This window comes from Streptomyces sp. NPDC093984 (assembly GCF_044764595.1).
In the GTDB taxonomy this organism is placed as follows: domain Bacteria; phylum Actinomycetota; class Actinomycetes; order Streptomycetales; family Streptomycetaceae; genus Streptomyces; species Streptomyces cynarae.
This window is the reverse complement of record NZ_JBIWIM010000008.1, coordinates 133,792-181,193: the sequence shown is the minus strand read 5'-3', so window position 1 is coordinate 181,193 and position 47,402 is coordinate 133,792. Positions and strand designations below refer to the sequence as shown.

At 72.5% G+C, this 47,402-nt stretch carries 43 protein-coding genes, 1 pseudogene and 1 riboswitch (1 of these 45 running past the window's edge); of the genes and pseudogenes, 20 read left to right on the top strand and 24 right to left on the bottom strand.

Annotated elements, in window-relative coordinates; translation table 11 throughout:
- The first annotated feature begins 145 nt into the window (after positions 1 to 145).
- Together ACIRC0_RS27600 and ACIRC0_RS27595 are read left to right on the top strand one after the other, a co-directional pair.
- Complete coding sequence (locus ACIRC0_RS27600) at positions 146 to 2,755, top strand: helicase-associated domain-containing protein (RefSeq protein WP_403620824.1); 2,610 nt, start codon at positions 146 to 148, stop codon at positions 2,753 to 2,755.
- Between the two features lie 105 nt (positions 2,756 to 2,860).
- Positions 2,861 to 4,507, top strand: a complete 1,647-nt coding sequence (locus tag ACIRC0_RS27595; protein WP_403620821.1) for a DNA repair helicase XPB — start codon at positions 2,861 to 2,863, stop codon at positions 4,505 to 4,507.
- Positions 4,508 to 4,520: 13 nt separating this feature from the next.
- Here the strand turns inward: ACIRC0_RS27595 and ACIRC0_RS27590 are convergent, their stop codons facing one another.
- Positions 4,521 to 4,709, bottom strand: a complete 189-nt coding sequence (locus ACIRC0_RS27590) for a hypothetical protein (protein ID WP_403620818.1) — start codon at positions 4,707 to 4,709, stop codon at positions 4,521 to 4,523.
- A 451-nt stretch (positions 4,710 to 5,160) separates the two neighbouring features.
- On the opposite strand from ACIRC0_RS27590, the gene ACIRC0_RS27585 reads away from it, so the two are divergent.
- Positions 5,161 to 7,125 (top strand): HelD family protein, encoded by a 1,965-nt coding sequence (locus ACIRC0_RS27585; RefSeq protein ID WP_403621138.1) that lies wholly within the window; start codon positions 5,161 to 5,163, stop codon positions 7,123 to 7,125.
- 68 nt (positions 7,126 to 7,193) lie between these two features.
- Here the strand turns inward: ACIRC0_RS27585 and ACIRC0_RS27580 are convergent, their stop codons facing one another.
- The 3 genes from ACIRC0_RS27580 to ACIRC0_RS27570 all read right to left on the bottom strand — a co-directional run bounded on the left by ACIRC0_RS27580 (position 7,194) and on the right by ACIRC0_RS27570 (position 12,320).
- Positions 7,194 to 10,544, bottom strand: coding sequence for a choice-of-anchor D domain-containing protein (locus ACIRC0_RS27580; RefSeq protein ID WP_403621135.1), 3,351 nt, complete (start codon positions 10,542 to 10,544; stop codon positions 7,194 to 7,196).
- 287 nt (positions 10,545 to 10,831) lie between these two features.
- Positions 10,832 to 11,521 (bottom strand): copper homeostasis protein CutC, encoded by a 690-nt coding sequence (locus ACIRC0_RS27575; protein WP_403620815.1) that lies wholly within the window; start codon positions 11,519 to 11,521, stop codon positions 10,832 to 10,834.
- A gap of 121 nt (positions 11,522 to 11,642) precedes the next feature.
- Positions 11,643 to 12,320: a maleylpyruvate isomerase family mycothiol-dependent enzyme gene (locus ACIRC0_RS27570; RefSeq protein ID WP_403620812.1), complete on the bottom strand. Its 678-nt coding sequence runs from the start codon at positions 12,318 to 12,320 to the stop codon at positions 11,643 to 11,645.
- A 46-nt stretch (positions 12,321 to 12,366) separates the two neighbouring features.
- Between ACIRC0_RS27570 and ACIRC0_RS27565 the strand changes: the two genes are divergently transcribed.
- Both ACIRC0_RS27565 and ACIRC0_RS27560 read left to right on the top strand, forming a co-directional pair.
- Complete coding sequence (locus tag ACIRC0_RS27565; RefSeq protein WP_403620809.1) at positions 12,367 to 13,014, top strand: hypothetical protein; 648 nt, start codon at positions 12,367 to 12,369, stop codon at positions 13,012 to 13,014.
- 25 nt (positions 13,015 to 13,039) lie between these two features.
- Positions 13,040 to 14,101, top strand: a complete 1,062-nt coding sequence (locus tag ACIRC0_RS27560) for a GNAT family N-acetyltransferase (protein WP_403620806.1) — start codon at positions 13,040 to 13,042, stop codon at positions 14,099 to 14,101.
- Here ACIRC0_RS27560 and ACIRC0_RS27555 read toward each other — a convergent pair.
- Positions 14,049 to 14,369 carry a DUF4031 domain-containing protein gene (locus ACIRC0_RS27555; protein ID WP_403620803.1) on the bottom strand — a complete coding sequence of 107 codons (321 nt, stop codon included), beginning with the start codon at positions 14,367 to 14,369 and terminating at the stop codon, positions 14,049 to 14,051. The two genes, ACIRC0_RS27560 and ACIRC0_RS27555, sit on opposite strands and share 53 nt — an antisense overlap.
- Positions 14,366 to 14,749, bottom strand: coding sequence for a hypothetical protein (locus ACIRC0_RS27550; RefSeq protein ID WP_403620800.1), 384 nt, complete (start codon positions 14,747 to 14,749; stop codon positions 14,366 to 14,368). The genes ACIRC0_RS27555 and ACIRC0_RS27550 overlap by 4 nt, the downstream gene beginning before the upstream one ends.
- Positions 14,750 to 14,804: 55 nt before the next feature.
- Between ACIRC0_RS27550 and ACIRC0_RS27545 the strand changes: the two genes are divergently transcribed.
- The 3 genes from ACIRC0_RS27545 to ACIRC0_RS27535 all read left to right on the top strand — a co-directional run bounded on the left by ACIRC0_RS27545 (position 14,805) and on the right by ACIRC0_RS27535 (position 18,178).
- Entirely contained in the window at positions 14,805 to 15,743 is a 939-nt protein-coding gene (locus ACIRC0_RS27545) for a MurR/RpiR family transcriptional regulator (RefSeq protein ID WP_403620797.1), read from the top strand.
- 50 nt (positions 15,744 to 15,793) lie between these two features.
- Positions 15,794 to 16,729 (top strand): N-acetylmuramic acid 6-phosphate etherase, encoded by a 936-nt coding sequence (gene murQ, locus ACIRC0_RS27540; RefSeq protein WP_403620794.1) that lies wholly within the window; start codon positions 15,794 to 15,796, stop codon positions 16,727 to 16,729.
- A gap of 78 nt (positions 16,730 to 16,807) precedes the next feature.
- Positions 16,808 to 18,178, top strand: a complete 1,371-nt coding sequence (locus tag ACIRC0_RS27535; protein WP_403620791.1) for a PTS transporter subunit EIIC — start codon at positions 16,808 to 16,810, stop codon at positions 18,176 to 18,178.
- 179 nt (positions 18,179 to 18,357) lie between these two features.
- On the opposite strand, the gene ACIRC0_RS27530 is transcribed toward ACIRC0_RS27535, so the two are convergent.
- From ACIRC0_RS27530 to thrC, 10 genes and pseudogenes are all read right to left on the bottom strand, one after another.
- Positions 18,358 to 18,999, bottom strand: coding sequence for a DedA family protein (locus ACIRC0_RS27530; RefSeq protein WP_403620788.1), 642 nt, complete (start codon positions 18,997 to 18,999; stop codon positions 18,358 to 18,360).
- Between the two features lie 83 nt (positions 19,000 to 19,082).
- Positions 19,083 to 20,228, bottom strand: coding sequence for an aromatic acid exporter family protein (locus ACIRC0_RS27525; protein ID WP_403620785.1), 1,146 nt, complete (start codon positions 20,226 to 20,228; stop codon positions 19,083 to 19,085).
- Positions 20,229 to 20,309: 81 nt separating this feature from the next.
- Positions 20,310 to 21,116, bottom strand: a complete 807-nt coding sequence (locus ACIRC0_RS27520; protein ID WP_403620782.1) for an alpha/beta fold hydrolase — start codon at positions 21,114 to 21,116, stop codon at positions 20,310 to 20,312.
- 63 nt (positions 21,117 to 21,179) lie between these two features.
- Positions 21,180 to 22,733 carry a carboxylesterase/lipase family protein gene (locus ACIRC0_RS27515; protein WP_403620779.1) on the bottom strand — a complete coding sequence of 518 codons (1,554 nt, stop codon included), beginning with the start codon at positions 22,731 to 22,733 and terminating at the stop codon, positions 21,180 to 21,182.
- Between the two features lie 137 nt (positions 22,734 to 22,870).
- A pseudogene (locus tag ACIRC0_RS27510) lies at positions 22,871 to 23,400 on the bottom strand (MFS transporter); the annotation flags it as partial.
- 146 nt (positions 23,401 to 23,546) lie between these two features.
- Complete coding sequence (locus ACIRC0_RS27505) at positions 23,547 to 24,671, bottom strand: NADH:flavin oxidoreductase (RefSeq protein WP_403620776.1); 1,125 nt, start codon at positions 24,669 to 24,671, stop codon at positions 23,547 to 23,549.
- Between the two features lie 210 nt (positions 24,672 to 24,881).
- Complete coding sequence (groL, locus tag ACIRC0_RS27500; RefSeq protein ID WP_403620773.1) at positions 24,882 to 26,507, bottom strand: chaperonin GroEL; 1,626 nt, start codon at positions 26,505 to 26,507, stop codon at positions 24,882 to 24,884.
- Between the two features lie 404 nt (positions 26,508 to 26,911).
- Complete coding sequence (locus ACIRC0_RS27495) at positions 26,912 to 27,115, bottom strand: cold-shock protein (protein WP_009339379.1); 204 nt, start codon at positions 27,113 to 27,115, stop codon at positions 26,912 to 26,914.
- Between the two features lie 449 nt (positions 27,116 to 27,564).
- Entirely contained in the window at positions 27,565 to 27,840 is a 276-nt protein-coding gene (locus ACIRC0_RS27490; RefSeq protein ID WP_358779748.1) for a MoaD/ThiS family protein, read from the bottom strand.
- A 53-nt stretch (positions 27,841 to 27,893) separates the two neighbouring features.
- Positions 27,894 to 29,174: a threonine synthase gene (gene thrC, locus ACIRC0_RS27485; RefSeq protein WP_403620769.1), complete on the bottom strand. Its 1,281-nt coding sequence runs from the start codon at positions 29,172 to 29,174 to the stop codon at positions 27,894 to 27,896.
- Between the two features lie 18 nt (positions 29,175 to 29,192).
- Positions 29,193 to 29,336: riboswitch (SAM riboswitch) on the bottom strand.
- 194 nt (positions 29,337 to 29,530) lie between these two features.
- Between thrC and ACIRC0_RS27480 the strand changes: the two genes are divergently transcribed.
- The gene (locus ACIRC0_RS27480) at positions 29,531 to 30,556 is read left to right on the top strand and encodes a glucosyl-3-phosphoglycerate synthase (RefSeq protein WP_403621132.1); all 1,026 of its coding nucleotides are present in this window, start codon (positions 29,531 to 29,533) and stop codon (positions 30,554 to 30,556) included.
- Positions 30,557 to 30,653: 97 nt separating this feature from the next.
- The gene (locus tag ACIRC0_RS27475; RefSeq protein WP_403620766.1) at positions 30,654 to 32,087 is read left to right on the top strand and encodes a trehalose-6-phosphate synthase; all 1,434 of its coding nucleotides are present in this window, start codon (positions 30,654 to 30,656) and stop codon (positions 32,085 to 32,087) included.
- A gap of 69 nt (positions 32,088 to 32,156) precedes the next feature.
- On the opposite strand, the gene otsB is transcribed toward ACIRC0_RS27475, so the two are convergent.
- The 3 genes from otsB to ACIRC0_RS27460 form a co-directional block, all read right to left on the bottom strand.
- Positions 32,157 to 33,002 carry a trehalose-phosphatase gene (gene otsB, locus ACIRC0_RS27470; RefSeq protein WP_403620763.1) on the bottom strand — a complete coding sequence of 282 codons (846 nt, stop codon included), beginning with the start codon at positions 33,000 to 33,002 and terminating at the stop codon, positions 32,157 to 32,159.
- A 145-nt stretch (positions 33,003 to 33,147) separates the two neighbouring features.
- On the bottom strand, positions 33,148 to 33,375 hold the full coding sequence (locus tag ACIRC0_RS27465; protein WP_366027155.1) for a DUF3263 domain-containing protein: 228 nt from the start codon (positions 33,373 to 33,375) through the stop codon (positions 33,148 to 33,150).
- A gap of 154 nt (positions 33,376 to 33,529) precedes the next feature.
- On the bottom strand, positions 33,530 to 34,753 hold the full coding sequence (locus ACIRC0_RS27460) for an extracellular solute-binding protein (RefSeq protein WP_403620758.1): 1,224 nt from the start codon (positions 34,751 to 34,753) through the stop codon (positions 33,530 to 33,532).
- A gap of 173 nt (positions 34,754 to 34,926) precedes the next feature.
- Here ACIRC0_RS27460 and ACIRC0_RS27455 point away from each other — a divergent pair, with 173 nt between their 5' ends.
- From ACIRC0_RS27455 to ACIRC0_RS27445, 3 genes are all read left to right on the top strand, one after another.
- Positions 34,927 to 35,871 (top strand): ROK family protein, encoded by a 945-nt coding sequence (locus ACIRC0_RS27455; RefSeq protein ID WP_403620755.1) that lies wholly within the window; start codon positions 34,927 to 34,929, stop codon positions 35,869 to 35,871.
- Positions 35,871 to 37,013 (top strand): N-acetylglucosamine-6-phosphate deacetylase, encoded by a 1,143-nt coding sequence (gene nagA / locus ACIRC0_RS27450; protein WP_403620752.1) that lies wholly within the window; start codon positions 35,871 to 35,873, stop codon positions 37,011 to 37,013. The genes ACIRC0_RS27455 and nagA overlap by 1 nt, the downstream gene beginning before the upstream one ends.
- 156 nt (positions 37,014 to 37,169) lie before the next feature.
- A complete protein-coding gene (locus tag ACIRC0_RS27445) occupies positions 37,170 to 38,099 on the top strand; it encodes a 1-phosphofructokinase family hexose kinase (RefSeq protein WP_403620749.1) in 930 nt (309 codons plus the stop codon).
- 46 nt (positions 38,100 to 38,145) lie between these two features.
- Here ACIRC0_RS27445 and ACIRC0_RS27440 read toward each other — a convergent pair whose 3' ends face one another.
- Both ACIRC0_RS27440 and cdgB read right to left on the bottom strand, forming a co-directional pair.
- Positions 38,146 to 39,060, bottom strand: a complete 915-nt coding sequence (locus ACIRC0_RS27440) for a CBM35 domain-containing protein (protein WP_403620746.1) — start codon at positions 39,058 to 39,060, stop codon at positions 38,146 to 38,148.
- 117 nt (positions 39,061 to 39,177) lie between these two features.
- Positions 39,178 to 40,857: a diguanylate cyclase CdgB gene (gene cdgB, locus ACIRC0_RS27435; RefSeq protein WP_403620743.1), complete on the bottom strand. Its 1,680-nt coding sequence runs from the start codon at positions 40,855 to 40,857 to the stop codon at positions 39,178 to 39,180.
- Between the two features lie 386 nt (positions 40,858 to 41,243).
- Between cdgB and ACIRC0_RS27430 the strand changes: the two genes are divergently transcribed.
- Positions 41,244 to 41,819, top strand: a complete 576-nt coding sequence (locus tag ACIRC0_RS27430; RefSeq protein ID WP_403620740.1) for a flavin reductase family protein — start codon at positions 41,244 to 41,246, stop codon at positions 41,817 to 41,819.
- A gap of 95 nt (positions 41,820 to 41,914) precedes the next feature.
- On the opposite strand, the gene arfB is transcribed toward ACIRC0_RS27430, so the two are convergent.
- The gene (arfB, locus tag ACIRC0_RS27425) at positions 41,915 to 42,385 is read right to left on the bottom strand and encodes an alternative ribosome rescue aminoacyl-tRNA hydrolase ArfB (RefSeq protein WP_403620737.1); all 471 of its coding nucleotides are present in this window, start codon (positions 42,383 to 42,385) and stop codon (positions 41,915 to 41,917) included.
- A 150-nt stretch (positions 42,386 to 42,535) separates the two neighbouring features.
- On the opposite strand from arfB, the gene ACIRC0_RS27420 reads away from it, so the two are divergent.
- The 3 genes from ACIRC0_RS27420 (at position 42,536) to ACIRC0_RS27410 (ending at position 44,246) form a co-directional block, all read left to right on the top strand.
- Positions 42,536 to 43,111: a TerD family protein gene (locus tag ACIRC0_RS27420; protein ID WP_103839798.1), complete on the top strand. Its 576-nt coding sequence runs from the start codon at positions 42,536 to 42,538 to the stop codon at positions 43,109 to 43,111.
- Positions 43,112 to 43,219: 108 nt separating this feature from the next.
- On the top strand, positions 43,220 to 43,732 hold the full coding sequence (locus tag ACIRC0_RS27415; RefSeq protein ID WP_200420964.1) for a GNAT family N-acetyltransferase: 513 nt from the start codon (positions 43,220 to 43,222) through the stop codon (positions 43,730 to 43,732).
- Positions 43,733 to 43,745: 13 nt separating this feature from the next.
- Positions 43,746 to 44,246 (top strand): hypothetical protein, encoded by a 501-nt coding sequence (locus ACIRC0_RS27410; RefSeq protein WP_403620733.1) that lies wholly within the window; start codon positions 43,746 to 43,748, stop codon positions 44,244 to 44,246.
- A gap of 33 nt (positions 44,247 to 44,279) precedes the next feature.
- On the opposite strand, the gene ACIRC0_RS27405 is transcribed toward ACIRC0_RS27410, so the two are convergent.
- Complete coding sequence (locus tag ACIRC0_RS27405) at positions 44,280 to 45,254, bottom strand: zinc-binding dehydrogenase (RefSeq protein WP_403620730.1); 975 nt, start codon at positions 45,252 to 45,254, stop codon at positions 44,280 to 44,282.
- Positions 45,255 to 45,398: 144 nt separating this feature from the next.
- On the opposite strand from ACIRC0_RS27405, the gene ACIRC0_RS27400 reads away from it, so the two are divergent.
- The 3 genes from ACIRC0_RS27400 to ACIRC0_RS27390 all read left to right on the top strand — a co-directional run bounded on the left by ACIRC0_RS27400 (position 45,399) and on the right by ACIRC0_RS27390 (position 47,365).
- On the top strand, positions 45,399 to 46,073 hold the full coding sequence (locus ACIRC0_RS27400; RefSeq protein WP_403620727.1) for a pentapeptide repeat-containing protein: 675 nt from the start codon (positions 45,399 to 45,401) through the stop codon (positions 46,071 to 46,073).
- 307 nt (positions 46,074 to 46,380) lie between these two features.
- Positions 46,381 to 46,572, top strand: coding sequence for a hypothetical protein (locus ACIRC0_RS27395; protein ID WP_403620724.1), 192 nt, complete (start codon positions 46,381 to 46,383; stop codon positions 46,570 to 46,572).
- 34 nt (positions 46,573 to 46,606) lie between these two features.
- Positions 46,607 to 47,365: a PP2C family protein-serine/threonine phosphatase gene (locus tag ACIRC0_RS27390; RefSeq protein ID WP_403620721.1), complete on the top strand. Its 759-nt coding sequence runs from the start codon at positions 46,607 to 46,609 to the stop codon at positions 47,363 to 47,365.
- Positions 47,366 to 47,379: 14 nt separating this feature from the next.
- Here the strand turns inward: ACIRC0_RS27390 and ACIRC0_RS27385 are convergent, their stop codons facing one another.
- Positions 47,380 to 47,402: the end of a GNAT family N-acetyltransferase gene (locus ACIRC0_RS27385; RefSeq protein ID WP_403620718.1), read on the bottom strand. The gene runs 484 nt beyond the window's last position; the window shows 23 of its 507 coding nt (coding positions 485-507); the start codon falls outside the window, past its right edge; its stop codon occupies positions 47,380 to 47,382.

Here is a 47,402-nt window from a genome sequence, read left to right as displayed (position 1 = left end):
CTTCCGCCCGAAGGGTGGAGTGGCTGGGCAAGTACCCCGCTGCGGGCCGCACGTGGCTGATCGCGCAGTTCCCCGCGCCCCTTCAGGGGGCTCCGCCCCCGTCGGGGCAGGCGTGGGGAGCGTTACACCCGCTACCGTTGACCGGATGACGACCGAGGAGCGCTCACGCAAGGAAGCCGCCGGGACCGGTGCGCCCCGTTCGCTGGCCGAATTCCTGCGCGCCCAGGACGACGCCTCGCTGGCCGCCCTCCTCCGCGCCCGTCCGGACCTCATCACCCCGGTCCCCACCGACCTCACCCAGCTCGCCACCCGCGCCGCCACCCGCGCCAGTGTCGTCCGCGCGCTGGAGCGCCTCGACCGGTTCGCCCAGCAGACGGCGGAGGCACTCGCCGTGGCCGCGGACCCGGCGTCGTACGGCGAACTCCTCCAGCTGATGACCGGTGACGGCGGCGCCGAAGCCGACCCCGTGGTCGCCGAGGCCGTCCCCCACGCCCTCGCCACCCTGCGCGAGCAGGCTCTCGTGTGGGGCACCGACGACCGGCTCCACCTCGTCCGCACCGCGCGCGAGCTGCTCGCCCCCACCCCGCAGCACCCCTCCCCCACCGGCCTCGGCCCCACCGTCGCCGAGGCCACCGCCGGCATGTCCCCGGGGCGGATCCAGGAGATCCTCACCGCCGTCGGGCTGCCGACGACCCACGACGCCGTGTCCGCCGTCTCCTCGCTCACCGGCCTCTTCAGCGACCGCGCCCGCATGGCCGCGCTCCTCGCCACGGCTCCCGCCGAGTCCCTCGAGGTGCTCCACCGGCTGGTGTGGGGACCGCCGTACGGGCAGGTCACCCCGGACCCCGCCCCACGTCTGCGCTGGCTCCTCGACCGCGGTCTGCTGCTGCCCACGGCACCCGGCACCGTCGTACTCCCCCGCGAAGTCGCCCTGCATCTGCGGTCCGGGCGGGCGCACCGCCGTCCCGAGCCGCTGCCGCCCGCCGTGGAGCCCGCCGCCACGCACCGTCCACAGGTTGTGGACGCGACCGCGGCCGGTCAGGCGTACACGGCGCTCGCCACCGTCGAGGAGCTGCTGAAGGACTGGGACGAGGGCGGGCCGGCCGTGCTGCGGGCCGGCGGGCTCAGCGTGCGGGACCTGAAGCGGACGGCCGTCGCCCTCGACGTGCCGGAGCCCGTCGCCGCCTTCTGGGTGGAACTCGCCTACGCGGCGGGCCTGCTGGCCTCCGACGGCGAGGCCGACGAGCGGTACGCGGCCACCCCGGCCTACGACGAGTGGCTGGAACGCCCCGCCGCCGAGCGGTGGACCCGGCTCGCCACCGCCTGGCTGGCCGCCACCCGCACCCCCGGTCTGGTCGGCGGGCGCGACGCCAAGGACCGCGCCCTGTCCGCGCTCGGCCCCGGTCTCGACCGCTCGTCCGCGCCCGAGGTCCGCCATCGGGTCCTGACTCTGCTCGCCGGTCTGCCGGAAGGCGCCTCGGCCACCCCCGAGTCGATCCTGGCCCGGCTGCGCTGGGAGCGGCCCCCGCGCGGCACCCGGCCCGCGGCCGTCCAGCCCGCCGCCCCCCAGCCCCCGGCCGACGACCTGCGCACCCGCCTCGCCCAGTGGACCCTCTCCGAGGCGGAACTCCTCGGCGTCACCGGCCGCGGCGCCCTGTCCGCCCACGGCCGCGCCCTGATCGGGGAGCCCTCCGGTCACACTCCGGCCGTCGAGGCCACCGCGACCGGCCCCGGCGACAAGCTCCCCGTCCACCACCAGCAACACCGGCCCGCCGCGCCCCGCGCCCCGCTCACCCCCGCCGAGCAGGCCGCGGCCGCCTCGCGCGCGGCCCGCCTGCTCGCCCCGCTGCTGCCCGAACCGCTGGACCACGTCCTGCTGCAGGCGGACCTCACGGCGGTGGCCCCAGGCCCGTTGCAGCGCCCGCTGGCCGACGTGCTCGGCGTGCTCGCCGAGGTGGAGTCGAAGGGTGGCGCGACCGTCTACCGCTTCACGCCCGCCTCCGTCCGCCGCGCCCTGGACGCCGGCCGCACCGCGTCCGACCTGCACGCGTTCCTCGCCGCCCACTCCCGCACGCCGGTCCCGCAGCCGCTGGCCTATCTGATCGACGACGTCGCGCGGAAGCACGGTCACCTGCGCGTCGGCGCGGCCTCGGCGTATGTGCGCTGCGACGACGACGCCCTGCTCAACGAGATCCTCGCCGACAAGCGCTCGGCCGCCCTGCGCCTGCGCCGCCTCGCCCCGACCGTCCTGGCCGCGCAGACCGACCCGGCGACCCTCCTGGAGGGGCTGCGCGCCATGGGGCTCGCCCCGGCCGCCGAGTCCGCCGAGGGCGACGTCCTGATCGCCCGCGCCCACGCCCGTCGCACCCCGCCGCGCACCCCGCCCGAGCCGGTCCCGGACGGCCCGCCGACCCCGGACGCCACCCTCCTCACGGCCGCCCTGCGCGCCATCCGCGCCGGCGACCTGGCCTCCACGGCCCCCCGCAAACCCACCGGCTCCCCTGCCACAGAAGGCGACCTCCCGCGCACCACCTCCGCCGAGACCCTCGCCACCATGCAGGCCGCCGTGCTCACCGGCGAGTCCCTGTGGATCGGCTACGTCAACGCCGAGGGCACCGCCAGCCAGCGCGTCATCGCCCCCATCCGCGTGGAGGGCGGCTTCGTGACGGCGTACGACCACACGGCGGACGAGGTCCGCACCTATCCGCTGCACCGGGTCACGGGGGTCGCGGAACTCGCGGACGACCAGGAGTGACCGTCCGCGAGCCGGCCTTGATCGTCCTGCTATGAGGCACACTGGACGTTTGGCCGAGCAGAGTCGTGCAGAGCCGTGCAGAGCCGTGCAGAAAGGCAGCCGCGCGTGAATGGTCCGCTGATCGTCCAGTCCGACAAAACCCTGCTCCTCGAAGTCGAGCACGAGCAGGCCGACGACTGCCGTCGGGCCATCGCGCCGTTCGCCGAGCTGGAGCGGGCGCCCGAGCACATCCACACCTACCGCGTGACCCCGCTCGGGCTGTGGAACGCGCGCGCGGCGGGTCACGACGCCGAGCAGGTCGTGGACGCGCTCGTGCAGTACAGCCGGTATCCCGTGCCGCACGCGCTGCTCGTCGACATCGCCGACACCATGGACCGGTACGGGCGGCTGACCCTCACCAGGCACCCGGCCCACGGCCTGGTCCTGAGCACCACCGACCGGCCCGTCCTGGAGGAGGTGCTGCGCTCCAAGCGGATCGCTCCGCTGGTCGGGGCCCGGATCGACGAGGACACCGTCGCCGTGCACCCCTCCGAGCGCGGGCAGATCAAACAGGTGCTGCTGAAGCTGGGCTGGCCGGCCGAGGACCTCGCCGGGTACGTGGACGGCGAGGCGCACCCCATCGAGCTGCGCGAGGACGGCTGGGCGCTGCGGCCCTACCAGAAGCAGGCCGTGGAGAACTTCTGGCACGGCGGCAGCGGTGTCGTCGTCCTGCCCTGCGGCGCCGGGAAGACCCTGGTCGGCGCCGGGTCCATGGCGCAGGCCAAGGCGACCACGCTGATCCTCGTCACCAACACCGTCTCCGCACGCCAGTGGAAGCACGAACTGGTGAAGCGGACCTCGCTCACCGAGCAGGAGATCGGCGAGTACTCGGGGACCAGGAAGGAGATCCGGCCGGTCACCATCGCCACCTACCAGGTCCTCACCACCAAGCGGAAGGGCATCTACCCGCACCTGGAGCTGTTCGACTCCCGTGACTGGGGGCTCATCGTCTACGACGAGGTGCACCTGCTTCCGGCGCCCGTCTTCAAGTTCACGGCGGACCTGCAGGCGCGGCGGCGGCTCGGGCTGACGGCGACGCTGGTGCGGGAGGACGGCCGCGAGTCGGACGTGTTCTCCCTGATCGGGCCCAAGCGGTTCGACGCGCCGTGGAAGGAGATCGAGGCCCAGGGGTACATCGCGCCCGCCGACTGCGTGGAGGTGCGGGTGAACCTCACCGACTCCGAGCGGCTCGCCTACGCCACCGCCGAGACGGAGGAGAAGTACCGGTACTGCGCGACCACCGACACCAAGCGGAAGGTGACCGAGGCGCTGGTCAGACGCTTCGCCGGGCAGCAGATCCTCGTCATCGGGCAGTACATCGACCAGCTGGACGAGCTCGGTGAGCATCTGGGAGCGCCCGTCATCAAGGGCGAGACGTCCAACGCACAGCGCGAGAAGCTCTTCGAGGCCTTCCGCCAGGGCGAGATCAGCGTGCTCGTCGTCTCCAAGGTCGCGAACTTCTCCATCGACCTGCCGGAGGCGACGGTCGCCATCCAGGTGTCGGGGACGTTCGGGTCGCGGCAGGAGGAGGCTCAGCGGCTGGGGCGGGTGCTGCGCCCCAAGGCCGACGGCCACCAGGCCCACTTCTACTCGGTCGTCGCCCGGGACACGATCGACCAGGACTTCGCGGCCCACCGCCAGCGCTTCCTGGCGGAACAGGGGTACGCGTACCGGATCGTGGACGCGGACGAGATGCTGGCCGGGGAGAGCTGAGAGGGCCGGGTGACTAGGGGCGGCGGCGGATGCCCGCCTCCTCGCCGTACTCGCCGAAGAGGACCACGTCCACCGCGGCGCCCAGGAACACCTTGACGGCGCGCAGGGCGTCGGCGAGGCGGTGACGGTGGTGGTCGCCGTCGATGGCCGTCGCGCCGGGCGGCGGGCCGTGCCGGGAGGGGGTGAAGGTTGCAGCGCTCATGTCTCCATGGTGGCGCCGCACAACCCGAATGGCGTCGGACCAGGGACGTAACCTGCACGGCCCGCACCTCCCCCTTCAGTCGCCCCCGCGTAGTACCCGGGACGGACACCGGCCCCTAGGGCACCCGGGCCCCACCCCTGAGGCGGCGGCCGGCGCGGCGGAAAAACCGTTGGCCGCCGTATCCGCCCGTCACCTACAATCCCCTCTCTTGCCCGCCTCCCTTCACGGAGAGCCGTCGTCCGGACGGAAACCGGACGGCAGAACCGCCACCCGTCACCGCAGCAGCCGGCCGCCGGTACGCGCGCGCACGTGCCCGAGTACCGCCCGGCTCCTTGCCACGCCCCGGAGGCACCTTTCCGTGTCCACCCCGACCACTCCGCCCGGCACCGACACCGACCCCCTCTCCCGCGAGCGCGCCCACCTCGCCGCCTCCCGGGCCGCCCTGCGGGCCATGCGCGAGGACGTGGAGAACCTCGACATCCGCGACGTCACCGCGAACTGGGTCAACGCGGAGGTCCTCGCCCACCAGATCGCGGAACGCATCAAGGCCCTCGCCGACCTCAGCCACACCCCCCTCTTCTTCGGCCGCCTCGACTACCTCCACGCCCCCGGCGCCGACCAGGCGGAGGGGGCGGAGGGCGAGAGGTTCTACATCGGGCGCCGGCACGTGCACGACGCCGACGGCGACCCCATGGTCATCGACTGGCGCGCCCCCGTCTCCCAGCCGTTCTACCGGGCCTCCAAGAAGGACCCGATGGACATCGGGCTGCGCCGCCGCTTCGGCTACACCGGCGGGGACCTGACCGCGTACGAGGACGAACACCTCTCCGACCCCGCCGAGGCCGCCACCACCAGCAAGCTGCTCCAGCGGGAGATCGAGCGCCCGCGTGTCGGCCCGATGCGCGACATCGTGGCCACCATCCAGCCCGAGCAGGACGAGATCGTACGAGCCGGACTGTCCGGGACCGTGTGCGTCCAGGGTGGCCCCGGCACCGGCAAGACCGCCGTCGGCCTGCACCGCGTCGCCTACCTCCTCTACGCCCACCGCGAGCGCCTGGCCCGCACCGGGACCCTCGTCATCGGCCCCAACAAGTCCTTCCTGCACTACATCGAGCAGGTCCTGCCCGCCCTCGGCGAGCTGGAGGTCAAACAGGCGACGGTCGACGACCTGGTCGCGCACGTCGAGGTGCGCGGCACGGATACCGCGGCCGCCGCCGTGATCAAGGGCGACGCGCGCATGGCGGAGGTCCTGCGCCGAGCCGTCCGTTCGCACGTGACGATGCCCACCGAGCCGGTCGTGGTGGTGCGGGGCTCACGGCGGTGGCGGGTGCCGGCGTACGAACTGGAGGAGATCGTCCGCGAGTTGCTGGACCGGGACATCCGGTACGGCGCCGCCCGCGACGCCCTGCCGCAGCGGATCGCGCACGCCGTGCTCGTCCAGATGGAGCGCTCGGGGGAGGCGCCGGACGACCGGGTCCAGGACGCCGTGGCCCGCAACGCGGCAGTCAAGGCGGCGGTGAAGGCGATCTGGCCACCCGTCGACCCCGCCAAGCTGGTTCTGCGGCTGCTCACCGACGCCGACTTCCTCGCCGCACACGCGGACGGGGTCCTCGACGCGGACGAGCAGAAGGAGATCCTCTGGTCGAAGCCGGTCAGGTCGGTGAAGTCCGCCAAGTGGTCTCCCGCGGACGCCGTGCTGATCGACGAGGCCACCGACCTGGTGCAGCGCACGCACTCGCTCGGGCACGTGGTGCTGGACGAGGCGCAGGACCTCTCCCCGATGCAGTACCGGGCGGTCGGCCGGCGCTGCACGACCGGTTCGGCGACCGTGCTCGGCGACCTGGCGCAGGGCACCACGCCGTGGGCGACGCGGAGTTGGCAGGAGGCGCTGGCCCACCTCGGGAAGCCGGAGGCGGTGATCGAGGAGCTGACGGCGGGTTTCCGCGTGCCGACGGACGTGATCACGTACGCCTCCCGGCTGCTGCCGCACATCGCGCCGGGCCTGACGCCGGTCGCGTCGGTCCGCGAGAACCCCGGCTTCTTCGAGGTCCGTTCGGTCACGGACGCCACCGAAGTCGTCGCCGCCTGCGCGCAGTTGCTGCGCAACGAGGGCTCGACGGGTCTGATCGCCGCCGACGCCCGCGTCCCCGCTCTGGCCGAGGCACTGGCGGCGGCGGGCGTCCCGTATCTGGCCCCCGGTGAGGAGACCACCCAGGAGACCCGGCTGACCCTGGTCCCGGCCTCACTCGCCAAGGGTCTCGAGTACGACTACGTCGTACTCGACGAGCCCCAGGCCGTCGTCGACGGCGAGCCGGACGAACGCACCGGCCTGCGCCGCCTGTACGTGGCCCTCACCCGAGCGGTCTCGGGCCTGATCGTCACGCACGCGGCGCCGCTGCCGCCGCAACTCGGCTAGGTGGCGCCACCACCAGATCCCCGAGGGCAGGCGCGGCCCCTCACGCGGTGCCGCGCCTCCGGCCTCGGTCAGATGAGCGAGTTGTAGATGTTCCAGCCGTAACCGATCGAGGTACGGGCCAGGAACGGTGCCGACGCGTTGCCGGTGCCCCGGTACAGCCACAGGCCGCCCCCGCTGTCACGGGCGACGAGATCGGCCTTGCCGTCCCCGGTCAGGTCGGCGGTGCCGACGATGGAGCTGTAGATGTTCCAGCCGTAACCGATGGGGATGCGGGCCAGGAAGGGCGCCGACGCGTTGCCGGTGCCCCGGTACAGCCACAGGCCGCCCCCGCTGTCACGGGCGACGAGGTCCGCCTTGCCGTCCCCGGTCAGGTCACCGGTGCCGACGATCGAACCGTAGATGTTCCAGCCGTAACCGATCGAGGTACGGGCCAGGAAGAAGGGCGCCGACGCGTTGCCGGTGCCCCGGTACAGCCACAGGCCGCCCCCGCTGTCACGGGCGACGAGGTCCGCCTTGCCGTCCCCGGTCACGTCACGGGCGCCGACGATGGAGTTGTACATGTTCCAGCCGGTGCCGACCTGCTTCCGGGGCGCGAAGGGCGCCTTCGGGTTGCCGGTGCCCTGGTAGAACCACAGCGCGCCGTTGCTGTCACGGCCGACGGCGGTTCCGGTGCCGTCCGCCGTCTCACCGCTGACACTGGTGATGAGGTTGTAGGTGTTCCACCCGGTTCCGATGGCGGCCCGGGCAGCCAGTGCCCCCGAGGGCACACCGGTGCCGCGGTACTGCCACAGGGTGCCGGAGTAGTCCCGTGCCAGCACGGTGCCGAGCTGCGACGCCGGGGGCACACCGATGCCGGTGAGCGGCTCCAGCTGTGCCCCCTGCCCGGCGTCGCCGGTGACCTCGTACGTGGCCGACTGGCTGCCGCTCACGGTCGGGGCGAAGGTGACCGTCTGCCGGACACTCTGCTCGGGACCGATGACCAGGCCCTCCGGGAGCTGGTCGGCGCTGCTGAACACACCTGCCGGGGCCTTCGCCTTGGTGACGGTGACCGGGATGTTCCCCGTGTTGGTGATGGTGAAGGTCCGTGTGCTCGACGTGCCGCGGACCACCGCGCCGAACGAGAGGGTCGTCGGGTTGAACACCAGATGGCCCTGGCCGCTGATCGCGTCGCCCTCGACCGGGATGGTGAGCGCACCGCTGGTGCTGCTCAGTGCGATCGAGGAGGAGTTGTGGCCGGTGGCCGTGGGCGCGTACCCGACCTGCAGGACGATCGAGCTCTGGGGCGGGATCACCGTCGGGTTCGCCGGGTCGGCGCTCGGCAGGTCGGCGGCCGTGAACGGTCCGTCGGGCGAGGTGACGGAGGTGATGGTCTCCGGGTCGGTGCCCGTGTTCGTCAGCTGGACGTTCGCGGTGGCCGTGGTCCCCGTCGGCTGGTTGTCGAAGGACACCGTGCCCGGGAACGCGGCAAGACCGGGCTTGGTGCCGACGCCGTGCAGGCTCAGTGCGAAACTGCCGGCGTCGGTGGCCACGGTGAGCGTTCCGCTCGTGCCCAGGACCGCGGTGGGTTCGAAGGAGACGGGTATCGACAGCTGCCCGCCCGCCAGGATCGTCGGCGGCAGCGACGAGGTGTCCGCGGTGAACGGGCCGTCGACGGTGACGCCCTTGATACCGAGGGACTGGGACGGGTTCTGGTTCTCCGTCAGGACGACGTCGGTGCTCGCGGAGCCGCCCACCGGCACGAGCCCGAAGTCGACCGGGCCGCCCTTGAGCGGGCTGCCCACCGGGTTGCCGAAGGCGTAGACCTTGCCCTCTCGGGTGCCGACGAAGACCTGCCCGCCGTCGGTGGCCGGGGTGGCGAACTTCGGCGCGGTGCCGATCGGCGCGGACCAGACCAGCGGCAGGACGCCGTTCGCGTCGGGAACCGGCTCGTACGCGCGCAGCTGCGCGTTGACGCCGGTCGACCCGCCCGACCAGACCACCCACACCAGGGCGCTGCCCGAGCGTGTTCCGTCGGAGGTCACCACGGGCGATCCGCTGGTGTAAGGGAAGGAGTCCTGGCTGGACCCGGCGACGGACAGCGCGGGGTCGCCGGAGCCCGTCACGCCGCGGTGCAGCGCCACCAGTGAGCCACCGCTGCCGACGACGTAGACATAACCGCCGTCACCGCCCCACACCCCTGGGTGGCCCCACTGGCCCTTGAGCGGCCCGGTGATCCCCACCACGTCGTCGGTCCCGCCGGTGCCCTGCGACCTCCCGCCGAGGTCGTCGCGGTCCAGCAGGAAGACCCGGCCGTCCTTGCCCTGCTGCACCATCAGATGCGGGTGGGAGGCGGTGCCGAAGCTGTCCGGCAGGCCCACCGGCCCGCCGGAGGCCAGGTCCTTGTCCTGCTGGTCCAGGGTCGGCGCGTTGGACGGGCTGAAGAAGTCGGCGGCCTTCAGGCTCCGGTCGGCCTGCACCTGCAGCCGGACCACGGACTCCGCGAGAGTGCCGGGCGGGGCGCTGCCGGGGCCGGGCGCCGGGCTGACGCCGTTGCCGGTGGCGAGGAAGATGCGGCCGGGGCCGTCCGAGACGAGTCCCCCGCCGGACTGCCAGACGCCGGCCCCGCTGTTGCTGGCGCCGGTCTCCGTCGCCCACATCGAGGTCACCGAGGGGTTGGTGGTGCTGACGCCGACCACGTAGCCGCGATAGGGCTTGGCGTCGCAGTGTCCGCCGAACGCCGCGTACACCACCCCGTCGAGCAGCAGAAGGCCCGGACGCTGCATCTGGTACGCGGGCAGGAAGGACTGGGTGGGGTCGTTGGACGGGGTGCCCTGGATCGTCACGGGGAAGCCGGACTTCTCCGCCCCGGTGACCGGGTCGAGCGCGTGCATGTACCAGTGCGGGCTCAGGGCGGCCGGACCGTCGTCGACCTTGGTGGTCAGATAGAGGGCCCCACTGGCCGGGTCGTACACCGGCGTCGCGGTGCTGCCGATGGTCGGCACGAGGTCGCCGCAGTTGAGGGTGGACGCGGGCCACGCGGGCCCGAAGCTGCGCTGCCACAGCACGGCCCCTGTGGTGCGGTCGAGGCCGTAGGCCTTGTTGTTCTCGGTGACCGCCACCACCATGCCGCCGACGACGATCGGCTGGGCGTATATCTGCCCGTCGAGCTGCGCGGGAGCCTTCCAGAGCTGCCCGAAGGAAGAGGAGCGGACGTCGGACGGGCCGAGGTTCGGTTCACTCCGGTCCCAGCCGGTCCGGAGGGTGTCCACCGAGCCGGTCGTCTCGCTCGCCTGCGCCTGTGTGAAGCCCAGCCCGATCAGACCCGCGGTCACCGCGGCCGTCACGGCGAGCGCCAGGCCGCGCCGCCGGGTGTGTCTGCGTCTGTGTCTGCGTCTGTGTGCGTGTCCGGTGGCGCCCGCCACCACCTCGCCTTGTGACATCGCCAAGGAAACCCCCCTGAGTCCCCATCCACGAAGGCCCCCCAGGCCCTCCTCCCGCGCCACGGCGGCCTCCACGATCGCGTGGGAGGCCGCGGCGGACGGGTACAGTCCGCGCATCCAATCACAAACCGGCGTCCGTGCCTACGGTTGTGGATATTCCGTGCCTATGGTTGTGAACCTGATGCACGCAGTCCCGTCGCGTGCTCGCACACAGCCGGCCGCCCGGGAACCGCGACCCGGTGATCACTGGCCGGACACTCCGGGCGACCGTGTCGCAGCCGGTCAGGTCAGGCGTCGAGCGCGGTGCGCCACGACCGCACCGCCTCCGCCGACACCGGTGTCGTCCAGCCGCCCGGGCGGGCCGCCGCGCCGATGTGGAAGGCGTCGACGCCCGCCGCGCGCAGTCGCGGGACGTGGTCGAGGCGGAGGCCGCCGCCCGCCATGAGGCGCTGGGTGTAGCCGGGCTCGCCGCGCCGGGCGGCCTCGGCGACGAGGGTGGGCAGGCCGTCGTCCACGCCGTCCGGCGAGCCCGCCGTGAGGTAGGTGTCCAGGCCGGGCGCCTCGGCGAGCTGCTTGCGCAGGGCGTCGCGGTCGGCGGCGCGGTCGATCGCGCGGTGGAAGGTCCAGCGGCAGCCGTCCAGTTCCCCGGCCAGCCGCTCCACCGCGTCGAGGTCGGGCCCGCCGTCCTCGCCGAGGAACCCGAGCACGAACTCCTCGGCGCCGGCGGCACGCAGCTCCCGTGCGGCCCGTACGAGCGCCTCGACGTCACCGGCCGCGAACCCGTCCCCGAGGCGGAGCATCACGCGCAGGGAGATGTCGACGGCGGCGCGGATCCCGGCGAAGGCCGCAACGGGCGGGGTGAGCCCGTCGGAGGCCATGTCGGTGACCAGCTCGAGGCGGTCCGCGCCTCCGGCCTGGGCGGCGACCGCGTCCTCGACGTCGAGGGCGATCACCTCCAGGACTGCACGCGTGCTCATAGGACCCCTTCCGTCGGTGTTCCCGTGGAGCGGCTACAGGTCTAGTCCAATCCAAGGGTACGACGACGGGGTCCGAGGCCGCGACAGGGCACCGGCCGCCGCCTCGGACGTACGGCCGTCCTCAGCCGAAGAGGTTCAGCTCCCCTTCCTCCACGCCCGCCAGCTCGTAGCGCGCCCCGCCCAGCGGCCGGCCGGAGTAGAGCCGCACCAGCGTGGACGCCTCGCCGATGAACCGGGCGGGCGGGTGCTCGCCGTTCGCGTCGCCCAGGAGCAGGGGCTCGTCGAGGTCGTCGAGGTCCGCGTGGAGCGGGACGTGACCCTTCTCCCGGGACACGCGGGCCAGCAGGGTGAGCGCGTACGGCAGCCCGTCACCGGCGTACGCCCCCGGCTCACCGAACGCCTCCCGCACGTCCCCGCCGTGCACCCACTCCCCGAGCGCGACCATGTCGAGCCCCCCGCCCGCCTTCGCGATCGCGGCGCCCGCCTCGGTCATGCCGCGCTCCAGTTCGTCGACGACCTCGGCGTTGGTCCAGCCGGCGCGTTCGGCGATGTCGCGGTCGTTCGACTCGGGGCTGAACACGCCCTTCTCGAAACGGTGCTCCACCACCCGCGTCAGGGCGGCCGAACAGTGCGCGAGGACGTGCCGCACGGTCCAGCCCGGACACGCGGCGGTCGGCAGCGCGAAGTCCGCGTCCGGGCGGGAGCGCAGCAACGGGATCAGCGCGTCGCGCTCGGTCGTCAGCAGCAGTCCGGGCAGCTCGGGGTCTCGTACGTCGTCGTGCAGGTCTGCATTCGTCATGCGCCCCACGCTAGGTGCCCACCGGCGCACAGGGGAGAATGCCCCCATGACCGACCTCGACGCGTTGCGTGAGAGCTGGCGGCGCACCCTGCTCGCCGTGCGGGGCGGTGCGGAGCGGCCCGATCCCGCGCCCTACGCCGACAACCTGCTGCGCCGCTGGTCGGAGCCGCAGCGCCGGTACCACACGGTGGAGCATCTGGCGGCGGTCCTCGGCCGTGTCGACGTCCTCGAGGAGTACGCGGACGACCCGGACGCGGTGCGCCTCGCGGCCTGGTTCCACGACGCGGTGTACCTGCCGGAGCGGTCGGAGAACGAGGAGCGGTCGGCACGTCTGGCCGAGCGCGCGCTGCCGGAGGCCGGGGTGTCCGAGGAGAGGACCGCCGAGGTCGCCCGTCTGGTGCGCCTCACCGTCACCCACGACCCCGCCGACGACGACCGCGACGGCCAGGTCCTGTGCGACGCTGACCTCGCGATCCTCGCCTCGCCCCCCTCGGCGTACGCCGCCTACACCGCGGCCGTCCGCGAGGAGTACCACTTCGTGCCCAACGACGCGTTCCGCGAGGGCCGCGCGGCGGTTCTGCGCCAACTCCTCGACCTGCCAAGGCTGTTCCGCACCCCGTACGGGCGGGAGAAGTGGGAGGCGACGGCACGCCACAACATCACCTCGGAGCTGGAAATGCTGTCGCTGCGATGAGCGTCGCGCCCGTACGCTGCCTCGCATGCGAAGCATGGGCGGGGAACGGGTGACGGAAGCCGTCGCGGGGGCCGTGGAGCTGCTGCGGACGGCGGCGGACCGGGACTGGGAAGCGAGGGCTGGCCGGCTGGAGTGGAGCTGCCGACGGACGGCGGAGCACATGGCCGGGGCTCTGCTCAGGTATGCGGGTGGGCTCGCGGGGCGAGCCGAGACGCGGTTGCCCCTGACGTTCGGGCTGGCGGAGGACGCCGGCAACGACGCAGCGCTCGACCTCCTCCGGACGACCGGCGCCCTGCTCGTCGCCGCCATCCGCGCCACTCCTCGCGAGGTTCGCGCCTTCCACCCGTTCCCCTTCCACAGCGCGAACCGTGAGGGCTTCGCCGCGATGGGGGTCACCGAGGTCCTGCTGCACACCCACGACATCGCCGAGGGCCTGGGGCTGGCCTACGAGCCGCCCGCCGAGCTGTGCGCGTACGCGCTGACCCGGATCTTCCCGCAGGTCCGGCCCGGCCCCGACCACTGGCGGACCCTGCTGTGGGCCACCGGCCGCGGCGACCTGCCCGGCCGCGCCCCGGTCACCGAGTGGCACTGGTACAACAACCTCGTGATCCCCACCGAACGGCTCACCCTCGAGGGCGTCACCCCGGCGGCCGCAGGCGACCTGAGCGCGGGCGGCGACGGCGGGTTCAGCTGGATCGAGGGCGGCCCGTTCGAGGGCACACGGGAAGCCGCCGGGATGCTCGTGAAGGCCTACGAGGCCGGCGTGCACCGGCCGGAGTGGGGCGTCTTCGTGCTCGTACGGAGGGAGGACGGGCGCGCGGTCGGAAGCATGGGCTTCCACGGAGCCCCGGACGAGGAGGGACGCGCGGAGGTCGGCTACGACCTGGTGGAGGGCGCCCGCGGCCACGGCTACGCGACCGAGGCGCTGCGCTCCCTCGCCGCGTGGGCCCTGGCCAGGGACGACGTCGGCACGCTGTTCGCCACCATCGAGCGGGCGAACACCCCCTCGCAGGGCGTCATAACCCGGGCCGGGTTCACCCGAGTGAGTGAGGACGAGGAGACGTACGCGTACGCGCTGCACCGCTGAGCCCCTGCTCGCGGCCCTTGCGCCGGCGCAGTCCGGACGCGTGCAGCAGCCGCACCACCTCGCGGCTGGAGACCTCCACCGCACCGGCGGCCACCGCGTCGGCGTACCGGTGGGAGGGCAGGTCGTAGTGGTCGCGTTCGAAGGCGCGGCGGGGCACGTCCAGCTTCCCCGCGAACGCGTGGAGTTCGTCGTACGAGACGTCGCTGATCAGATGCGACCACAGGCGGCCGTGCCCCGGCCAGGCGGGAGGGTCGATGTAGACCGTCACGAGGACGTCATCCCGCCCGTCGCCCTGCCCAGCGAGCCCACCGCCGCGACCTTCACACCGGCTTTGGCACACACCCAGTGCGGATTGGGCCCGAGTTCCGGCTCGACGTCGAGGGCGTGCGGGTCGCCGGAGCCGCAGACCGGGCACAACGGCCAGCGGCCGTACCGCTCCAGGAGCGCGTCCTGGACGTCCTGCGCGACCAGGCCCGCCACGTAGTCGGCGCCGTCCGGCCACTGCTCGACCCACCATCGCCGCTGGACCACGGAGTCCTCGACGAGTGAGACCACGTCCGCCTGGGCGACCTCGCCCGCGACCAGGTCGGCGAGCACCAGGGCGCGCGCCGCGTGCAGGGCCTGCTCCAGGGGGCTGATGGGGTCCATGCCCCTATTGTGCGCACTCTTGACCGGACGGCCGAATCGAAAATAGCTTTCAGATGTGACCCGCGACGTGAAGGAAATTTTCGCAGGGCCGGTGGGCCCGGGGGTGCCACCCGCTCCCGCCGCCCTCGCCGCCAAGGTGCGCACCCTCGCACCGTCCATGACCCGGTCCATGCAGCGCGTCGCCGAGGCCGTCGCCGGGGACCCGGCCGGCTGCGCGGCGCTCACGGTCACCGGGCTCGCCGAACTGACCGGCACCAGCGAGGCCACCGTCGTCCGCACGGCCCGCCTGCTCGGCTACCCCGGCTACCGCGACCTCCGGCTCGCCCTCGCCGGTCTCGCCGCCCAACAGCAGTCGGGCCGCGCCCCGTCCGTCACCGCCGACATCGCGGTCGACGACCCCATCGCCGACGTCGTCGCCAAGCTCGCCCACGACGAACAGCAGACCCTCGCCGACACGGCGGCCGGACTCGACACCGTGCAGCTCGGCGCCGCCGTCGCCGCGCTCGCCACCGCCCGCCGCGTCGACGTCTACGGCATAGGCGCCTCCGGGCTCGTCGCCCAGGACCTGGTGCAGAAGCTGCTGCGAATAGGCCTCATAGCCCACGCGCACAGCGACCCGCACCTCGCCGTCACCAACGCCGTGCAGCTGCGCGCCAAGGACGTGGCGATCGCGATCACGCACTCCGGCTCCACCGGGGACGTCATCGAACCGCTGCGCGTCGCCTTCGAGCACGGCGCGACCACCGTCGCGATCACCGGCCGCCCGGACGGCCCGGTGTCGCAGTACGCCGACCACGTCCTGACCACGTCCACGGCCCGCGAGAGCGAGCTGCGCCCGGCCGCGATGTCGTCCCGCACCAGCCAACTGCTCGTGGTGGACTGCCTGTTCGTGGGCGTGGCGCAACGGACGTACGAGACCGCGGCGCCGGCGCTGGCCGCCTCGTACGAGGCGTTGGCGCACCGTCACCGCCCACGGGGCGGAACGAGGCGCTAGCCCTTCCCCCTCCTCCCAGAGCAGTGCCACACCGGAAACGAGCCACCCTCATGACCTCCTCGTCCCACCCCCGCGATCTCCGCGCCGAGCTGGAGACGCTGACCACCGAGGCGTTCCGTCCCGAGCTGGCCGAGATCGACCGGCTGCCGACGCTGGAGATCGCGAAGCTGATGAACGGCGAGGACGCGACCGTGCCCGCCGCGGTCGCCGCGCGGCTGCCGCAGATCGCCGCCGCGATCGACGCCATCGCCGAGCGGATGGCCCGCGGCGGCCGGCTCGTCTACGCCGGCGCGGGGACCGCCGGGCGGCTCGGCGTCCTGGACGCGTCCGAGTGCCCGCCCACCTTCGACACGGACCCCTCCCAGGTCGTGGGCCTGATCGCGGGCGGCCCGGACGCCATGGTGACGTCGGTCGAAGGCGCGGAGGACTCCAGGGAGCTGGCGGCGAAGGACCTCGAAGCGCTGGAGCTGACGGAGCGTGACACGGTGGTCGGCGTCTCGGCGTCGGGGCGCACGCCCTACGCGGTCGGCGCGGTGGAGCACGCGCGGGCGCGGGGCGCGCTGACGGTCGGCCTGTCCTGCAACGCGGACAGCGCGCTCGCGGCAGCCGCCGACCACGGCATCGAGATCGTGGTCGGCCCGGAACTGCTGACCGGCTCGACACGGCTGAAGGCGGGCACGGCGCAGAAGCTGGTCCTCAACATGCTCTCGACGATCACGATGATCCGCCTCGGAAAGACGTACGGGAACCTGATGGTCGACGTCCGCGCCTCCAACGACAAGCTGCGCGCCCGCTCCCACCGCATCGTGGCGCTGGCGACCGGCGCGGGCGACGAGGAGATCGAGCGTGCCCTCGCGGCCACGGGCGGCGAGGTCAAGGACGCGATCCTCACCATCCTGGGCGGCGTGGACGGCCCGACGGCGAAACGTCTCCTCACGGAGAGCGGAGGGCATCTGCGCGCGGCACTGGAGAAGTCGGCCGGCTGAGCCACCTTTCGGTGGAGAGCGGCGGAGGTCTCCGCGCGGCGCCCGCCTCGGTACTTTCAGGGACCGCACCCTCGACCCGTGCCCAGTACCTCATACGCCGCCACCGCCGCCGCGCTGCTCCCCCTGGTCGGCGGCCCCGCGAACATCACCTCCGTCGCCCACTGCATGACCCGGCTGCGGCTGGGCCTGGCCGACCGCTCCCTCGTCGACGAGGACGCCCTGCACGCGCTGCCCGAGGTGCTGGGAGTGGTGGACGACGACACGTACCAGATCGTGCTCGGGCCGGGGAAGGCCGCGCAGGTCACGGCGGAGTTCGAGGCCCTCGTCCGTACGAGCGCCGATGAACGGGCCGCGCGCTCGGCCGCGTTGAAGGAGGCCCGGCGACAGCGCAACGCCACCCCCGGCAAGATCCTCCTGCGCCGCGTGGCGAACGTCTTCGTGCCGCTGATCCCGGCCCTCATCGGCTGCGGCGTCATCGCGGGCGCGACCGGCCTGCTCCTCAACCTGCGCCTGCTGCCGTCCCTCACGCCCGCCCTCACCACCCTCTCCTCCGCCTTCATGGCCCTGATCGCGGTCTTCGTGGGCCACAACACGGCGAAGGAGTTCGGCGGCACGCCGGTACTGGGCGCCGCGGTGGCCGCGGTCGTGGTCTACCCCGGGGTCGCCAAGGTCACCGTGCTCGGGACGGCCCTCGCCCCCGGCCAGGGCGGGGTGCTGGGCGCCCTGGCCGCCGCGCTCCTCGCGACGTACGTCGAGAAGTGGTGCCGCACCTGGGTCCCGGCCACTTTGGACGTCCTGCTCACCCCGACGCTCACGGTCCTGGTCCCCGGCCTGGTGACCCTCTACGCCCTGATGTACGCGGCCGGAGCGGCGGCGAGCGCCATCGGCACGGCGGCGAACTGGCTCCTGACGACCACGGGCGCGGCAGCGGGCCTGGTCCTCGGCGGCCTGTTCCTCCCCCTGGTGATGCTGGGCCTGCACCAGGCCCTGATCCCGATCCACACCACCCTCATCGAACAGCAGGGCTCGACGGTCCTGCTCCCCCTCCTGGCGATGGCGGGCGCGGGCCAGGTGGGCGCGGCCCTGGCGGTCTACGTCCGCCTCCGCCACGACCTCTCCCTCCGTACGACGATCCGCTCGGCCCTCCCGGCGGGCCTCCTGGGCGTGGGCGAGCCCCTGATCTACGGGGTCTCGCTGCCGCTCGGCCGCCCGTTCCTCACGGCGTGCGTCGGCGGTGCGGCGGGCGGAGCGTTCGTCGGCGGCTTCGCGATGCTCGGCTACAAGGTGGGCGCGACGGCGATCGGACCGTCCGGGTGGGCGCTGTTTCCGCTGCTGGCGGGGAACAGGGGGCCGGGGGTGACTGCGGCGATCTACGGAGGCGGGCTGCTGACGGGCTACGCGGTGGGCTTCGCGACGACGTACACGTTCGGCTTCACGCGGCGGACGTAGCCCGTCACATGCGAGGCGCCGCCATCGCGGGCCGCTCCGGGTGTGCGGTGCGCGAAGTGCAACAGTTCTCGGGAAACCGTCGCACTGCGCGCGGGCACCACCCGGTGGGCGTCGGCGGCTCGTCCGAGCACCGGTCCACGGCACCCACGAGTCCTGGTCGAGTGCCGTCCACGCGTCGCTCACTGGTCCGGCTGCCGCGCCGCGTCGCTGCGGCGCCGGTGCACATGGCGGCCGATGAGGATCACGACCAGTACGGCCATGGCTGTCAGCAGGTACAGCTCGTAGCGCTGGATCGCCGGGTAGAGGGTGTTCAGGTGGGCTCCGGCCAGACCGCCGAACGTGACCCAGGCGCCGACCCACAGGGCCGCGCCCAGGGCGTTGAAGATCAGGAAGCGGCGCCAGGACATTCCGGCCATCCCGGCGATGATCCCGTTCGCCTGGCGCAGGCCCTCGATGAATCGGGCGACGGTGACGACCTTGCCGCCGTGCCGGGTGAAGAAGCCTTCCGCCTTCTCGACGCGGGCCGGGGTGAGCAGGACGTAGCGGCCGTAGCGCTCGACGAGCCGGTGGCCGCCGAAGCGGCCGATGGCGTAGCCGACGTTGTCGCCGAGCACGGCGGCGAAGAAGGCGATGACCGCCACCAGGACGATGCCCAGTCGGCCCGCGCCCCCGTAGACGGCGGCGACGATCAGGATCGTCTCGCCGGGCACGGGCACGCCGAAGTCCTCGATGAACACCAGACCGGCGACCGCCAGATAGCCCCAGTGGTCCAGGATCGGGGCGACGTCGGCCAGGACTCCGGGAAGCGGGGGCTGTGTCATCGGCGGTCTCCCCTGCGGCTGGGCATGAGCTGTCGGCACCGGTTTCCATGGTCCTGCACGCCCGCGCGGCACGAGCGGGACGGTCACGACTCCGTGGCGACGAGCTGGTCGACCAGGCGGCGGGCCTGGGTCAGCAGGGTGCCGTAAGTGGCGACCTCGTTGGGGTCGTCCGGTACCGAGCGGGTCAGGTGGCGGCGCAGTTCGTCGTGCGTGTCGCGCAGCTTGCGCACGGCTTGGCGCAGCTCGTGGTCGTCCTGGGTGCCGAAGCGGCTCTGGCAGTAGAGCTGGAGCGCCTGCGCGGTCCGGTGCAGGAAGTCCGCGTAGCGACGGGCGGCGGAGGGGCCCGGCCGGGCCGCCGGCCGGACCTCGGACGCGGCCTCCAGGACCGCCCGGGTGACACCGGCGGTGTGCACGGCGGCGTAGTCCAGGACGACGACCGCGTCGTCGTAGTCCTTGCCCGGCGCGGACACGGCGCGTGAGCGGCGGCGGAGGTTGATGCGCATGCTCTCCCGGCTCCAGCCGATCGCGGAGCGGGCCTGGTCCACCAGGCGCTCCAGGCGCAGCGCGCGCTCGTGCCAGGTGGCGGCCTCACCGGCGTCCCACCGGTTCCCGGCCATCCCGTCGGCCACGGCCTCGAGGATGTCGTGGGCCTCCCCCGCGGCGTCCTGGAGGGCCGCCCGGCTGTCCCGCAGATACACCGGGGGCCGGATCAGCGCGTTGACGGTGATCCCGACCAGGGCGCCGAAGACCGCCTCGGCGATCCGGGCGGCCGAGGTGGCGACGGTGACCTGCCCGTTGGTCAGGACGAACAGCGCGCCGGTGGCCGCGTAGATGCCCTGGCTGCCCAGGCGCTGCCAGTGGCCCAGCAGCACCACCGTGGGCAGCACCAGCGCCATGGCGGTCATCGTGTCGTGCAGCAGCAGGGCCACCGCTGTCGCCACGACCGTGCCGGTGGCGATCGCCGCGAGCTGCTGCAGCCCGTGCGCGATCGACCGGTACACGGTCGACTCCACCAGGACGACCGCCACCCAGGGCGCCACGAAGGCCACCGGGGCCTTCAGCCACCAGCCCGCCACGGCCCAGGCCACCCAGGCGGCCAGCGCCGCCTTCAGCGCCTGGACGACGATGTCCCGCTCCCGGCCCGGTCCCTCGCAGGCCCGCCGCACCGTCCGGCCGGCCGTCTGCAGCCAGTGCCACACCGACTGGATCGCCGTACGCTTCCCTCTCATGGCACATCAGGTGCCACGGGGCTCGCGATGAATGCGCCCTTTTCCGATGCCCGCTCGCGCCCGCGCTGGATGTACCCGGATCTAACCCCGCAGGAACTCGGCGATGCGCTCGTCCCAGGTCGCGATGTCAGTGGGGTCGTGGGAGACGTGCAGCCGCGCGTCGGGCAGCAGCTCGGCGAGTTGCTCCGCCGTGGCGACCGGGTGCCCCGGGTCACCGCTCCACGTGAGGACCAGCGCGGGCTGGGCGAGACGGGCGATCTCCTCCCGGGCGGGCAGATCGGAGGCCGCCGCCCCGCGCAGCAGTGCCGGCAGCGTCCCGGGGTGCGCCCCCAGCGACCGCGGCGGGTAGCCCGGCGCGCCGACGAGGGACTCCGGAACCGGCGCGCCCGCCAGCGCCGCCGCGAACCCCTCGACGCCCTCTTTCTCCGTGACGTCGGCGAGACCCCGGTACAGCTCCGCCTGGGCGGGCCGGGTCTCCCACGCGGTCGGCGGGATCATGAGCACCAGGCGGTCGAACCGTTCGGGTGTGCGCACCGCCGCGGTCAGCACGGTGGCGCAGCCCAGCGAGCCGCCCATGCCCGCCACGGGCCGCCCGCCGTCCACGTGGTCCATCACCGCCAGCAGGTCGTCGGCGAACCGCGGGTAGGTGTAGTCCTCGGCGTGCGGGCGGTCACCCGACTCACCGTGCCCCCGGGCGTCGTAGCGCACGAGACGGCGGCCGGGCAGGGCTTCGACCGCCGCCCAGCCGAACAGGCCCAGGTCCGCCTCGGCCTGCCGGCTCAGCAGCAGGCCGTGGGCGTACACGGCGAGCGGGCCCTCACCCGTGGACTCGTAGGCGAGGTCGGTGCCGTTCGGAAGTGTCAGGCGCAGCGTCATGATCAGCGCCAACGCGGCACCCTACCGACCGTATTCCGGGCGCGCATCACCAACTTGCCTGCACGCCAGGCAAGTTCATGCCAGCAGCGGCAGCGCGGGGAACTCGTGGCCCTCCCAGATGCGCCGCGACGCCTCCTCCGGGTACGCCGTGACCGTCGGCTCCACGTCCAGCACCTGCACCAGCCGGCGCTCGGTGTCGTACGCCGGCCAGCCCGGGTCGCCCGTCCTCGCGAACGTGGTCCAGGACGCGCGGAACCGGGAGGCCAGCGCCTCGGCCTCCGGGCCGGGCTCCCCGTCCGTGAACAGCAGGGAGCCGAGGTCCGCCGTGAACGTGCCGAACACGAGCGGGATGTCCAGGCCGTGGCAGGCGCGCAGGACGCCTCCGCCGCCCGGCGCGGGCCAGGTCAGTTCGTACGCGTACGCACGGCCGCCCCCGGCCACCTGCGCCTCGGCCAGGTGCAGGGTGGGCATGCGGAAGAGCCAGTCGGACTGGATCCGTTCGTACAGCTCGTCGGGCGTGGCGTCGGGGAACGCGGCGCGGTAGGCGGCCTCGCCGTCCGGGCCAGGAGCGAACAGGCGCAGGGCTCCCGTCACCTGCTCCTCGGTGATCCTGCCGAGCATGCCGCCGAGGACCAGGAACAGCTGGTACTCCTCCCGGTTGTGCCCGGTGACCAGCTCGACGTCCCGGCCGGCGCCGCCCGCCAGCGCCCGCCAGGGTGTGGTGGGCAGCACCTCACCGTCGACGACCGGCGAGAAGGGGGTCATCGTGGGCGCGACCTGCCCCCAGCGGTCCTGGTACTGGAGCATCTTCGCGCTCAGCGCCTGGCCCGCGTCGGTCAGTCGGCGCGGCTCCACGGCCGACAGGTCGGCGGCCGTGGGGCGCAGGCCCGCCTCCGCGGCGATGGCGGTCGCGAGGTCACGGGCCAGTTCGTCGGAGAAGTACGTGCCCGGCACGCTCTGGGCGATCGCCCGCCGGAACAGCCCGGCCGCACGGGGCATGGCCAGCAGCGCGGCGACGGAGCCGGCGCCCGCCGACTCGCCGAAGACGGTGACCTGCTCCGGGTCGCCGCCGAAGGCCTCGATGTTGTCCCGCACCCACTCCAGGGCCGCGACCTGGTCCAGCAGACCGCGGTTGGCGGGGGCACCCTCGATGCGGGCGAAGCCCTCGATGCCGACGCGGTAGTTGAAGGTGACGACGACGAGGCCGCCGTCGCGGGCGATGTGCCGGGCGTCGTAGCCGGGGCTGCCCGCGTGGCCGATTTTGTAGGCGCCGCCGTAGATCCACACCATCACGGGGCGGCGGGCGGCCGGATCGGGGTCGGGCGTCCAGACGTTGACGGTCAGCCAGTCGTCGCCGAGAGACCTGTCCGGGAAGCCGGTCCGGCCGGGGATCCCGGCCTCCTGCGGAGGCGGCGGCCCGAACGCGTACGCCTCCCGTGTGCCCTCCCAGGCCCGTACCGGGCGGGGCGCCCGGAAGCGCCGCTCCCCCACCGGGGGCTCGGCGAACGGTATGCCGCGGAACACCGCGAGCCCGTCCTCCCGGCGCCCGCGCACCGCGCCGGCGGCGGTGCGCACCACGGGCCCGGCCTCGTCATCGGCGGTCGGCGGGCGGGATTCGGCTGTCGTCATCGTGTGACCTCCAACTTGTCGCCGGTACGGCCCCTCGTCCGGGTGCCGGTGGAACACGTGGTGCACGGACGGCCGGGCGGCCGCACCAGCCCGCGGGAGCGGGGCCGCGACCGCCCGGCCTGACGATCAGTTGGACTCTACGCCTTGGCCTCGGAGACCTCCGCGTGCCCGGCCGGACCGTCGGCCGCGGGCGGCGTCTGCCCGGTGGCCGGACGCCGGCGCGGGATGAAGCAGGCGACGGCGAAGGCGAGGAGCGCGGCACCGGCCCCGATGGCCAGGACGGTGCGGAAGCCGTCCTGGGAGGGCAGGGTGACGGGCCCCAGGGTCTTGGTCATGTGGGCGAGGATCACGCCGGCGACCGCGCTCGCGGTGGAGGTGCCGATGGACCGCATCAGCGTGTCGAGGCTGTTGGCGGCACCGGTCTCGGACGCGGGCACGGCTCCCGTGATCAGCGCGGGCATGGAGCCGTAGGTGAAACCGATGCCGGCGCCAGGCCGATGGTGGTGCCGCTGCCCCAGCCCCGGTCGGCGCCCTTGGAGATCGCCAGCAGCAGGCACACCAGTCCGGCCGCCATGCCCAGGGCCCCGACCACGTCGAAGCGTCCACCGGTGCGCACCTTCGACTCGGGCACGAGCACGAGGACGAGGACGGCGGCCACGGCGCCGAGGATTGACTTAAGCAAGCGAATTCCCGGCGAACCGGACCGGACGGCACCCCGCGCCGCGGAGTCGCACATGAGTACGGCCCCGCGCTCCGAAGGGCGAGGGGCCGTACTCCTGGTTCGTCAGCGCGGGGGCGTCAGCGCCCCGTCCGTCAGTGCAGGGTCTTCAGTGCCGCCGCGTCATACGCGCCCAGCTCGTCGAAGCGGCCCTGAAGGACCTTCTTCGCCCACTCCGGGTCCTGGAGCAGCGCCCGACCCACCGCCACCAGGTCGAACTCCTCCGACTCCAGCCGGTCCAGGAGGTTGTCGAGGGTCTTGACCGGGGCGCCCTCACCCTGGAACGCGCGGAGGAAGTCGCCGTCCAGGCCCACCGAACCCACCGTGATCGTCGGCTTGCCGGTGAGCTTCTTCGTCCAGCCCGCGAGGTTGAGGTCGGACCCCTCGAACTCGGGCAGCCAGTAGCGGCGCGTGGAGGCGTGGAAGGCGTCCACGCCCGCCGCCGCGAGCGGGGTGAGGATCGCCTCCAGCTCCTCGGGGGTCTCGGCGAGCCGGGCGGTGTAGTCCTGCTGCTTCCACTGCGAGTAACGGAAGAGCACGGGGAAATCGGGAGACACCCGCTCGCGGACCGCCGCGACGATCTCGGCCGCGAACTTGGTGCGGGCCACCGGGTCACCGCCGTACGCGTCCGTGCGGCGGTTGGTGCCCGCCCACAGGAACTGGTCGACGAGGTAGCCGTGGGCGCCGTGGATCTCCACGCCGTCGAAGCCGATGCGCTCGGCGTCCGCGGCGGCCTGGGCGAACGCGTCGATGACGTCGTCCAGGTCCTGCTGGGTCATCGCCTTGCCGGTCGGCTCGGCGCCGGCGGTGACGAGACCGGAGGGGCCGACGGCGGGAGCGTCCGCGAAGGGGGGCTCGCCCTGCTTGCGGACCATGCCGATGTGCCACAGCTGCGGGACGATCGTGCCACCGGCGGCGTGCACGTCCTCGGCGACCTTGGCCCAGCCCGCGAGCTGCTCCTCGCCGTGGAAGCGCGGGACGCGGTCGCTCTGGCCGGCCGACTCGTGGCCGACGTAGGTGCCTTCGGTGACGATCAGCCCGACGCCGGCTGCGGCGCGGCGCGCGTAGTAGGAGCGCACGTCCTCACCTGGAATGCCGCCCGGGGAGAACATGCGGGTCATCGGCGCCATCACGATCCGGTTCGGGACGGTGAGGCCACCCAGCGCGATCGGGCGGGACAGGATCTGGGCCGCGCGGGAGGCGGGCGTGGTGACGGTCACGTGAGGGGCTCCTCGGGATCGCTGTGTTAACCGACTGGTATGTGCGCGCGCATTGTTGCAGCTTCTGAAGCAACGGCCTATGCGCCGGCCCACATTCCCGGCCGGGTGGGACGCCCGCGTGATCCAGGACACGCCCGAGGGCGGCACCCCCTGCCACAGACAGGGAGTGCCGCCCTCGTACGGAAGGACTGGTACCGATCCTCGGAAGGATCAGAAGTCCATGTCACCGCCCGGCATGCCGCCACCGGCGGGCGCGGCGGCCTTCTCCGGCTTGTCGGCGATGACGGCCTCGGTGGTGAGGAACAGCGCGGCGATGGAGGCGGCGTTCTGCAGCGCGGAACGGGTCACCTTCGCCGGGTCGATGATGCCCTCGGCGATCATGTCCACGTACTCACCGGTCGCGGCGTTCAGGCCGTGGCCCGGGGTGAGGTTGCGGACCTTCTCCACCACGACGCCGCCCTCGAGGCCGGCGTTGACGGCGATCTGGGTCAGCGGGGCGGTCAGGGCCTTGCGGACGATCTCGGCGCCGACGGCCTCGTCACCGTCGAGGTCCAGCTTCTCGAAGGAGTTCTGCGCCGCCTGTACCAGGGCCACGCCACCACCGGCGACGATGCCCTCCTCGACGGCCGCCTTCGCGTTGCGGACGGCGTCCTCGATGCGGTGCTTGCGCTCCTTGAGCTCCACCTCGGTGGCGGCACCGGCCTTGATGACCGCGACACCGCCGGCGAGCTTCGCCAGGCGCTCCTGCAGCTTCTCGCGGTCGTAGTCGGAGTCGCTGTTCTCGATCTCGGCGCGGATCTGGTTGACCCGGCCCTGCACCTGGTCGGCGGAGCCGGCACCGTCGACGATCGTGGTCTCGTCCTTGGTGATGACGACCTTGCGGGCGCGGCCCAGGAGGTCCAGGGTCGCGTTCTCCAGCTTGAGGCCGACCTCCTCGGAGATGACCTCGCCGCCCGTGAGGATGGCGATGTCGCCGAGCATGGCCTTGCGGCGGTCGCCGAAGCCCGGGGCCTTGACGGCGACGGACTTGAAGGTGCCGCGGATCTTGTTGACGACCAGGGTCGACAGGGCCTCGCCCTCGACGTCCTCGGCGATGATCAGCAGCGGCTTGCCCGACTGCATGACCTTCTCGAGGAGCGGGAGCAGGTCCTTGACCGAGGAGATCTTGGAGTTGGCGATCAGGATGTAGGGGTCGTCGAGGACGGCCTCCATACGCTCCATGTCGGTGGCGAAGTACGCCGAGATGTAGCCCTTGTCGAAGCGCATGCCCTCGGTGAGCTCGAGCTCCAGACCGAAGGTCTGCGACTCCTCGACGGTGATGACGCCTTCCTTGCCGACCTTGTCCATGGCCTCGGCGATCAGCTCGCCGATCTGGGTGTCGGCGGCGGAGATGGAGGCCGTGGAGGCGATCTGCTCCTTGGTCTCGACGTCCTTGGCCTGCTCGAGCAGGGCGGCGGAGACGGCCTCGACGGCCTTCTCGATACCGCGCTTCAGGCCCATCGGGTTGGCACCGGCGGCCACGTTGCGCAGGCCCTCGCGGACCAGCGCCTGGGCGAGCACGGTCGCGGTGGTCGTACCGTCACCGGCGACGTCGTCCGTCTTCTTGGCGACTTCCTTGACCAGCTCGGCGCCGATCTTCTCGTACGGGTCCTCGAGCTCGATCTCCTTGGCGATGGAGACACCATCGTTGGTGATCGTGGGGGCGCCCCACTTCTTCTCGAGGACGACGTTGCGGCCCTTGGGGCCGAGCGTCACCTTCACGGCGTCCGCGAGCTGGTTCATGCCGCGCTCGAGGCCGCGCCGCGCCTCCTCGTCGAACGCGATGATCTTGGCCATGTGAAGTGGTCCCTCCAGGACTGGGGGTGATTCCTTCGGACCGCGCCCGCGCCCGCGACGGACGGCCCCGGCCGGAGGTTCCTTGCCCCACCCGGCCCGCGGCCTCACCGACCCGGTCCTTCTGTTGTCACTCTCACCTTCAGAGTGCTAACGCCAATGATTAGCACTCGCCCCGTCCGAGTGCAAGGCGCGCCCGCGGAGCGGGCTCGTTGGGGGGTGGTGGTCGGGTGACGGGCGGGCGCAAGCGGCTCTCGGGGACCGGGGGTGAACTCGGGAGCATGATCCGCAGGTGGACGCCGCCGCGCGCCCCCGGGGACCACGGCCGGACACGACCGAGGGGCCCGTACCCCGGACGGGATACGAGCCCCTCGACACGTCGAACAGTTCAGCGTCGGCGCGTAACTTCAGCCGGCCAGGCGAACCATGTCCGCCTGCGGCCCCTTCTGACCCTGCGAGATCTCGAACTCGACCCGCTGGCCCTCCTCAAGGGTGCGGTAGCCGTCCATCTGGATCGCGCTGTAGTGGACGAAGACGTCCGCACCACCGTCGACCGCGATGAAGCCGTACCCCTTCTCCGCGTTGAACCACTTGACGGTGCCCTGAGCCATGCCTAACTCCCCTATTACTGGCCCTTGCACAGATCCACACTTCGCGGATCCGGGTCAGACCTCACCCCCCAACGGTTGGGGGCGTGCGCCGGAACGCGTCGACCGCGGCTGAATGTATCTGTCCAACTGCCGTCTGCAACAGGTCAATCGGACGAGAATTCGGGGTCCGACCGGTCGGGAATGTACGGAGAATTCACCCGAATTCAGGGCAAGTCGGGCCGGGTAAAGGGAATGAATGGCGCAAAAGCCCTGCACAGTTTGGCTGCTTCTTGTCGGGCCCGCGGCAGGTGATCGCGGGCCCGGAAGGGGAGTCCGGGAGCGCGTTCCCCAACTGTACCCCGCTCAACCATGCAGAATTGCCCCCTCCGTTTCTCTCACGGAGAGGGCAATTCGATGAACTCTCGGTTACCTGCGTTACCGAGGGTAATGATCAGGCGTCCGAACGACCGTCAGCCGCCCGCGACCGCCGGGATGATGGAGACGCCCGCGCCGTCCGGGGTGGCGGTCTGAAGACCCTGCTCGAAGCGGACGTCGTCGTCGTTCACGTAGACGTTGACGAAGCGCCGCAGCTTGCCCTGGTCGTCCAGGACGCGGGCGGCGATGCCGGTGTGGTTCTTCTCCAGGTCGGCGATGACCTCGGCGAGGGTCGCGCCCTCGGCGGTGACCTCGGCCTGGCCGCCCGTGTAGGTGCGCAGGATGGTGGGGATGCGGACGGTGACGCTCATCGGGGGATGACCTCCGGTCGGGGTACGGCTGGTGGGTTGTGGCGGGCGGAGGGTCAGACGAGACCGGCCTCGCGGAAGGACTCGAGGGTAGGACGGATCGTCGCGGTCAGCCCCGTGCCGGCCACCGCGTCCAGCGTCTTCAGACCGTCCCCGGTGTTGAGGACGACCGTCGTCTTCGCCGGGTCGAGGACACCGTTCTCGATCAGCTTGCGCGTGACGCCGACGGTCACGCCACCCGCCGTCTCGGCGAAGATGCCCTCGGTGCGCGCCAGCAGCTTGATGGCGTCCACGATCTGCTCGTCCGTCACGTCCTCCACGGCGCCGCCCGTGCGGCGGGCGATGTCCAGGACGTACGGGCCGTCGGCCGGGTTGCCGATCGCCAGCGACTTGGCGATCGTGTTCGGCTTCTGCGGCCGTACGACGTCGTGGCCCGCCTTGTACGCCGTCGACACCGGCGAGCAGCCCTCGGCCTGCGCGCCGAAGATCTTGTACGGCTTGTCCTCGACGAGCCCGAGCTTGATCAGCTCCTGCAGGCCCTTGTCGATCTTCGTCAGCTGCGAGCCGGAGGCGATCGGCACCACGATCTGGTCCGGCAGCTCCCAGCCGAGCTGCTCCGCGATCTCGTACGCCAGGGTCTTGGAGCCCTCCGCGTAGTACGGCCGCAGGTTGACGTTGACGAAGCCCCAGCCCTCGCCCGCCGGGTCGCCGATCAGCTCGGAGCAGAAGCGGTTCACGTCGTCGTAGTTGCCCTCGATGCCGACGAGCTCGCCGCCGTAGATCGCGGCCATGACGACCTTGCCCTGCTCCAGGTCGTGCGGGATGAACACGCAGGAGCGGAAGCCGGCGCGGGCCGCCGCGGCGCCGACCGCGCCCGCGAGGTTGCCGGTGGAGGAGCACGACAGGGTGGTGAAGCCGAAGACGCGCGCCGCCTCCAGCGCCTGGGCGACCACGCGGTCCTTGAAGGAGTGCGTCGGGTTACCGGAGTCGTCCTTCACATACAACCCGCCGGTGACTCCCAGCTCGCGCGCCAGGTTGTCGGCCTTGACGAGCTTGGTCCAGCCCGGGTTGAGGTTCGGCTTGTCGGCGACGTCCGCCGGGACCGGCAGCAGCGGCGCATAGCGCCAGATGTTCGCGGGGCCCGCCTCGATGCGCTTCCGCAGCTCCTCGCTGTCGTAGCCCGAGAAGTCGTAGGCGACCTCCAGCGGGCCGAAACACTCCTCGCAGGCGAAGACCGGGCCGAGCGGCACCCGGTGGCCGCACTCGCGGCAGGACAGCGCCGCGGCGGGGCCGAGGTTCACGGAGTCGGTGGTGCTTGCAACTGTCTGCACAGCCATGTCAGGCGAGGCCCTTTCTCCTCATCTTCCCCACGACGCACCTCGCCGTGAGACGGAATTGGCACCTTCCCTAGCCGGGAGCCCCGCCTGCGAAGACGAGAGCCGACTGGAGGGTTGCCGGGGCTTCACCGGGCCGTGTCCCTCTGCCCCTCTGGATGAGCTGTATGTGGTTGTTTCGCCGGTGCGGGCCGGGGGTGGACCCCGACATGCGATGGTCACCGGCGTTGTTCAAGACTGTAACCGACGGCCGGGAGAGTTGAGATAGTCGTCCGAACCGCGAGATGGATCACAAGAGAGACCGTTCGACCGTCCCCGACTCACCCCCCACCCCGTACGAACGTGAGGAGCCGCAGACTGTGCTGGAAGAAGTCGAGCGCTGGCTGAGCACCCGCTCCTGGTCCGTCACCGATCGCCCGCTCCACCAGATCATGGCCGCCAAACGAGCCTCGGGCTCCTCGGTCAGCGTCGTGCTGCCCGCGCTCAACGAGGAGGAGACGGTCGGCGAGATCGTCTCCGTCATCCGCCACGACCTCGTGCGGCAGGTTCCGCTGGTCGACGAGATCGTCGTCGTCGACTCCGGCTCCACCGACCGCACGTCCGAGGTCGCCGCCGCGGCCGGCGCGAGGGTGGTGCACCGCGACACGATCCTGCCGCGCATACCGGCCGTGCCCGGCAAGGGCGAGGTGCTGTGGCGCTCCCTGCTCGTCACCGGAGGGGACATCGTCTGCTTCGTCGACGCGGACCTGAAGGAGTTCTCCTCCGACTTCGTGACCGGGGTCGTGGGCCCGCTGCTCACCGACCCGGACGTGCACCTGGTGAAGGCGATGTACGACCGGCCGCTAGGCACCGAGCCGGATGCGCTTGCCTCCGGCATCGAGTCGGATTCGCTCGCCTCCGGCACCGAGCCGGATGCGCCTGCCTCCCGCAAGACGGCGGGACAGGGCGGCCGGGTCACGGAACTGATGGCGCGCCCGCTGCTCAACATGCACTGGCCGCAGCTCGCCGGATTCGTCCAGCCGCTCGGCGGCGAGTACGCGGCCCGCCGCTCCCTGCTGGAACGGCTCCCCTTCCCGGTCGGGTACGGCGTCGAGCTCGGCATGCTGGTGGACGCGCTGCACCTGGTGGGCCTGGACGCGCTGGCCCAGGTCGACGTCGGCGTGCGCAGGCACCGCCACCAGGACGGCCAGGCGCTCGGCCGCATGGCCGCCGCGATCTACCGCACGGCCCAGCTCCGCCTGGCCCGCGGCCATCTGGTCCGCCCGGCCCTCACGCAGTTCGAACGGGTCGAGGGCGGCTTCGAGCCCCGTACGTACCCGGTGGACACGGAGGAGAGGCCGCCGATGGCGGAGATCGCGGAGTACATGGAACGAAGGGTGGCCTGAACCATGCTCTGCCGGGTGTCCGGGCGTGGCGGACACGGTTCCGCATACGGCCGAACCGTACGTTTGAGCGTTTTCGGCGCGGGCTAGGTTTCGAGGCATGGCTTCCACGCAGCATGCCCACGGCGCCCGCATCCTCGTCGCCTCCAACCGCGGCCCCGTCTCGTACACGCTGGACGAGTCCGGGCAGCTCACCGCCAAACGCGGCGGAGGCGGCCTGGTGTCGGGCCTGTCGGCGATCGGCCCCGACGCGGACGCGGTCTGGGTGTGCGCGGCCCTGAACGACGGCGACCGCGAGGCCGTACGCCGCACGGGTGGCGCACTGGATCCGGCAGACACCGGCGGGCGGCGGGTCCGGATGCTCGACATCGACGCGACGGTGTTCTCCGAGGCGTACAACGGCATCGCGAACTCGGTGCTGTGGTTCGTCCACCACATGCTGTACCAGACGCCGCTCGAGCCGGTCTTCGGCAGGGAGTTCCGGCACGCGTGGGCGTCGTACGAGGCCTACAATCGCGCGTTCGCCGAGGCGCTGGCCGAGGAGGCGGCCGAGGGAGCGGCGGTCGTGGTGCAGGACTACCACCTGACGCTGGTCCCGGGGATGCTGCGGCAGTTGCGGCCGGACCTGCGGATCGGTCACTTCTCGCACACGCCGTGGGCGCCGGTGGACTACTTCCGGATGCTTCCGGACGACATCGCCGGTCAGGTGCTGCGCGGCATGCTGGGCGCCGACCGGCTCGGCTTCCTCACCCAGCGGTGGGCGGACGCCTTCACCGGGTGCTGCGAGGCGCTCGTCGGCGGGCTGGGGAACACCCGGATCGGGGTGCACGGCCTGGGCGCGGACGCGGACTTCCTGCGCGAGCGGGCGCACCGGCCGGATGTGGACGAACGGATGGCGATCCTGCGCGAGCAGATCGGCACCGGCCCCGACGGCCGCCCCCGCAAGGTGATCGTGCGGGTGGACCGCACGGAGCTGTCGAAGAACATCGTGCGGGGTCTGCTGGCGTACGAGGAGCTGCTGGAGTCCCGTCCGCAGTGGCGCGACCGGGTGGTCCACGTGGCGTTCGCGTACCCGTCCCGCCAGGACCTGACCGTGTACCGGGAGTACACGGCGGAGGTCCAGCGGGTGGCCGCGGAGATCAACGAAAGGTACGGCACGCCGGGCTGGACCCCGGTCGAGATGCACGTCAAGGACGACTTCGCGCGCTCTCTCGCCGCCTACCGGCTCGCCGACGTCGCCCTGGTGAACCCCATCCGGGACGGCATGAACCTCGTCGCCAAGGAGGTTCCGGTGCTGTCGGACCAGGGGTGTGCGCTGGTGCTGTCGCGGGAGGCCGGGGCGTACGAGGAGCTGGGCGACGACGCGGTGACGGTCAATCCGTACGACATCCGGGGCACGGCGGAGGCTTTGCACGAGGCGTTGTCGATGCCGGTGGGTGAGCGGGCGGAGCGCTCGAAGCGGTTGGCTGCGCAGGCTACGGCGCTTCCGCCCGGTCGGTGGTTCTTGGATCAGTTGGCTGCGCTGGAGGTCTGAGGTCGTTTTTCGGGTGCGGGTCGGTGGGGGCTTGTCGCGCAGTTCCCCGCGTCCCTGAAGGGGCGCGCTTTACGCCAGCCTCTCTGCCAATGTCCTCAGTAGCTGCACCACCCCTGCCGGGCCGTCGACCACCACGTCCGCCCTCTTCGCGAGTTCCGTGACCTCGTCGCTGCCGCTGCAGATCAGGAGGCCGGGGACGCCGTCGGAGCGGAGTTTGTCGACGGCGGCGAAGGCGGGGAGGTCGCCGAGGTCGTCGCCGACGTACATGACCGCTTCGGCGCCGGTCTCACGGACGTACTCCGACAGGGCCACCCCCTTGTCCATGCCCGGCGGGCGCAGTTCCAGGACCATGCGGCCGGGTTCGACGATCAGGCCGTGGCGGGCGGCGAGGTCGGCGAGGGGTTCGCGCAGGGCTTCGAAGGCGGCCTGCGGGTCCTCGGCGCGGCGGGTGTGGACGGCGACGGCGCGGCCCTTCTCCTCTATCCAGGTGCCGCGCCAGGCGCCGATCTCGTCGAGGTAGCCGGGGAGTTCGGCGCGGACGGCGGCGACTCCGGGGTGAGGGGCCGGGGCGGTGACGGTGCCGGTGCGGGCGTCCCAGCGTTCGGCGCCGTAGTGGCCGAGGACGACGAGGTGGTCGAGCCCGGGGACGCCCGCGAAGCCGCCGTGGCGGACGGCGACGCCGGCGGGGCGGCCGGTGACCACCGCGACGGAGGCGACCTTCGGGGCGAGGGCCGCGAGGGCGGGGACCGCGTCGGGGTGGGCGCGGGCCTGGTCGGGGTCGGGGACGATCGGGGCGAGCGTCCCGTCGAAGTCGAAGGCGAGGACGGCCCGCTCGGGCCGGGCGAGGATGGCGTCGAGACCGTCACGCCCGGCCGGGGTGGCGGGCGTCGGCAAGGAGTCCGTGTGGCTGCCCATGGGTCCGACCCTATCGGCGCGCGGCCGGGCGCACCCACGGGGTCACGGGGGCGCGCCGGGCGCGCGCGGGCGGCCCGGCCCGGCGCGACTCACGGCTCACCGCTCACCGCTCACGGCTCACGGCTCACGGCTCACGGCTCACGGCTCAGCGTTCCGCGCGGCGTGCCTCGCGGATGCGGCGGAGGCGGTTGACGGTGACCGGGGCGTGGGCGAGGGCCCTGGGGTCGTCGAGGAGGGCGTTGAGCAGCTGGTAGTAGCGGACGGGGGCGAGACCGAGCTGCTCCCGTATGGCCCGCTCCTTGGCCCCCGGCCCGGAGAAACCGCGGCCCTCCAGGGCCAGGATGGCCTTCTCTCTGGGATTCAGGTCGTCCATGCGGGAACGGTAGCCAACCATGGGCCCGTCCGGGGGTCCCCCCTGCTCGAAGAGCTCGGGGGGATCGCGGACGAGGCCGTTCAGGCCGACGGGGGCCGGGCCGGCCGAGGCGGAGCCCCCAGGGGGTGCCCCGGCCCACCCGCACGTGTCCTGGCTAGCCCGCGGAGCTGTCGGCCGTCACGGCCGCCCGCTGGAGCTGGCCCAGGATCGCCGCCGGGCTGCCGTCCGGGCCGACCGCCTTGCCTATCCGGTTCTTGATGTCCGCGCTGACCGTCGCCCACGACGTCTTGCCGACCGGGTACAGCTCAGCGCTCGGCAGCTCCTGCAGGAACGGCTCCAGGTCCTGGTCCTGGGACGACCGCGCCATGGTCTCCTGCGCGGAGCTCGTCACCGGAAGCAGGTCGTACTCGCGGGAGAAGGACAGCACGTTCTTCTCGCTGTACACGTAGTCGAGGAACTCACGGATCTGGTCCTTGTGGCCGCCCTGCTGGAACGCCATCATCCAGTCCGCCACGCCCATGGTCGACTTCGCCCGGCCGTTGATCCCGGGCATCGGGACCATGCCGAACTTCACGCCCTTCTCGCGCGCCATCTTCATCAGGGACGGATGGCCGTTCAGCATGCCCACCTCGCCGCGCGTGAACGCGGCGAAGGCGTCGGCGCGGTTCAGCTTCCCCGGTGCCACCGGGCCCGTCAGCCCCTTGCCCACCAGGTTGTCCTTCAGCCAGGTGAAGGTGGCCACGTTCTGCGTGGAGTCGAGGTCGTAGGAGCCGAAGCCGTTCAGGTAGCCGGCGCCGCCGCTGAGCAGCCACTGCATCGTCTCGGCCTGCGCCTCCTCGGGGCCCAGCGGCAGCGCGTACGGGTACTTCACCCCCTTGGCCTTGAGCAGCTGGGCGTCCGTCGCCAGGTCGCTCCAGCTCTGCGGCGGTGTGGTGATGCCGGCCTCGGAGAACAACGTCTTGTTGTAGAAGAGGATCCGCGTGGAGGCGGCGAACGGCATGCCGTACTGGGTCCGGTTCACCTTGCCGGCGTCACTCAGCTCAGAGGCGAAGTCCGCCTGGACGGGGATCGAGAGGACGTCGTCGGCCGGGTACAGCTTGCCCGCCGCCGCGTAGTCCGCGTAGGCCCCGATCTGCGCCATGTCCGGGGCGTCGCCCCTGGCGACCATCTCCTTGACCTTGCGGTCCACGTCGTTCCAGGAGTAGACGCTGACCTCGACCTTGATTCCGGAGTGCTCCGCCTCGAAGTCCTCGACCAGCTGGTCCCAGTACTTCTTGGAGCTGTTCGCCGACGAGTCCCCGTAGTCCGCGGCCACCAGCCGCAGGGTGACGTCCCCGGAACCCACCGCACCCGCGCAGCTCGCCAGGGCTCCGGTCATGCCGAGGGCGGACACCGCCGCGGTCAGACCCCTGCCCCATGTCGTCCTGCGCGTTCCGCGTCGCTGCACTTGCTCTAGCCCTGCCGTCTCGTCATTCGGAATATCCAAAGGATAAGGTCTACACCACCTGAGTGGACTAGACCTCTTGCGGGTCCACGGGCGACACTGTTCCCGTGAGACATGTCATCGCCCTGGATGTGGGCGGCACCGGGATGAAGGCCGCTCTGGTCGGGGCCGGGGGTGAGTTGCTGCACCGGGCGCGCCGGGCCACCGGCCGTGAGCGCGGGCCGGACGCCGTGGTGGAGTCGGTGCTCGCCTTCGCCGCCGAGCTGCGCGCGTACGGCGAGCGCCACCTGGGCGAACCCGCGGCCGCCGCAGGCGTCGCCGTCCCCGGGATCGTGGACGCCGAGCGCGGTGTCGCCGCGTACTCGGCCAACCTGGGCTGGCGCGACGTGCCCCTGCGGGATCTGCTCAGCCGCCGGCTCGACGGAGTGCCCGTGGCGCTCGGGCACGACGTGCGCACCGGCGGGCTCGCCGAGGGGCGCCTCGGCGCGGGCCGGGGGGCGGACCGGTTCCTGTTCGTGCCGCTCGGCACCGGGATCGCGGGCGCCATCGCCATCGGCGGCCGGGTGGAGGCCGGGGCGCACGGCTTCGCGGGCGAGATCGGCCACATCGTCGTACGGCCGCAGGGGAGCCCGTGTCCGTGCGGTCAGCGCGGCTGTCTGGAGCGGTACGCGTCCGCGGCCGCCGTGGGCGAGGCCTGGGCCGGGGCGGCCGGTGCCCCGGAGGCGGACGCCGCCGACTGCGCGAAGGCCGTGGCGTCGGGGGACCCGCGGGCGCGGAAGGTCTGGCAGGAGGCCGTGGACGCCCTCGCCGACGGCCTGGTGACCGCGCTCACCCTGCTGGACCCGCGCACCCTGATCATCGGTGGCGGGCTCGCCGAGGCCGGGGAAACGTTGTTCACACCACTGCGCGAGGCCGTGCGCCGCCGCGTGACCTTCCAGAAGCTGCCGTCGATCGTCCCCGCGACGCTGGGGGATGCGGCCGGATGTCTCGGTGCCGGGCTCATGGCCTGGGATCTCCTCGAAACCACTGACCCTGCGGAGGTAACCATCTGATGGCCACTACGAAGGTTCTCGCCGGTGCCCGGGTGGTACTGCCCAGCGGGGTCGTGGACGACGGCCGCCTGGTCGTGGAGGGCACGCGCATCGCCGGGTCCGCCCCCGAGAGCGCCGAGATCATCGACGTACGCGGCCACTGGCTGGTCCCCGGCTTCGTGGACATCCACAACCACGGCGGCGGCGGTGCGTCCTTCTCCGGCACGGCGGACGACGTCCTGACGGCCCTGCGCACCCACCGGGAGCACGGCACCACCACGCTCGTCGCCTCCACCGTCACCGACGACATGGACGTCCTCGTCCAGCAGGCGGGCCTGCTGTCGGAGCTGGCCGAGCAGGGAGACATCGCCGGCATCCACTTCGAGGGCCCGTTCATCTCGCCGTGCCGCAAGGGCGCGCACTCCGAGGCGCTGCTGCGCGACCCCGATCCGGCGGAGGTGCGCAAGCTGATCGACGCCGCGCGCGGCCGGGCCGCGATGGTGACGCTCGCCACCGAGCTGCCCGGCGGCCTGGACTCCGTACGGCTGCTCGTCGAGCACGGGGTGATCGCGGCGATCGGGCACACGGACGCGACCTACGAGCAGACGGTCCGGGCCATCGACGCGGGCGCCACGGTCGCCACCCACCTGTTCAACGCGATGCCGCAGCTCGGCCACCGCGCCCCCGGCCCCATCGCCGCCCTGCTGGAGGACGAGCGGGTCACGGTGGAACTGATCGACGACGGCGTCCATCTGCACCCGGCGGCGCTGCGACTGGCGTTCCGTCAGGCGGGGGCGGCGCGCGTGGCGTTCATCACGGACGCCATGGACGCGGCCGGTATCGGGGACGGGCCGTACATGCTCGGCCCGCTCGAGGTCGAGGTCCGTCAGGGTGTGGCCCGGCTGGTGGAGGGCGGCTCGATCGCGGGCTCGACCCTCACGCTGGACCGCGCGTTCCGCCGGGCGGTCACCGGGGACGGGCTGGCGGTTCAGGACGTCGTCACGGCCATCTCGGCGGTCCCGGCGAAGCTGCTCGGCGTCTACGACCGGGTGGGCTCCCTGGAGCCCGGCAAGGACGCCGACCTGGTGCTGCTGGACGACGACTTCCGCCTCAAGGGCGTGATGCGCCGCGGGCAGTGGGTGGTCCATCCCCAACTGGGGTGATTGGCCCGTTTGTTGGCGTGCGGCGGTCGGCCCTGGGACTGGGCCGACCGCCGACTCTTTTGGCATGATCGAGCCTCCGCAACCGCCGACGGCAGGCGCACCGACGAATCCGGGCCCACGGACCGCGCCTGCACGACTCTCGAGGGAGGTCCCCACGTGATCCTGACGGTCACGCTGAACACCGCTCTCGACATCACCTATCGCGTACGGGAGCTGAGGCCGCACACCTCGCACCGGGTGACCGAGGTGACCGAACGGCCCGGCGGCAAAGGGCTGAACGTCGCCCGAGTGCTCGCCGCGCTCGGTCACCAGGTGACCGCCACCGGCTTCGCGGGCGGCGCGACGGGCCGCTTGCTGCGGGAGCAACTCACCCGCACGCACGGCCTCGTGGACGCGCTGGTCCCGGTCGCGGGCGCCACCCGGCGCACCATCGCGGTGGTCGACCGGTCCACCGGCGACACCACCCAGCTCAACGAGCCCGGCCCGGTGATAACGCCCGCCGAGTGGTCGGCCTTCCTGGAGGCCTACGACGGCCTGGTGCGCTCCGCCGCCGCGGTGGCCCTGTGCGGCAGCCTGCCGCCGGGCGTGCCCGTGGGGGCGTACGCCCACCTGGTGCGCACCGCGCGGGCGGCGGGCGTCCCGGTGCTGCTCGACACCAGTGGGGAGCCGCTGCGCCGCGGGGTCGCCGCCCGCCCGGACATCGTCAAGCCGAACGCCGACGAACTGGCCGAACTGACCGGCTCCCACGAGCCGTTGCAGGCCACCCGGGACGCCCGCAGGCGCGGGGCGCACACGGTGGTCGCCTCACTGGGCGCGGAGGGCCTGCTCGCCGTCAACACGGAAGGCCGCTGGCGGGCGGCCCCGCCGCGCCGCCTGACGGGCAACCCGACGGGCGCGGGCGACTCGGCGGTCGCGGGCCTGCTGTCCGGCCTGGTGGAACACCTGCCGTGGCCGGCCCGCCTGGCCCGGGCGGTGGCCCTGTCGGCGGCGACGGTACTCGCCCCGGCAGCGGGCGAGTTCGACCGGCGCACCTACGAGGAGCTGCTGGACCAGGTGGCGGTGACGGACGAGGCGACGGCCGCGTGAGGGCGGCGGAAGCCCGACGGACCCCGCCGCCCCGGTTGGCGCACTTCTAGCCGTTGGCTGTCAGGTAGAACTGGTCGAGGTACGCGTTGCACTGGTTGCCCGCGTTGCAGCCGACCTCGATCGTGTTCGTACCCTTGTTCAGATTGACCAGGGCCCAGGTGGTCTGCCAGCCCTTCTCCCAGTCGCCCTGCGGCTGCCCGCTGAAGTTCTTCATGTTCAGCGGCTGGGAGTTGGCCGTGCCATTGACCGTGAGCGTCGCGTTGGCGTCCACGCCCGGGATGTCGTACCGCACGTAGAGCCGGTAGCCGGCGGCCTTGTCCACGTCGACGGTCCATGTGACCTTGGCGCCGACCTGGTTGAAACCGGCCACGTAGACCCCGCCGTCGGCCTTGGCTCCCTTGACGTCGGACGCGGTGGTCGCGCCGCCCTCCAGCCGCAGCGCCTTGGCATCGATCTTCGGCAGCTGCCCGGTGGACGAGGAAGCGGACGCCGAGGGGCTCGAGGAGGCGCTCTGCGAGGACGTCGGAGTGCTCGACGCGCCGCCCGCCGTGTTCTTGCCGTCGCCCGAGTCGCCCTTGATCATCGCCACGCCGATGCCGATCACGACCGCGGCGACCACCGCGATCGCGCCGATGAGCAGGCCCTTGGTGTTGGGGCCCCGGCCCCGTCCGGAGCCCGACGGGGGCGTGGTCGCCTGACGGGTCGTCGGGGCGCCGCCCGGCATGGTCTCGGGCGCGGCGTAGTGCGCGTTCGGCTGGCCGTAGGGGGACTGGCCGTACCCGTGCTGCTGCGGCACCTGGCCGTACTGACGTTCACCGACCGTGCGCACTCTGTTGACGGAGCCCGGGTAGCCGTAGCCGCCGGAGGGCGGCTGAGCGCCGTTGGCCTGACCGTCGGCGTAGAGGTAGCCGAACGGGTCGTCGTCCTCGGGCGTGCTCGCGCCGTTGTTGCCGGGCGTCATCCCTAGGTCTCCTCAACAGGTGCGGTTCCAGATGCGTACGTGGCTGAATGGCGAGCCTACCCGGTCCCCGGACCGCACACGGCTGTTGTTCCCATCACCCAAGGGTTGACCTGCGGTTTACCCCGCACGCCTGTGCTGTTTGGGACGAGACCGTTTCTCTACGTACATCCGCTCGTCAGCCGATTTCAGCACTTCGTCCGCCGTCATGCCGCAGTGTGCCCAGCCGATGCCGAAACTCGCGCCGACCCGCATGGCGCGGCCGTCGACCCGGATCGGCTGGATGATCTCGTTGCGCAGACGGACGGCGAGGTCCTGGGCGTCGGCCTTGCCGAGCCCGTCGGCCAGCACGACGAACTCGTCACCGCCGAGCCGGGCCACCGTGTCCCCGTCCCGCACGCCGCGGCTGAGCCGCCGGGCGACCTCGATGAGGACGGCGTCGCCCGCGTTGTGCCCGAACCGGTCGTTGATGGACTTGAAGCCGTCGAGGTCGCAGAAGAGCACCGCGAGGCCCTTGGTGCCGTCGTCGGAGCCGCTCTCCGGGGCGACGGTGTGCACATGGTGGTCGAAGGCGTCGTACGGCCCCGGCCCGGCGTGGAAGTCGAAGGCGTGGCCGCCGCTGTCGTGGGCGGCCGGGTGGTCGCTCGGGAACCCGTCGCCGTACGCGGCGTCCAGGGAGTCCGCCGCGCTCGGCGGCAGCGACTGCGGGCGCCGGCACAGGCGGGCGGACAGACGGGCGCGCAGTTCCGCGGAGTTGGGCAGGCCGGTGAGCGAGTCGTGCGAGGCGCGGTGGGCGAGCTGCAGCTCGCGGCGCTTGCGCTCCTCGATGTCCTCGACATGGGTGAGCAGGAAGCGGGGCCCGTCGGCGGCGTCGGCGACGACGGAGTTGCGCAGGGACACCCACACATAGGTGCCGTCCCGGCGTCCGAGCCGCAGTTCGGCCCGCCCGCCCTCGGCGGAGGTGCGCAGCAGGGTGCCGATGTCCTCGGGGTGGACGAGGTCGGAGAACGAGTAGCGGCGCATCGCGGAGGCGGGCCGGCCGAGCAGGCGGCACAGCGCGTCGTTGGTGCGCAGGATCCGGCCGTGCTGGTCGCCGCCCATCTCGGCGATGGCCATGCCGGAGGGGGCGTACTCGAACGCCTGCCGGAAGGACTCCTCGCTGGCCCGCAGCGCCTGCTGCTCCCGCTCCAGGCGGACCAGGGCCCGCTGCATGTTGGCCCGCAGACGGGCGTTGCTGATGGCGATGGCGGCGTGGAAGGCGTACATCTGGAGCGCCTCGCGCCCCCAGGCGCCGGGCCGCCGTCCGTTGCGCGGCCGGTCCACGGAGATGACGCCGAGGAGTTCACCGCAGGAGCTGCCCTGGGCACCCGGCGTGTACATGGGCGCGAAGAGGCGGTCGGAGGGGTGCCACTCGTCCTCGAAGCGGGGCTCGGGACCGTCGGTGTACCACTGCGGCACGTCGTCCTCGTCGAGGATCCAGCCCTCCGTGTGCGGTATGAACCGCAGGGTGCCCCAGGCCTCGCCCATGCCGAGGCGCCGCTCCCAGGAGGCGCGCGAGCCGACGCGGCCGGTGATCAACGCCTCCGCTGCGGAGTTCCCGGCGAGTGCGGCGACGACGAGGTCACCGTCCGGGCGTACGAGGTTGACGGCCGCCAGCTCGTAGCCGAGGCCGTTGACGATGCCGTCGGCCACCGTCTGCAGCGTGTCCGCCAGGCTGCGGGCGGTGTTCATGTCCGCCATCACCTGGTGCAGCTGCCGCAGGGTCGCAAGACGGACATACGGCTCCGACTCGGTCTCCATTCGCCCTCCCCTCGAGATCTCGCAGCAACTCCAGGGACGCGTCGGCGTACTACCGTTCTCCCGGCTTTCCGCGGCACGCTACTCGGCGTACTCCCCGGATAGCGTCGTGCAGCGTCTCCGCCACTGAATCACAGCGCGCTGCCCACTAGGTACACAGGGTCAACAAAATACGCTTCCTGTGACTCAAGTCACAGCCAAAGATGAACAATTACGGAGGGGTTCCGCATTTTTCCTGTGTGTCCGCGGAATGCTTCCGGACTCGATGCGGGCCCTGTGTGCAGAGCTTGTGATCCTACGACGTCCGTCGACGTCCGTCGCTGGTCCTAGGACGCGATTCGGGCCCGGGCCCGATGTGGGCGGCCGTGCGCGGGGACTAGCGTTTTGACGTGCTCAAGACTTCCGCTGTCCCGTCCGTGTCCGCCGTGCCGCCCTCCTCCGGGCATCCTGAGGGAGTGAGCAACGACGAGTTCCGCGCTGCCATGTCCCGGCTGGCCGCGGGCGTGGTCCTGGTGACCTCGCACGAGCCGGCGCTGGATCCCGAGGGGCCGAAGGGCGAGGACGTCGGCATGACGGCGACCGCCTTCATGTCGGTGTCCCTGGACCCGCCCCTGGTGTTGGTGAGCCTGCGCGAGGGCGCCCGCATGGACGACCTGCTCGCCGAGCAGCCGCTGTGGGCGGTCTCCGTCCTCTCGGAGAGCCAGCGGCACATCGCGGGACGCTTCGCGATGAAGGGCCGCATCAGCGACCGCCTGCTGTTCGAGGACATCCCGTACGTCCGCGGCGAGGCCTCCGGCGCACCGCTGGTCGGCGGCGCACTGGCGACCCTGGAGTGCCGCACGGAACAACGGGTGCAGGCGGGCGACCACACGCTGGTGATCGGCCGGGTGCTCACGGCCCGGGTGCCGAGTGCGGAGGGCGGACCGCTGATGTATTTCCGGGGGCGTTACCGGCACTTGGGGTGAGCGGAGGAATCCGTGGCCCTCGGTGCGGGGAGACGAGCGGGGAGCAGACCGTGGGCGTCCTGGGACCGACCTGACCCGCCGGTCCGGCCGTCCGCCTACGTCCAGTCACGGGCGGACCGGCCGCGTTTCGTCTCCGAGCGCTGCTTCTTCTCCCGCAGTCGCCGCTCGTTGATCCCCCGTGGGATCCGGGTCGGCCTGCGGGGCCTGGGCGGGGGCGCGGTCGCCTCCGCCAGCAGCGCCGCCAGGCGTACCGCGGCGGCCTCGCGGTTGCGCCACTGGGAGCGGTGCTCGGAGGAGCGGACGCTGACGATCCCGTTGACCAGGCGGGGCGCCAGGCGCTCGAGGGCGCGCTCCTTCCACACCTGGGGAAGAGCCTCGGTGTTCGCCAGGTCGAAGCGCAGCTCGACCTGCGAGTCGCTGGTGTTGACGTGTTGTCCGCCGGGCCCGGACGACCGGGAGAAACGCCACATCAGCTCGGCCTCGGGGAGCGAGACGGAGCCGCGGATTCTGTGTTTTCCGGGGGACGGACCCCCGGATCCCCGAGAAGGACCGGACATGCCGTCCATGTTCCCCGCTCCGCCCGGTCCGCGTCATCCCGATTTCCGGCGGCGGGTAAAAAAGGTAAAGGAACCCGGAACCGCGGGTACCTCCCTCGGCGTTGCTAGAGGTGGCGGTAGCTTCATCCGCACACGCAACGAGGGAAGGGACTCCCAACAATGGCTGTAAGCCTGTCCAAGGGTGGCAACGTCTCGCTCACCAAGGAGGCTCCGGGCCTGACCGCCGTCACCGTGGGCCTCGGCTGGGACGTCCGCACCACCACCGGCACGGACTTCGACCTCGACGCGTCCGCGATCGCGGTCAACGCCCAGGGGAAGGTCTACTCGGACCAGCACTTCGTCTTCTTCAACAACAAGCAGACCCCGGACAACTCGATCGTCCACACGGGTGACAACCGCACGGGCGAGGGCGCGGGCGACGACGAGGCGATCAACGTCAACCTGGCGGCGCTCCCGGCCGACATCGACAAGATCGTCTTCCCGGTCTCCATCTACGACGCGGAGTCCCGCTCGCAGAACTTCGGCCAGGTGCGCAACGCCTACATCCGTATCGTCAACCAGGCCGGCGGCCAGGAGATCGCCCGCTACGACCTCTCGGAGGACGCGGCCACGGAGACGGCCATGGTCTTCGGCGAGCTGTACCGCAACGGCGCGGAGTGGAAGTTCCGCGCGGTCGGCCAGGGCTACGCATCGGGCCTGGTGGGCATCGCCCAGGACTTCGGCGTCAACGTCTGACGGAGCCCCCTGTCTCCTCACCGGAGCCCCGGTCCGGGGGCCGGGGCTCCGGCGTGGTCCCCGGCCTCCCACGACCCGTGCGGGACCCGTCCGCGATACGTTGCGCGGGTGATCCTCGAGCCCCTCTCCCCCGCCCCCGACCACGACCTTCCGGGTGAGCTGCTGACCGAGCTCACCGGGCTCTACGCCTCCAACCGGGAGTTCCACGCCCTGAGCGGCGACTTCCCCGACCCGGACGACATCCGCCCCGAGCAGGTGGCGGCCGCGCTGGCCGACGAGTTGGCGCACCCTGACGTGGAGGTCCTGCTCGCCCGCAGTTTCGGGCGGCTCGTCGGCATCGTCGTCACCCTGGCCCACCACCCCGACCCGGCCGACCCGGACCCGTGGATCGGCCTGCTGATGGTGGACGCGGCGATGCAGCGCCACGGGCACGGGCGACTGCTGGCGTCCCTGGTCGAGGACCGCTTCCGCGCCGCGGGCCGCACCGCCGTACGCCTCGCCGTGCTGGAGAACAACCCCGCGGGCCTCGCCTTCTGGACCGCGCTCGGCTACGAGGTCGTCGACCGCCGCCCGGACCGTGACCGGGGCCGCCCGTGCGCCGTGCTGCGCAAGGCCCTGTGACACCATCGCCCCCGTGCTCGACATCGGCTACGCCCTCTCCAACCGCTTCCCGGACCCCCCGCAGACCGACTACCGCCGCGCGGACGTCCGCGCCCTGCGGCACGACCTGTTCTGCGGTGACGTCTATCTCGCCGACACCGAGGCGGACCGGGAGCTGTCCACAGCCTGGGGATGGGTGCCGGTGCTCGACTTCGCGTGGGCGCTGTGCGACATCGTCGAGCGGCTCGACCGGGACCCGCTCGGCAGCCGTGCCGCCCGGCCTCAGCGCGCGGAGCTGGACTTCACCGAGTCGACCGACCGCCTGCTGTTCGAACGCCGTTTCGGCTGGGTGGACATCGAGGCGGAGTGGCTGCCGTCGGCCGAGCCCCCGCTGACGTTCTCCCACGCGGAACTGCGCCGCGAGGCCCGCGACTTCCTGCAGGACCTGATCGCCGACCTGACCGACCTGCACGAGGGCCTCGGCGAGAACCCGGCGATCTGGACGCTGCAGGCCCGCTTCCCGCGGGTCGCCTGACACCGGGCGCCCCCGGACGCGGCGGTCCGCCCCTCACGGCTCCAGCACCACCTTGCCGACCGTGCCCCGCGTCTGAAGGGCCCGGTGGGCCGCGGCGGCCTCGGCGAGCGGGAAGCGCTGGACGGCCGGGACCAGGCGGCCGGCCGCGGCCTCGGCGAGGGCCCGCTCCTCCAGGGTGCGCAAGGGGTCCAGACCGCCCGCCCTCCGCAGCATCGCGGGACCGAGGACCTGCTCGGAGACACCTTCGACGAGATACGGCCGGCCGCCCCGGACGCCCTCGGCGGACCACCCGAACACAAGGTGGCGGCCACCCGGCGCGAGCAGTCGCACGACGGTCCGGGCCACCGCGCCGCCGACGCCGTCGAAGACCACGGTGACCCTGCCGTGATACTCCGCGAGTCGGTCCGCCCAGGCCGGGTCCGTGTAGTCGACGGCGAGGTCCGCGCCGTTCTCCCGCACCCGCGCGACCTTCTCCGGACCGCCCGCGAGCCCGATCACGGCGGCGCCCGCGTGCCGGGCGTACTGCACGAGGAGGGTGCCGATGCCGCCCGCGGCGGCCGGGACGAGGGCCACGGAACCGGGGCCGAGGTCGGCGAACTGAAGGATGCCCATCGCCGTGCGGCCCGTGCCGATCATGGCGACGGCCTGCGCCTCGTCCAGGTTCGCCGGTATCTCGTGCAGGCGGGCGACGTCCGTGACGGCGAGTTCGGCGTAGCCTCCCGGCACGAAGCCGAGGTGGGCGACGACCCGGCGGCCGAGCCAGCGGGCGTCGACGCCCTCGCCGAGGGACTCGACGGTGCCGGCGACCTCACGGCCCGGGATCGTGGGCAGCGGGGCCGGCCCGGGCGCGGGACCGGTCTCGCCCTCGCGGAGCGCGGTGTCCAGCAGGTGCACGCCCGCCGCGGCTACGGCGACACGTACCTGGCCGGGGCCCGGTTCGGGGTCCTCGACCTTCTCGTGGGTGAGGTTCTCGGCGGGGCCGAAGGCGTGCAGCCGGATCGCGTGCATGGGAGGGCTCCTCGTCCGTGTGTCTTTGCCGTCGTCTGTCGTGCCGCTCTCGGAAGGCCCACCCTTCAAGCTCAAGCGCGCTCGAGGTCAAGGGCGACGTCGCAGGCCGGGGCGATTGTCAGTGGTGGGGTGCAGCATGGGGCCATGGTGCGGAAGGCGCGGGTGGTGAAGGCGGCGCGGCGGCCGGAGGTGCGGCTGCCCGAGCTGGTGACGTGGACGGACGGGGAGGTGCTGCCGGACGGGGACTACGACGGGCTGGAGTTCCGGGACGCGGATCTCGCGGGGCAGGACGGCGGGGGCGCCCGGTTCATGGACTGCGCGCTGACGGGGTGCGCGCTGGACGGGACGGGGCTCCACCACGCGCGCGTGCTGGACTCGGTCCTCACGGGCATACGGGGCGTGGGAACGGACCTCGCGGAGGCGACCCTGCGCGATGTGGAGCTGGTGGAGGCCCGGCTCGGCGGGACGCAGCTGCACGGGGCGGTGCTGGAGCGGGTACTGGTGCGCGGCGGCAAGATCGACTACCTGAACCTGCGCAAGGCGCGGCTGAAGGACGTCGTCTTCGAGGGCTGTGTCCTCATCGAGCCCGACTTCGGGGGCGCCCGGCTGGAGCGGGTGGAGTTCGTGGACTGCGTGCTGAAGGGAGCCGACCTGACGGCGGCGACCCTGGTGGACGTGGACCTGCGCCGCGCGGCGGAGCTGGACATCGCGCGTGGGTTGGAGCGCCTGTCCGGCGCGGCGATCAGCCATGCGCAGCTGCTGGATCTCGCGCCGGTGCTGGCGGCGGTGATGGGGCTGCGGGTGGCGGAAGCGGACTGACGGCCGCCCGGCACGGGCGGTGGGCCGGCACGGGCAGCGGACCGGAACGGGAAGCGCACCGGCACGGGCAGCGGGCAAGCACGGGCGGTGGACCGGCACGGGCAGCGGACCGGAACGGGAAGCGCACCGGCACGGGCAGCGCACCAGCACGGCGTCGTCGTCCGGGGCGGGATGGTGGCGGCCGCGGCCCTCGAAGCGGAACTGCGAACCGCGCCATGCCGCCCGGCAGGGACGTGCGCCGCCACTCGTCTCGCCACAGCAGTCGCGTGGGGGGACCATAGAAGTGGGGCGACGAAGGAGGCCCGCCATGAAGAAGTCATCCGGAGCCTCGGATTACGACACCTGGCTCTACTCGCACACCCCGTCGCAGGCCGAGGGCGAGCGCGACGAGCCGGGCGAGCGCAGCGCCAAGGAGCAGCACCCGGACGTACCCCGCACGGAGCCGTCCCAGGCGGAGGGCGAGCGGGGCGCGGACGAGCAGAGGCCGAATCGTCTCTGACCACGGGCGATCCGATGATCGGCGGTGGCCTTCGGTGTCGTATGTCGCTGTCAGCGCGCTCAGCCACCCGGGCCTGCTGCGGGAGAAGAACGAGGACAGTCTCGTCGCCGGGCCGTGGACGCTGTGTGCCACCGTCACCGAGAACCCGCAGACCCTGGTCTTCCCCCTCGGGACGCCCCTGGTCGTCGCCGTGGCCGACGGACTCGGCGGGCACCCCGGCGGCGAGGTGGCGAGCGCGCTGGTGGCACGGCGGTTCGCGGCCCTCGGGCCGGCGCTGGGCAGTGAGGACGCCGTCCGGGGCGCCGTGGACTCCTGCAACCGTGCCGTCTACACGGCCGCCGAGGGCGGCGAGGACGACGGTCGCGGCCTCGCGATGATGGGCACCACCGTCGCGGGTGCCGTCGTGCTGGCCAAGCAGCTGCTGGTCTTCAACGTGGGAGACAGCAGGGTCTTCGCCGCGCCCCGGAGCGGACTGCGGCAGGTGAGCGTGGACGACAGCCCACCCCTCGCGCCGGGGCAGCGCACCACCTCGCTGGTCACGCAGTGCCTCGGCGGCTCCCCGCACTACCGTGCCGTCGTGGCGCATGTGACGGCCACGCCGTTGTCACCGGGCGACCGCTATCTCGTCTGCACCGACGGCCTCACGGATCCGGTGCCGGAGGACATGATCGACGCGGTGCTGCGGGAGCACGACGACGGACGGGCCGCCTTCGAACTGTGGAAGACCGCCATCAGCGCGGGCGGCCCCGACAACATCACCCTCGCGCTCGTCCGCGTCGCCGACGACGACTAGAGGGGGCAGGCTCCTTACGAGGGGGCAGGCCCCCTAC

Coding starts and splice junctions, on each gene's coding strand:
- ACIRC0_RS27525 (WP_403620785.1), bottom strand. CDS start 20,228: ATGAGAGGGAAGCGTACGGCGATCCAGTCGGTGTGGCACTGGCTGCAG.
- ACIRC0_RS27560 (WP_403620806.1), top strand. CDS start 13,040: ATGCGAAGCATGGGCGGGGAACGGGTGACGGAAGCCGTCGCGGGGGCC.
- thrC (WP_403620769.1), bottom strand. CDS start 29,174: ATGGCTGTGCAGACAGTTGCAAGCACCACCGACTCCGTGAACCTCGGC.
- murQ (WP_403620794.1), top strand. CDS start 15,794: ATGACCTCCTCGTCCCACCCCCGCGATCTCCGCGCCGAGCTGGAGACG.
- ACIRC0_RS27550 (WP_403620800.1), bottom strand. CDS start 14,749: ATGGACCCCATCAGCCCCCTGGAGCAGGCCCTGCACGCGGCGCGCGCC.
- ACIRC0_RS27490 (WP_358779748.1), bottom strand. CDS start 27,840: ATGAGCGTCACCGTCCGCATCCCCACCATCCTGCGCACCTACACGGGC.
- ACIRC0_RS27395 (WP_403620724.1), top strand. CDS start 46,381: ATGAAGAAGTCATCCGGAGCCTCGGATTACGACACCTGGCTCTACTCG.
- ACIRC0_RS27590 (WP_403620818.1), bottom strand. CDS start 4,709: ATGAGCGCTGCAACCTTCACCCCCTCCCGGCACGGCCCGCCGCCCGGC.
- ACIRC0_RS27460 (WP_403620758.1), bottom strand. CDS start 34,753: ATGACCGGAGCCCTGGCGAGCTGCGCGGGTGCGGTGGGTTCCGGGGAC.
- groL (WP_403620773.1), bottom strand. CDS start 26,507: ATGGCCAAGATCATCGCGTTCGACGAGGAGGCGCGGCGCGGCCTCGAG.
- arfB (WP_403620737.1), bottom strand. CDS start 42,385: ATGGACGGCATGTCCGGTCCTTCTCGGGGATCCGGGGGTCCGTCCCCC.
- ACIRC0_RS27400 (WP_403620727.1), top strand. CDS start 45,399: ATGGTGCGGAAGGCGCGGGTGGTGAAGGCGGCGCGGCGGCCGGAGGTG.
- ACIRC0_RS27515 (WP_403620779.1), bottom strand. CDS start 22,733: ATGACGACAGCCGAATCCCGCCCGCCGACCGCCGATGACGAGGCCGGG.
- ACIRC0_RS27440 (WP_403620746.1), bottom strand. CDS start 39,060: ATGACGCCCGGCAACAACGGCGCGAGCACGCCCGAGGACGACGACCCG.
- ACIRC0_RS27465 (WP_366027155.1), bottom strand. CDS start 33,375: ATGGACGACCTGAATCCCAGAGAGAAGGCCATCCTGGCCCTGGAGGGC.
- ACIRC0_RS27475 (WP_403620766.1), top strand. CDS start 30,654: ATGGCTTCCACGCAGCATGCCCACGGCGCCCGCATCCTCGTCGCCTCC.
- otsB (WP_403620763.1), bottom strand. CDS start 33,002: ATGGGCAGCCACACGGACTCCTTGCCGACGCCCGCCACCCCGGCCGGG.
- cdgB (WP_403620743.1), bottom strand. CDS start 40,857: ATGGAGACCGAGTCGGAGCCGTATGTCCGTCTTGCGACCCTGCGGCAG.
- ACIRC0_RS27495 (WP_009339379.1), bottom strand. CDS start 27,115: ATGGCTCAGGGCACCGTCAAGTGGTTCAACGCGGAGAAGGGGTACGGC.
- ACIRC0_RS27570 (WP_403620812.1), bottom strand. CDS start 12,320: ATGACGAATGCAGACCTGCACGACGACGTACGAGACCCCGAGCTGCCC.
- ACIRC0_RS27405 (WP_403620730.1), bottom strand. CDS start 45,254: ATGCACGCGATCCGGCTGCACGCCTTCGGCCCCGCCGAGAACCTCACC.
- ACIRC0_RS27575 (WP_403620815.1), bottom strand. CDS start 11,521: ATGAGCACGCGTGCAGTCCTGGAGGTGATCGCCCTCGACGTCGAGGAC.
- ACIRC0_RS27530 (WP_403620788.1), bottom strand. CDS start 18,999: ATGACACAGCCCCCGCTTCCCGGAGTCCTGGCCGACGTCGCCCCGATC.
- ACIRC0_RS27600 (WP_403620824.1), top strand. CDS start 146: ATGACGACCGAGGAGCGCTCACGCAAGGAAGCCGCCGGGACCGGTGCG.
- nagA (WP_403620752.1), top strand. CDS start 35,871: ATGGCCACTACGAAGGTTCTCGCCGGTGCCCGGGTGGTACTGCCCAGC.
- ACIRC0_RS27420 (WP_103839798.1), top strand. CDS start 42,536: ATGGCTGTAAGCCTGTCCAAGGGTGGCAACGTCTCGCTCACCAAGGAG.
- ACIRC0_RS27585 (WP_403621138.1), top strand. CDS start 5,161: ATGCGCGAGGACGTGGAGAACCTCGACATCCGCGACGTCACCGCGAAC.
- ACIRC0_RS27580 (WP_403621135.1), bottom strand. CDS start 10,544: ATGTCACAAGGCGAGGTGGTGGCGGGCGCCACCGGACACGCACACAGA.
- ACIRC0_RS27565 (WP_403620809.1), top strand. CDS start 12,367: ATGACCGACCTCGACGCGTTGCGTGAGAGCTGGCGGCGCACCCTGCTC.